The organism is Pseudomonas sp. GCEP-101 (assembly GCF_025133575.1).
GTDB lineage: Bacteria > Pseudomonadota > Gammaproteobacteria > Pseudomonadales > Pseudomonadaceae > Pseudomonas > Pseudomonas nitroreducens_B.
This window is the reverse complement of record NZ_CP104011.1, coordinates 3,671,300-3,727,434: the sequence shown is the minus strand read 5'-3', so window position 1 is coordinate 3,727,434 and position 56,135 is coordinate 3,671,300. Positions and strand designations below refer to the sequence as shown.

Genomic DNA, 56,135 nt, shown 5'->3' with positions numbered 1-56,135 from the left:
GCTCTCCGGCGGCGCGCTGCCGCTGGAGAAAGGCGTCCTGCTGGTGATGGCGCGCTTCAACAAGATTCTCGAGGTGAATCCGCAGGGGCGCTTCGCCCGCGTGCAACCGGGCGTGCGCAACCTGGCGATCTCCCAGGCCGCCGCGCCGCACGGGCTGTACTACGCGCCCGACCCGTCCTCGCAGATCGCCTGCTCGATCGGCGGCAATGTCGCCGAGAACGCCGGCGGCGTGCATTGCCTGAAATACGGCCTGACCGTGCACAACCTGCTGAAGGTGGACATCCTCACCGTCGAGGGCGAGCACCTGACGCTGGGCAGCGACGCCCTGGACTGCCCCGGCTTCGACCTGCTGGCGCTGTTCACCGGCTCCGAGGGCATGCTCGGCATCGTCACCGAGGTGACCGTCAAGCTGCTGCCGCGCCCGCAGGTGGCGCGGGTGCTGCTGGCCAGTTTCGATTCAGTGGAAAAGGCCGGCCGCGCGGTGGCCGAGATCATCGCCGCGGGCATCATCCCCGGCGGGCTGGAGATGATGGACAACCTGTCGATCCGCGCCGCCGAGGACTTCATTCACGCCGGCTACCCGGTGGACGCCGCGGCCATCCTGCTGTGCGAGCTGGACGGCGTGGAAGCCGACGTGCAGGACGACTGCGAGCGGGTCGACGGCGTACTGCGCGCCGCCGGGGCCACCGACGTGCGCCTGGCCTGCGACGAGGCCGAGCGCGTGCGCTTCTGGGCCGGGCGCAAGAATGCCTTCCCGGCGGTAGGGCGCATCTCGCCGGATTACTACTGCATGGACGGCACTATCCCGCGCCGCGAGCTGCCGCGCGTGCTGCACGGCATCGCCGAGCTGTCGCAGGAATTCGGCCTGCGCGTGGCCAACGTGTTCCATGCCGGCGACGGCAACATGCACCCGCTGATCCTCTTCGACGCCAACGTGCCCGGCGAGCTGGAGCGCGCCGAGGCCATCGGCGGCAGGATCCTCGAACTCTGCGTGGCGGTAGGCGGCAGCATCACCGGCGAACACGGCGTGGGGCGCGAGAAGATCAACCAGATGTGCGCGCAGTTCAACGCCGACGAACTGACCCTGTTCCATGCGGTGAAGGCGGCGTTCGACCCGGACCGCCTGCTCAACCCCGGCAAGAACATCCCCACCCTGCACCGCTGTGCCGAGTTCGGCGCGATGCACGTGCACCACGGGCAACTGCCCTTCCCCGACCTGGAGCGCTTCTGATGGCCGACGCCAGCGCCGACCTGCTCGATCAGGTGAACCGGGCCCTGGACACCCGCACACCGCTGCGCATTCGCGGCGGTGACAGCAAGGCCTTCCTCGGCCGCCCGGTGAACGGCGTGGAACTGGACACCCGCGCCCACAGCGGCATCGTCAGCTACGACCCGACCGAACTGGTGCTCACCGCCCGCGCCGGCACGCCGCTGGCAGAGATCGAAACGGCGCTGGAGGCCGCCGGGCAGATGCTGCCGTGCGAGCCACCCCATCACTCCGGAGCGACCTTCGGAGGCATGGTCGCCGCCGGGCTTTCCGGCCCGCGCCGGCCCTGGGCGGGCTCGGTGCGCGACTACGTGCTGGGGACGCGGCTGATCACCGGCCACGGCAAGCTGCTGCGCTTTGGCGGCGAGGTGATGAAAAACGTCGCCGGCTACGACCTGTCGCGCCTGCTGGCAGGCAGTTTCGGCTGCCTGGGAGTGATCACCGAGGTCTCGATGAAGGTGCTGCCCAAGCCGCGGATGTGCGCCAGCCTGCGCCTGGAAATGGACGTTCACCAGGCGCTGGGGGAGCTCGCCGAATGGGGCGCGCAGCCGATCCCGATCACCGCCGCCTGCCATGACGGCACGGCACTGCACCTGCGCCTGGAAGGCGGCGAAGGTTCGGTGTGCTCGGCACGTCTGCGCCTGGGCGGCGAAGAGATCGACAGCGGCTATTGGCAGGACCTGCGCGAGCAGCGCCTGGGCTTCTTCGCCGGGCCCGGCACGCTCTGGCGTCTGTCGCTGCCCAACGCAACCCCCGCGCTGGCCCTGCCCGGCGAGCAACTGATCGACTGGGGCGGCGCGCAGCGCTGGCTGAAGTCCGAGGCGGGCGCCGAACTGATCCGCCACAGCGTCGCCGAAGTCGGCGGCCACGCCCTGCGCTGCACACCGGGCGACGACGGCTTCCATCCGCTGCCTGCCGCCCTGCTGCGCTACCACCAGAGCCTCAAGCGCCAGCTCGACCCGCACGGCCTCTTCAACCCCGGCCGGATGTACAGGGAGCTCTGATGCAAACCAACCTGAGCGAACAGGCCAAGCAGCTGCCGCGCGCCGAGGAAGCCGAGCGCATCCTGCGCTCCTGCGTGCACTGTGGCTTCTGCACCGCCACCTGCCCGACTTACCAGTTGCTGGGCGACGAGCTGGACGGCCCGCGCGGGCGCATCTACCTGATCAAGCAGGTGCTCGAAGGCGCCGCGCCGAGCGCCAGCACCCGCGAGCACCTGGACCGTTGTCTGAGCTGCCGCAACTGCGAGACCACCTGCCCCTCCGGCGTGGATTACCACAACCTGCTGGACATCGGCCGCGCGGTGGTCGAGCAGCAGGTACCGCGCCCCCTCGGCGAGCGCGTGATGCACCGCGGCCTGCGCGCCGTGGTGGCCAATGCCGCGCTGTTCGGCACCCTGGCCAGGGCGGGGCGCGCGCTCTATCCACTGCTGCCGGCGGGCCTGCAGAGCAAGCTGCCGCGCCATCTGCATCCCCCCGTGGAGCGGCCGAGGCCGCGCCACACCCGGCGCATGCTGATCCTGGAAGGCTGCGTGCAACCGGCCCTGTCGCCCAACACCAATGCCGCGGCCGCACGGGTGCTGGATCGCCTCGGCATCAGCCTGATCCCGGCGGCGGACGCCGGCTGCTGCGGCGCCGTGGACTATCACCTGAATGCCCAGGGACAGGGGCTGGAGCGGGCACGCAGGAACATCGACGCCTGGTGGCCGTCGATCCAGGCCGGCGCCGAAGCCATCGTGCAGACGGCGAGCGGCTGCGGCGCCTTCGTCCGCGACTATGGCCATCTGCTGGCGCACGATGCGCAGTACGCGGCCAAGGCGCGGCGGGTCAGCGAACTGTCCCGCGACCTCGCCGAAATCCTGCGCGACGAGCCGCTGGAAACGCTGCACCTGCACGGCGACCGGCGCCTGGCCTTCCACTGCCCGTGCACGCTGCAGCATGCGCTGAAGCTCGGCGGCGCGGTGGAAGGCGTGCTCACGCGACTGGGCTTCAGCCTCACCAGCGTGCCGGACAGCCACCTGTGCTGCGGCTCCGCCGGGACCTACTCGCTGACCCAGCCGGAGCTGTCCCGGCGCCTGCGCGACAACCGCCTGAAGGCGCTGGAGAGCGGCGCCCCGGAAGTCATCGTCACGGCCAACATCGGCTGCCAGACACACCTGGCCGGCGCCGGCCGCACCCCGGTGCGGCACTGGATCGAACTGGTGGAAGAGGCGCTGGCCGATGCGCCATTGGAAACCCTTCAAGGCGAGGTGCACGCATGCTCAACAAAGCCGTTCTGACCCAGCAGGAAGTCGGCCGCATCCTCGCCGCCGCGCGCGCCGAGGCGCAGCGCAACCACTGGGCGGTGTCCATCGCGGTGGTCGACGACGGCGGCCACCCGCTGGCCCTGGAACGCCTCGACGGCTGCGCCCCGGCCAGCGCCTACATCGCCACCGAGAAGGCCCGCAGCGCGGCCCTGGGCCGGCGCGAAACCAAGGGCTACGAGGACATGGTCAACGGCGGCCGCACGGCTTTCGTCACCGCGCCGCTGCTCACTTCGCTCGAAGGCGGCGTGCCGGTCGTTCTGGACGGCCAGGTGATCGGCGCGGTGGGGGTGTCCGGCGTGAAGGCCGGCGAGGATGCACAGGTCGCCAGCGCCGGAGTGGCCGCGCTTTGAGAGCGCTCAAGCGGCCCTGGCGACAGGTGGCCAGCGGCCGGGAGGTGGTCGTCGCCGGCCTCGAGCGAGCCGGCGACGACACCCCGAACAGCTTGCCCGAACCAACCTTCAGAAGCCCCGCTACGCGCCGCGTTGCGGGGCTTTTTCAATACCTGCCGGCCCGTGCGCCGCCCCGGCATGCGCACCGTGAAAGCGTTATCCACCGCTGACGTTTTGCCTCCGACAACAACAAGGGACAATCCCCATGCAAACCTGGCTGCAGCTCTACACCCCGCTCGGCAGCCTCGGCCTCTCGGCCCTGGCTGCGCTCGTGCCGATCATCTTCTTTTTCCTCGCCCTGGCAGTGTTCCGCCTCAAGGGGCACGTCGCCGGCGCCATCACCCTGGCGCTGTCGCTGCTGATCGCCGTGACCGTCTACCACATGCCGGTGGACAAGGCGCTGGCCTCGGCGGTCTACGGCTTCTTCTACGGGCTCTGGCCGATCGCCTGGATCATCGTGGCGGCGGTGTTCCTCTACAAGCTGACGGTGAAGAGCGGGCAGTTCGAGATCATCCGCAGCTCGGTGCTGTCGATCACCGTCGACCAGCGCCTGCAGGTGGTGCTGATCGGCTTCTCCTTCGGCGCCTTTCTCGAAGGTGCGGCGGGCTTCGGCGCACCCGTGGCGATCACCGCGGCGCTGCTGGTGGGCCTGGGCTTCAACCCGCTGTACGCCGCCGGGCTGTGCCTGATCGCCAACACAGCGCCGGTGGCCTTCGGCGCGCTGGGCATCCCGATCATCGTCGCCGGGCAGGTGTCGGGGGTGGACGCCTTCAAGATCGGCGCCATGGCCGGGCGGCAGTTGCCGATCCTGTCGGTGATCGTGCCCTTCTGGCTGGTGGCGATGATGGACGGCTGGCGCGGAGTGCGCGAAACCTGGCCGGCGCTGCTGGTGGCCGGCGGTACCTTCGCCATCAGCCAGTTCCTCACCTCCAACTACATCGGCCCGGAGCTGCCGGACATCACCTCGGCGCTGCTGAGCATGGTCTGCCTGACCCTGTTCCTGCGCGTGTGGCAGCCGGCGAACGTGCGCGAGACGGAGTTCTCCAGCGTCAGCGCCGACGGCACGGCGACGCTGGGCGCGGTCGGTGGCGGCGGCGTGCAGCGGCGGGAGTCGCAGTACAGCGTCGGGCAGATCTTCAAGGCCTGGTCGCCCTTCCTGATCCTCACCGTGCTGGTGACCATCTGGACCATGAAGCCGTTCAAGGCGATGTTCCTGCCCGGCGGCGCGCTGGAGAGCTGGGTGGCGGTAATCCCGGTGCCCTACCTCGACCAGCTGGTGCTCAAGGCTGCGCCCATCGTCGCCAACGCGACGCCAATGCCGGCGATCTACAAGTTCGACCTGGTGTCGGCCAGCGGCACGGCGATCTTCCTCGCGGCGCTGATTTCCATGGCGATCCTGCGCATCGGCGTGAAGAGCGGCGCGGCGACCTTCGGCGACACCCTCAGGGAACTGAAATGGCCGGTGCTGACCATCGGCATGGTGCTGGCCTTCGCCTTCGTCACCAACTACTCGGGGATGTCCACGACGCTGGCGCTGGTGCTGGCGGGCACCGGTGCGGCCTTCCCGTTCTTCTCCCCGTTCCTCGGCTGGCTGGGGGTGTTCCTGACCGGGTCGGACACCTCGTCCAACGCGCTGTTCGGCTCCTTGCAGGCGACCACCGCGCACCAGCTCGGGGTCAGCGACACGCTGCTGGTGGCGGCCAACACCACCGGCGGGGTGACCGGCAAGATGATCTCGCCGCAGTCCATCGCCGTGGCCTGCGCCGCCACCGGGATGGTGGGGCGCGAGTCCGACCTGTTCCGCTTTACGGTCAAGCACAGCCTGATCTTCGCCGCGTTCATCGGCCTGATCACCCTGGCGCAGGCCTATGTGTTCACGGGGATGCTGGTGCACTGACTACCCGACGTCAGGATTCCCTGTAGGAGCGAGCTTGCTCGCGAACCGCTACGGCGGCCGTCCGCGAGGCAGGCATTGCTGCTCCCTGTAGGAGCGCGCCATGCGCGCGATCGCGGGCATGGCCCGCTCCTGCAAGGAGCAAGAGCCCCTCACCCTAACCCTCTCCCGCAAGCGCGAGAGGGGACTATTCGGCAGATTGGGCAGCCTTGGGAAGTCAGTGTGTAGGGAGCATAATGCGCCAGCGTTATCCGCCGTGGGGGGAGGCGGCGGATAACCTGTTCCAGGTTATCCGCCCTACAGGACTGTAGGAGCGCGCCATGCGCGCGATCGCGGGCATGGCCCGCTCCTACAAGGAGCAAGAGCCCCTCACCCTCTCCCGCAAGCGGGAGAGGGGACTGTTCGGTGCAGGATGAAACCACACTGTCAGCCGGCACGATCGGCCCCCTCTCCCTCTGGGAGAGGGCTGGGGTGAGGGAACCGACCGAGCGCCAATCTCCAGCTGAACCAACCGATCAGAAATCTACCTTCCCCCGCCCCGCCTTGATCGCCCCGCGCTTGCTCTTGCCCTCCAGCCGGCGCGTCTTCGAACCCAGCGTCGGCTTGGTCGGGCGGCGCTTCTTCTCCACCTTCGCCACGCTGCGGATCAGCTCCGCCAGGCGGTTCAGTGCGTCCTCGCGGTTTTGTTCCTGGGTGCGGTACTGCTGCGCCTTGATCACCACCACGCCCTCGCCGGTGATGCGCTGGTCGCTCAGGGCCAGCAGGCGTTCCTTGTAGAACTCCGGCAGTGAGGACGCGCGCACGTCGAAGCGCAGGTGCACGGCGCTGGACACCTTGTTGACGTTCTGCCCGCCGGCGCCCTGGGCGCGGATGGCGTTCAGCTCGATCTCGGCATCGGGAATCTGCACGGTGTTGGAAATCTGCAGCATGGGAAGGATTCAGTGCGGAAATGATGGCCAGCATACCGCGCACCGGCGCGGCTGTCCCGGCGCCATCTAGCGCGCCGCGAAGCGATCGTTCCTGACTTTCGCGTCAATTTTTGTATACGAATTTGTGTACAAGTTTTTCTTGCAATGTCATCAATTCACCATTAGAACCCAGCCTGTCACCGCCCGCCATTCCTTCGGCGGGACGCCGGCCCCGAAAGCCACGAAAACAAGAAAAATACAGAGGTGCAGCATGGTTTCATCCGCGATGACGGCCCTTGGCGCCGCCCGCTCCCAACCGCGTTCCAGCCGCCGCCTGAGCAACGGCCGCCGGTTCGCCCTCGGTACCGCGCTGGTGCTCGCCCCGCTGGGCATGGCGCAGGCTGATGAGGATCGCTTCTTCGAGTGGACCAGCAACACGCTGGGCTTCCGTTACGGCAAGGGCTTCACCAACCCGAACAACCCGCACGACATCAGCAAGCGCATCTTCAGCTTCAGCCACGCCGACGGGTATCGCTACGGCAGCAACTTCTTCCACCTCGACGTGCTGCAGTCCGACAGCGATGACCCGCGCAAGGGCACCGACCATGGCAGCAGCGAGGTCTATGGCGTGTTCCGCAGCCAACTCTATGCCTCACGGGTGTTCGACCTGCCGCAGGGCAAGGGGCTGGTGAAGGACCACGCCTTCACCTTCGGCTTCGACGCCAGCCGCAACAACAACCTCGGCTCGGCGAAGAAGCGCGCCCTGGTGTTCGGCCCCACCCTCAAGTTCAACGGCCCCGGCGTGCTGGACCTGTCGCTGCTCTACTACCGCGAGAAGAACCATTCCGGCATCCCCAACGTGAAGCACCCGGACCACACCTTCGACACCACCTACATGGTCAACCTGACCTGGCTGCGGCCGTTCCAGCTGGGCGACCACGGGGCGAAGTTCCAGGGTTTCCTCAACTACACCGGGGAGAAGGGCGAAGATTACAACGACAACGACACCGCGCCGGAGACGCTGATCCGCACCTCGCTGATGTTCGCCACCCTGCCCGGCGCCAAGCGCCAGCCCAACCTGTGGCTGGGCGTGGGCTACGAGTACTGGCACAACAAGTTCGGCGTGGACGGTGGGCGCGGCACGCGGACCTCGACGCCGACGGTGAACCTGGAGTTCACCTTCTAGCCTCGGGAGTGGCGGCGGTTCGCGAGCAAGCTCGCTCCTACGAAGAGCAAGCTTGCGCGATCGCTAACCTGTAGGAGCGAGCTTGCTCGCGAACCCGCCCGGCACCCACCTCACCGATCGAAAGCCCATGAAAAAGCCCGGCATCGGCCGGGCTTTTCGTTCACGTGGCGCAGGAACATCAGCGCTCCTTGCAGGCCACGCCATCGGCGGGTTCGCCGCCCTTCCAGTCCTTGTACAGGGTGGCGTCTTCGCCCTTGGTCCACCAGACGTACTGGCCGGCGGCGTACTTGGCGCCGGAGGCGGAGATGACGTTGGCGAAGACCAGGCTGGAGGCGTCGGTCACCGGTACCACGGCGAGGCTGTTGTCGCCCTTGTTCAGGTACTGCACGCTGATCTTGCGGCCGTCCTCGCACTTGTACGAGACGCTGCGCGAGTCCAGCTTGGCGTCGCCGGGGAGGACCAGCGCGTCCACCTGGGGCGCTTTCTTCTCTTCGCCGCCGCAGGCGACGAGGAGGACCGGCACGGCCGCCGCGAGCAGCCAAAGTGCTTTTTTCATGAGTATCCCTCTGACGAAAAATGGCCCGGTCACTCTAGGAAAGGTCGGGCCGCACGGTCAATCGCGGGCGGCCCGTCTCAAAGTCGGGCGGCTCAATCCGCCAACGCGGCCCGCACCTCGCCACGCGCCGCGCCCTGACGCTTGAGGCGATAGCAGCCGTACATCACCAGCAGCCACACCGGAATCGCATAGACCGACACCTGGATGCCCGGGGTGAGCAGCATGACGCCGAGGATGAACACCACGAAGCCCAGGCACAGCCAGTTGGCCGCGGGATACGCCACGGCACGGAAGGCGGTGCGCTTGCCGTCGGCATCCATGCGCGCGCGGAACTTCAGGTGCGCCAGGCTGATCATCGCCCAGTTGATCACCAGTGCGGCGACCACCAGGGACATCAGCAGCTCCAGCGCGCGGGCCGGCACCAGGTAGTTCACCAGCACGGCGAGGAAGGTCACCGCCGCAGAGACCATCAGCGAGCGCACCGGCACGCCACGGCTGTCCACCTTGGCCAGGGCCCGCGGCGCATCGCCCTGCTCCGCCAGGCCTACCAGCATGCGGCCGTTGCAGTAGGTGCCGCTGTTGTAGACCGAGAGCGCGGCGGTGAGCACCACGAAGTTGAGGACGTGGGCCGCGGTGCTGCTGCCGATCATCGAGAAGATCTGCACGAAGGGGCTGCCGCTGTAGGAGTCGCCGGAGGCATTGAGCGTTTGCAGCAGGCTGTCCCACGGGGTCAGCGAGAGCAGCACGGTGAGCGCGCCGATGTAGAAGATCAGGATGCGGTAGATGACCTGGTTGATCGCCTTGGGGATCACCTTTTTCGGCTGGTCTGCCTCGGCGGCGGTGAAGCCGAGCATCTCCAGCCCGCCGAAGGAGAACATGATGATCGCCATGGCCATCACCAGCCCGCCGATGCCGTTGGGGAAGAAGCCGCCGTGGGCCCACAGGTTGCTCACCGCCGCCTGCTCGCCGCCGGTGCCGCTGGCCAGCAGGTAGCAGCCCAGGGCGATCATGCCGACGATGGCGGCGACCTTGATGATGGCGAACCAGAACTCCGCCTCGCCGAAGGCCTTCACGTTGAACAGGTTGATCGCGTTGACCACCACGAAGAACAGCGCGGCGGTCGCCCAGGTCGGTACCTCCGGCCACCAGTAGTGGATGTACTTGCCCACCGCGGTGAGCTCCGACATGCCCACCAGGATGTACAGCACCCAGCAGTTCCAGCCCGAGAGGAAGCCGGCGAAGCCGCCCCAGTACTTGTGCGCGAAGTGGCTGAAGGACCCGGCGACGGGCTCCTCGACGATCATCTCGCCGAGCTGGCGCATGATCAGGAAGGCGATGAAGCCGGCGATGGCATAGCCGAGGATCATCGACGGCCCCGCGGACTTGAGCACCCCGGCCGAGCCGAGGAACAGCCCGGTACCGATGGCGCCACCGAGGGCGATCAGCTGGATATGGCGATTCTTCAGGCCGCGCTGGAGCTGGCCTGCGTGTTGAGTTTCACGCGTCATGCGTCACCTGTTGTTGTTATCTGTGACGGGAATCGGCCGCCCGGCTTGTGGCCGGACGGTGCGGGCAAGGCAAGGCTAAAGAGCGGTGGAACGGTGGGGCTTACTGGGCGTCGGGCTGCACCTCCGGGGCGGCCTGCTGGAAGACGTCGAGGGTTTCGCAGCGCGCGGCGATGGCGAGCAGGCGCGGGCAGGCGGAAAGGTCGCAATCGAAGCGGCGGGCGTTGTACAGCTGGGGAATCAGGCAGGCCTCGAAGTAGCCGGGGCGCTCGCCCAGGGACAGCGGCCCGGTCCAGTGGGCGACGCCCGCTTCCACCGCGCGCAGGCCGGTCTCGACCCAGTGGCGGATCCAGGCGTTCTTCGCCTCGTCCGCCACCTCGAGCGGGCCGCTGAGGTACTGCAGCACGCGCAGGTTGTTCAGCGGGTGGATGTCGCAGGCGATGTGCAGCGCCAGGGAGCGCACCTGCGCACGCTGCAGCGCATCGCGCGGCAGCAGGCCGGGCTGCGGGTGGGTTTCGTCGAGGTACTCGAGGATGGCCAGTGACTGGGCGATGCGCGCGTCGCCATCCACCAGCAACGGCACCAGCTCCTGCGGGTTGAGCTGTTTGTAGTCGGCGGCGTGCTGCTGGCCGCCGTCCTTCACCAGGTGCACCGGCACCTGACGGTAGGCCAGGCCCTTGAGCCCGAGGGCGATGCGCACGCGGTAGGCGGCGCTGGAGCGCCAGTAGGAATACAGGGTGAGCATGGCGATTCTCCGCCGGCGGCCGCGCTATCCGCGCGGCCACCCGGCAAGCGCGTTACTGGTCGGAGATCACGCCACGGCGAATCTGGTCTTCCTCGATGGATTCGAACAGGGCCTTGAAGTTGCCCTCGCCGAAGCCCTGGTTGCCCTTGCGCTGGATGATCTCGAAGAAGATCGGCCCGATTACCGTGTTGGTGAAGATCTGCAGCAGGATGCCATCGTCGCCCGGCGCGCCGTCGATAAGGATGTTCAGCTCGCGCAGTTGCTCCAGCGGCTCGCCGTGGCCGGCGACGCGGGTGTCGACCTTGGCGTAGTAGGTATCCGGCGTGCTCATGAAATCCACGCCATTGGCGCGCAGCTGGCGCACGGTGGCGTAGATGTCGTCGGTGGTCAGGGCGATGTGCTGGATGCCTTCGCCGTGGTATTCGCGGATGAATTCCTCGATCTGCGACTTGTCGTCCGCCGACTCGTTGATCGGGATGCGGATCTTGCCGCACGGCGCGGTCATGGCGCGGGACAGCAGGCCGGTGAGCTTGCCTTCGATGTCGAAGTAGCGGATCTCGCGGAAGTTGGCGATGCGCTCGTAGAAGCCGGACCAGACGTCCATCTGGCCGCGCTTGACGTTGTGCGTCAGGTGGTCGATGCACAGCAGGCCGACGGCGTTGTCGTTGGCGCTGCGGCCTTCGATGAACTCGAAGTCGACGTCATAGATGCTCTTGTCGCCATAACGGTCGACGAGGTACAGCAGCGAGCCGCCGATGCCTTCGACACAGGGGATGTTCAGTTCGCCGAAGTTGGCGTGGCTGCCCACCAGTTTCGCGCCCTGGGATTCGACATAGGCGGCGGCCTGGGCTGCGTTCTTCACCCGGAAGGCCATGGCGCAGGCGCTGGGGCCGTGCTTCTTGGCGAACTCGTGGACGTGGCCGGTGGGGCTGCCGTTGAGCACGATGTTGATGTCGTTCTGCTGGAACAGGAAGACTTCCTTGGAACGGTGCTTGGCGGTCTCGGTGAAGCCCATGCCGGTGAACAGCTGGCGCAGCTGCTCGATGCCCTGGGCGTCGGGGGCGGTGAATTCGACGAACTCGAAGCCGTCGGTGCCGATGGGATTGTGTTGTTCGATCTTGGTCACGGCGTTCATCCGGCCTCCTCGTTGTCGTTATCGGCTGGCTCGGCGCGGGGGCCGTCCAGGCGTCTGGAATGCCTTCATCTCAACTGTCGGCGGGCATTGGAACAAGCGGGGTGCCGGGCGATTGCCACACGCCGGGAGGCTGGGCCCGGCAAGAAATCCTTACGCGGCCAAAAGCCCCGTGCGGCATGCCGCCGCAGCGTAAACATTTCGTGACAGCCTGGTGCGCCAGGCTGCCAGTGCGGATGTCACGCACTCGTCACGGGCCCCCGCGGCGGCTACCATGCGGCTCATCGCCCCTGCCCGATTGTCCCCATGGCCCGTGCCGCTCCTCCCGATTTCGACGCCACCCCGGCTTCCCTGCGTGCCCTGGCCCGCAGCTACCCGCGCGGCCTGCACATCGAGCCGCACTCCCATGACTGGGGGCAGGTGCTCTACGCCATGTCGGGGGTGATGTGGCTGGAGACGCCCTCCGAGGCGCTGCTGGTACCGCCCAACCGCGCCGTCTGGCTGCCGCCGCAGGTGCCCCACGGCATCCGCGTGGTCAGCGAGTTGCAGATGCGCAATATCTACCTGCGGCCGGGAACGGCGGACGCCCTCGGCGAGCAGGTGCAGGCGTTCGAGGTGGGCGGATTGTTGCGCGAGCTGATCGTCAGGCTGGTAGAGCACGAGCGCGAGCCGGACACCGATTACTACCAGGCGCTGTCGCAACTGGCCGTGCTGGAGCTGCAACGCGCCCGCAGCCTGCTGTTGCGCGTGCCGCTGCCGGACGACTCCGACCGCCGCCTGCTCAACCTGTGCCTGGCGGTGATGGCCGAGCCGAGCCAGGCCATTTCCTTCGAGCAGCACGCCGCCGACGCGGGCGCCAGCGTGCGCACCCTCGCCCGCCTCTTCCAGCGCAGCCTGGGCATGGGTTTCGCCCAGTGGCGCAGGCAGGTGCAACTGGCCACGGCGGTGGCGCAGCTCAACGAAGGCATCGCGGTGAGCCAGATCGCCCATGGGCTGGGGTACCAGCCGGGGAGTTTCAGCGAGATGTTCCGGAGGGAGCTGGGCGTGGCGCCGTCGGAGTATTGCGGGCGGTAGAGCGCTCCCTGTAGGAGCGGGCCATGCCCGCGATCCGCCGGCAGGGCCGGTGGTTTCCCACCACAGCATCGCGGACAGAGTCCGCTCCTACGCAACTAACAATGCCGGCGCCGACCTGTAGGAGCGCGCCATGCGCGCGATCGCGGGCATGGCCCGCTCCTACAAGGGGCGCAACCGTTCGGCGTCCACCGGTAATCACGACTTCCGCTGCGGAGAACTTCGCGGGCATGGCCCGCTCCTACAAGAGGCGCAGCCGTTCGGCGTCCACCGGTAATCACGACTTCCGCGCGGAGAACTTCGCGGACAAGGTCCGCTCCTGCCAAAGGCCATCGCCAGCCGCTCCGGCTTTTGACGACTTCCTGAGCAATATCCGCGCACTCCGAACAGCCCCGTTCAGGAGGCCGAGTGGAAGCGGAGTTTAAGGGGTTGAGCGGCATGGATGCCGCGAAAGCGCTGTCGGGCCAGGGATGGCCCGTCAGCGCGTGCCCCTGAAACTTCGCTGGAGCGAGGGAATTTTTCGCCCAGGCGAAAAACCGGATGTTCGGGGCAAGACCTTTGCCCACTTTGGGTCGTTTGCCAAAGTGACTCGCCCGAGGGGGCGAAACACAGAGCCTGGGCGTACACCTGAGCGGCGCAGGAACCCCCAAGTCGAAGCAGCCAAACAGGATCAACATCCGAGCAAGAACAGGGCGCCGGCCCTGCCGGCGGATCGCGGGCATGGCCCGCTCCTACAAGGGGCGCAACCGTTCGGCGTCCACCGGTAATCACGACTTCCGCGCGGAGAACTTCGCGGACAAGGTCCACTCCTGCCAAAGGCCATCGCCAGCCGCTCCGGCTTTTGACGACTTCCAGAGCAATATCCGCGCACTCCGAACGGCCCCGTTCAGGAGGCCGAGTGGAAGCGGAGTTTAAGGGGTTGAGCGGCATGGATGCCGCGAGAGCCGCGATGGGCCAGGGATGGCCCGTCGCGGCGCGCCCCTGAAACTTCGCTGGAGCGAGGGAATTTTTCGCCTAGGCGAAAAACCGGATGTCCGGGGCAAGACCTTTGGTTACTTTGGGGCGATTGCCAAAGTAACTCGCCCGAGGGGGCGAAACACAGAGCCTGCGCGTACACCTGAGCGGCGCAGGAACCCCCAAGTCGAAGCAGCCAAACAGGATTAACATCCGAGCAAGAACAGGGCGCCGGCCCTGCCGGCGGATCGCGGGCATGGCCCGCTCCTACAGAGGAGCGCTGGCTGCCGGCACGCTCATCCAATACCCCGCTCAGCATCTGTCCGATATTCCGAAGCCAATGACCGGCGGCGCCCTGGCGCGGCTCCTAGACTGGCTCCATTCCCGCCGGCCGCCGGCCCCATCCGCGGAGGACAGCATGAGTTACCTGATATCCCTGGCCATCGGCATCGCCGTCGGCCTCGCCTACCACTTCCTCGACTTCCGCTCGCCGGCGCCGCCGCTGGTGGCGCTGGTCGGCCTGCTCGGCATGCAGATCGGCGAGAACGCCCTACCGCTGCTGAGCCGCTGGATTCACTGACCTATCCCTTCCGATTGCCAAGGACCCGAGCCATGAAAGCCCTGCAATTCGATCGCACCGGCGACCTCGCCGCCCTGAGCTTCACCGACATTGCCGACCCGGTGCCCGCCGCCGACGAGGTGCTGGTGGAAGTCCACGCCGCTGGCCTGAACCCCAGCGACGTGAAGAACGTTCTCGGCCGCTTCCCCTACACCACCCTGCCCCGGGTGCCCGGTCGCGACTTCGCCGGCACTGTCGTGAAAGGCCCGGCCGAGCTCCTCGGCAAGTCGGTCTGGGGCACCGGCAAGGCCCTGGGGTTCACCCGCAACGGCAGCCACGCGCAATTGTTGAGCGTGCCGGCGGGTGGCGTGGCGCTGATGCCCGAGCGCATGAGCTTCGCCCAGGCCGCCAGCTGCGGGGTGCCCTTCACCACCGCCTGGGACGCCCTGGAGCGCAGCCAGGTGGGCGCCGGCACGCGCCTGCTGGTGATCGGCTCCGGCGCCGTCGGCGCAGCGGCCATTTCCCTGGCCAAGGCACGAGGCGCGCAGGTGCTGGGGGCGGTGCGGCGCGCCGAGTCACAGGTCGAACTGCACTCCCAGGGCGTGCCGAGCATTCTGCTGGGTACGGCGGAAACCCTGGCCGCGCAGGTGGAGGAACACTTCCCCGGCGGCGCCGAGGTGATCTTCGACACCACCGGTTTCTGGCTGCCCGCGGCGGTCTCGGCACTGGCCACCTTCGGCCGCATCGCCATCATCGCCGCGCCGGTGGACGGCCACGTGCAACTGCCGGCCCTGGCGCTGTACCGGCGTGGCGGTTCGGTGGTGGGGGTGAATTCGCTGCTTTACGACACGGTCGCCTGCGCCGCGATGCTGCGCCAGTTCGGCCAGTGGTTCGACGATGGCCGACTGCCCCTGCCCACCGGCCTGCGCGAAGTGCCGCTGAGCGAGGGCGTGCTGCGTTATCACGAGATCAACGAGGGCAGCAGCGAGAAGATCATTCTCGTGCCGTGAGGGTGATTACCGGGTCCTGGGAGAGCCCTCTCACCCCAGCCCTCTGCCGAGGGAGAGGGGGCCGTCCGCGCCAGCCGGCGACGGCATCGTCATCCTGATATCACTGCACGGTGCTCCAGCGAGCGGCAGAGTCCTCACGCCGATCTGCCCCCTCTCCCTTCAGGGAGAGGGTTGGGGAGAGGGCAACGCCTCGCGCCGATGAACAGGCGATACCTCGCCCCGCCCTACCCCACCACCTGCATCGGCCCACGCCGCACGTCGCCCTGGGCCTGCTCCAGCGCCAGGCACTGGTCGAGGAACATGCGCATGTAGCCATAGCTCTTGCAGATCGCCTCGCGCAGCGCCAGGCAGCGCGGCATGGGGAGTTGCGGGCCGCAGAGGGTGCAAATGATCTCCAGGGCTTCCCAGGGGTGATCGTCGTCGTAGCGGGCGTGCATCTTCAGCCAGCGCATGGCGTCCTTGCGGGCGCCGGCCGGCAGGGTGCGTTCGTAGGTATCGGTGGAGCAGACCAGCGCCGACCAGTCGCCGGTGGCGCCTTCGATGGCGTAGTTGGTGGCCGCCATGGCCAGCGCCAGCTCTTCGGTGGCGCAGCTGTGCCAGCACCAGTGGCCGAGGGCGTGCAGTTCGGCGGGCACCAGCTGGGCCTTCAGCTCGGCGAGGGTCACGCCGTAGGCCTCGGCCCAGCGTACCCAGTAGTCGGCATGGTTGAGCTCGACGCGGATATTGCGCATCAGCCAGCGCCGCGCCATGTCTTCGCCGGGGCTGCGGCCAAAGCGCGTCTTGAGCAGGTTGTGGGACATGTACAGGGGGAACTGCTCCACCACCTGCCAACCGCCGATGAGGAAGGCGCGCAGGGTCTGGCGGCTCAGCTGGCCGTCGCGCATGCGGGCGTAGAACGGGTGCTCGACCACCGCCAGGCGGCTGGATTCGCACTCCTGCACCAGGCGCTGGGCCCAGAGCGGATAGCTGGAAAGCTCCTTGAGCGGCCCACTGCGAACAAAGGTGTCGTTCATCCAAGGCTCCGTTGCTGGTCGATCCATGCAAGCACCGGTAAATCAGGCCTCAGGTTAGTCCTCTCCGGGCGGCGCGTCACCGTCCGGAGGTTGTGTCGGATGCTACAGCTGCGACGTGCGTCTCACGCAGGAAGCTCCGATTGAAAGGTTGCGGCCTCGCCAGCCCGTACCCCTGGGCGTAGTCGATGCCGATTTCCCGCAGCACTTCGAGGATTTCCTGGGTTTCGACGAACTCCGCCACCGTGCGTTTGCCCATCACGTGGCCGATCTGGTTGATCACCTGGACCATGGCGCGGTCGATGGGGTCTTCGAGCATGTCCTTGATGAAGCTGCCGTCGATCTTCAGGTAGTCCACCGGCAGGTGCTTGAGGTAGACGAAGGAGGACATGCCGGCGCAGAAATCGTCCAGCGAGAAGCGGTAGCCCAGCGCCTTGAGCTCCTGGATGAAGCGCGTGGCGTTGACCAGGTTGGCGATGGCGCTGGTCTCGGTGATCTCGAAGCACACGCTGGCCGGCTCGATGCCATGGCGCGGCTGCACCTCGCGCAGGAAGTCGAGGAAGGTGTCGTCGCCGATGGTCGCGCCGGACAAGTTGATCGCACAGGTCTGGATCGGCTCGAAACCGCCATCGGCATTGCGCTCGGCGAGGATCCTGAAGGCGTTCTCGACCACCCAGCGGTCGATTTCCGGCATCAGGCCGTAGCGCTCGGCGGCGGGGATGAAGTTGATCGGCGCCACCAGCCGGCCGCACTCGTCGTTCAGGCGCAGCAGCAACTCGACGTGGGCCCCCTCCCTCACCCGCTCGTCCACCGGGTAGATCGGCTGAGCGAAGAGGCAGAAACGCTCCTCCTCCAGCGCCAGGCGGATGCGCTGCACCCAGGCCATCTCGCCGACCCGGTTGGACAGCTCGGTATCATCCGGGCGGAACACCTGGGCGCGGTTGCGGCCTTTTTCCTTGGCCATGTAGCAGGCCATGTCGGCGCAGCGCAGCGCCTCCTCCACCGAGACCAGCATGGTGGAGATGTGCACCACGCCGATACTCACGGTGATGTTGAAGCCGCGGCCCTCCCACATGAAGTGCAGCGCCTGCACGGTCAGGCGGACGCGCTCGGCGATCTGCACCGCCAGGTCCGCCGGGCAGTGTTCGAGGAGAATGCCGAACTCGTCGCCGCCCAGCCGCGCCAGGGTGTCGCCGTCGCGCAGGCACTGCTGCAGCACGGAGCAGACCTGGCGCAGCAGCTCGTCGCCAGCGGCGTGGCCGCAGGTGTCGTTGACCAGCTTGAACTGGTCCAGGTCCAGGTACATCAGCGAATGCTGGTCGCGGGAGTCCGCCGAACTTTCCAGCGCCTGCTTGAGGCGGAATTCGAACTCGCGGCGGTTAGTCAGGCCGGTCAGCGCGTCGTGGGTCGCCTGCCAGGACAGGCTGGCCATGTACTGCCGCTCGCGGGTCATGTCGTGCAGCACCAGCACCACGCCCACGACGCGCCCCTCGGCATGGATGGGCGTGGCGACCAGGGTGACCGCCACGCTGGTGCCGTCCAGGCGCTGGATCAGCTTGCTGGTTTCGCTGCCGCCGTCCACCTCGCCGCGCAGGATCTGCCCCACCAGCGGCAGCCCCTCGACGTGGGTACTCTCGTCGAATACCCGCAGCAGCGAGCGCAGCGGCAGGCCGACGGCCATGGAGTTGTCCCAGCCGATCAGGCGCTCCGCCGCCGGGTTGAAGTAGGCGATGCACTCGTACTCGTCGAGGGTCACCACGCCGTCGCCGATGGCCGCCAGGGTGGTCTGCGCGCGCTCCTTCTCGGTATCCAGGGCGCTTTCGAAGGCGCGCTGCTGGCGCAACAGGATGCGCGTGCGCCAGACCGCCAGGAGGATCAGCGCCAGGCCGGTGGCGCCGTTGGCCAGCAGCAGCACCCACATGATCAGCCGCGAGCCCTGCCCCAGCGCGGCGGAGAAGGCCATGGCGGCGGGGGTGACGCCATCGTTGATCGCCTGGATCCGGCTGTTCCAGTAGCTCAGGTCACCGGGCCGCACATCGTTGGCGCGGATCTTGGCGCTCATCTCGTCGGACAGTTGCTCTAGCTGGTCGAGGTAGGCGTCGCCGATGATCCACATCTTCACGGCCTGGTCGAAGTAACTGAATTCGTGGAAGTAACGGTACAGCCAGATCAGCACGTCGACGTCATCGGGATGGATGCCGCCCTGCAGCGCGCCGGCGCGGGCCAGCTCCACGTCGGGTCGGCTGAGATCGAGGGCGGCACGGAAGGTGCGGTCGCCCTGGGGAATGGCGATGGCGGTGCGGTAACGCTCGTAATCCGCCGGGTCATGGCTCTGGCCGTAGAGCTGCAGGTAATGGATGGCGTCCTTCTGCCCCTTGGACCAGAGGCTCTCGCCGCCGACATAGGCACGCACGCCCGACAGAATGAGGAAACTGCCGCTGCCGATAAGCGTCTGCAGCAGGACCACGACCATGAATGGCCAGACCAGCTTGAGCAGACGCGTCGTCCGCCGGGTCGGCAAGAGCCCCATTGCATCCATCACCCGATTCGGTTTCCTTCTTTGAAAGTCTGGCAGGCCATGGGGTGCGGTGAAGGCTCACCTTGGGACTTTTCTGTCAGGCCGCCCCTTCTTTAACTTCTAGCCGATCGCGGGAAATCCTCCAACCTCCGCGTAGGGCCCTGGCCCCCGGGGAAGACGCCGTCTGGCGGAAAAATGCTTTTTGGCTGCGGGAAATGCCTTTCATCGCCCCAGCCCAGGTCGTTCGGACGCGGCCGATTAGTGGCCTTGCGACAGCGGAGGCCATGTGCCATACCTCAGACGATCGTGCAATCTGCACAGTGCAGCGGCACGTTTGCGAGTGACCGACAAGGCTGCACGACCGGCGGCGGCACCGCTGTTGAACGAATCACCGGCCAGGACCGGTGGCGCCTTCTTCTAACCCAGCGGATATCCCAGGCGGACGGCAATGGACGATCGCAATCAGCATCCGGGGTCACTCTCCGAGGCCATCGAGCAGCTGGAACAGCAGTTGCGTCATCTCAAGGATGAAGAAAGCAACCTGCTCTCGCTCGCCACGGGCGGCACGCCGCCAACGGAAGTCCCCCGCGTATTGCCCTTCCCCCGGCGTCGCGAACGGCCGATGGGGGAAGGCGCCGGCAACGCCGTGCTGATGGACTACCTCTACGGCATCGACAGCACCTTGCGCTCGTTGCTGCCCGACGGCCCCACGGAAGAGCTGTTCCGCTATGCCAGCTCCGCTCCCGCCTCCCGCGCGCTGCGCTCGCGCCGCCAGTTGCTGGCGCGGGAGATCGACCGCTGCTGCGACCAGCTCAACGGCCAGGCGCGCATTCTCTGCGTGGGCTGCGGGCACCTGCGCGAGGTCGAGCTGGCGCGCTCGCTGCGCCATGGCCAGTTCCGCCAGTTCACCGCGCTGGACGCGCAGGCGCTGTGCCTGCAGACCGTCGAGGCCAGCTATGCCGCCCTCGGTGTCCAGACCCAGCAATGCACGCTCGACGAGCTGTTCTACGGCCGCCAGGACCTGCGCCATTTCGACCTGATCTATTCACCGGGGCTGTACGAGGTGCTGGACGACCACGACGCCCGCGACCTGACCCGCAACCTGTTCGCCCGCCTGTTGCCCGGCGGTCGCCTGCTGATGGGCAACTTCCTCCCCGACGTGCCGGACATCGGCTACCTCGAAGGCCTGCTGGACTGGCGCCCGCATTACCGCAGCGACGCCGGCCTGCTCGACCTGCTGCTGGGCATCCCCTACAACGACATCGGCAGCGCGCGGGTCTTCCACGACCAGGGCCATTGCGTGGCCTTCCTCGAAGTGACCCGCTACGGCTGATCAGCCCTGCTGGAGATGGCCATACAGGCGCGCATAGAGCCCGCCTTCGGCGATCAGTTGCTGGTGGTCGCCGTCTTCGGCGATGCGCCCGCCATCGAACACCAGCACGCGGTCGGCCTGTTTCACCGCAGACAGGCGGTGGGCGATGATCAGCGTGGTGCGGCCCTCGAGGAAGCGCTCCAGCGCCTGGTGCAGGGCGTACTCGGTGGCGGCGTCGAGGGCGGAGGTGGCCTCGTCGAGGATCACCACCTTCGGCTCGGCCAGCACCATGCGAGCAATCGCCAGACGCTGCCGCTGGCCGCCGGACAGGCGCACGCCGGAACGCCCCACCACACTGTCCAGCCCTTGCGGCAGGGCGCGGATGGTGTCGGCCAGTTGCGCCACTTCCAGCGCGCGCCAGCAGGCGTCGTCGCCGCGCTCGCGGCCCATGGTCAGGTTGGCGCGCACCGTGTCGTTGAACAGCGCCGGATGCTGCAGCACGACCGCCACATGCTCGCGCACGCAGTCCAGGCCGATCTCCTCCAGCGCCGCGCCACCATAGCGGATGCTGCCCGATTGCGGCTGGTAGAGGCCCAGCAGCAACTGCACCAGGGTGCTCTTGCCGCCGCCGCTGGCGCCGACGATGGCGACCTTCTCGCCCGGAGCGATATCCAGGTCCAGCCCATCGAGCACCCGCTCGTCGCGGTAGGCGAAGCTCAGATCGCGCACCTGGATGCCGACGCTGGTGTGCCCGGCGAAGGGGTCGCGGCGGTGCTCGTAATGCGGCTCGTCGGCGCGCGCCAGCAGCTCGTTGATACGGGCCAGCGCGCCGCCGGCGGCGTAGAAGGCGTATTGCAGGCTGAGCAGTTGCTCCACCGGGCCGATCATGAACCAGAGGTAACTGAACACCGCGAGCATCTGGCCGATGGACAGGTCGGAGAACAGCACGGTGAGCATGGCCGCGGCGCGGAACAGGTCGATGCCGAACTAGAACAGCAGCCCACTGGCGCGACCGGCGGCGTCGCTCTTCCACTGCGAGGCGACGGCGTAGTCGCGCACTTCACGGGCGCGCACGCCGAGGCGGCCGAGGAAGAACCCCTGGCGATTGCCGGCGCGCACTTCCTGGATGGCTTCGAGGGTTTCGGTCAGCGCCTGGGTGAAGCGCGAGGTGCTGTCGTTCTCCAGCTTCTTCAGGTGCTTCACGCGCTTGCCCAGCTGCACCGTGGCGAAGATCACCAGCGGGTTGAACAGCAGGATCAGCAGCGCCAGCTTCCAGTGCATCCAGATCAGGATGCCGGCGGTGCCGCAGAGCGTCAGCAGCGCCACCAGGAAGCGGCTCAGGGTGTCGCCGACGAACTTGTCGAGGGTGTCGAGATCGGTCACCAGGTGCGCGCTGACGGAACCGCCACCGAGGGTTTCGTACTCGCCCAGGGCGATGCGTTTCAGGCGCTCGATCAGGCGCAGGCGGATGCGGTACACCACGTCCTTGGACAGCCGCGCGAAGAGCTTGGCCTGCAGCACGTTGAACACCAGCGCGCAGCTGCGCAGCGCCAGGGTCACCAGCAGCATCAGGCCGATGTACCCCGCGGGCTTGTGCCAGCCATCGGGCAGCCAGTGGTTCATCACCTGCAGGGCGGCGTCGCCCTTGCCCAGCAGCACTTCGTCCACCAGCAGCGGCAGCAGCAGCGGGATCGGCACGCTGCAGGCGGTGGCCAGCACGGCAACCAGGTTGGCCAGCAGCAGGGCCTTGCGGTGACGGAAAGCGAGCCGGCGAATTTCCGCCCAGCTCAGGCGGTCAGCCGACAGCTCAGGCATGCCGCCCGCGCTCCAGCCAGCGATCCAGCAAGGGCGCAAGCTCGCTCAACGGCTGGTAGCCATTGGTCAGCAGCGCCAGTTGGCCGTCGCGCTCGGCCAGCAGCGTGGGGAAGCCGGCGATGCCCAGATCGCGGGCCCAGGAGAAATCGGCCAGGGTCGCCAGGTGGTTGTCCTGGCTGTCGAAGGCTTCGGCGAACTCGATGCGCGGCAGGCCGACGCTGTCGGCCAGTTCGGCGAGCACGCTGGCCTGGGTCACGTCGCGACCCTCCACGTAGAAGGCCCGCTGGATCTCCCCCACCAGCGCCCAGGCGCAGTCCTCGTCGAGGCGGCGCGCCGTGACTACCGCGCGGCAGGCCGGCTCGGTGTCGTAGACGAAGCCGTCGGGCAAGGCGCCGTCGAAGCGGAACGGCTGGCCGGTGGCGTCATGCACCGCGTGCCAGTGTTCGAGGATGTAGCGCTTGGTGGTCGGCTCCAGCGCGGCGCCCTGCCCCGTGCGCAGGCCGCCCATCACCAGCGCCAGCGGCACACCCGCGGCGCGCGCCTGCTCCACCAGCTTCCCGGCCACCGGGGCGAAACCCCAGCACCAGGAGCACATCGGGTCCATTACGTAGAGCAGGCGGCTGGTCATGGATCAGTTCTCCGCGCGGGGATCACGGCCAATGGGATGCGGCTGGTTGCGCTGGCGCGCCAGTTCGATCTGCTTCTGTCGCTCGCGGGCACTGGCGCGGGTCTTCTCCGACAGCGTGTCCCAGCAGTGCGGGCAACTGATGCCCGGCGCGTAGTGCGCCGAGGCGCGGTCGAAGGCCGAGATCGGGTTGCGGCAGGCATGGCACTGATCGTAGTCGCCTTCGGACAGGTCATGGCGCACGGTCACGCGGTTGTCGAACACGAAGCAGTCGCCGCGCCAGAGCGTCTCGGCCTCGGGCACTTCCTCCAGGTACTTGAGGATGCCGCCCTTGAGGTGGAAGACCTCCTCGAAGCCTTCGCTGAGCATGTAGCTCGACGCCTTCTCGCAGCGGATGCCGCCGGTGCAGAACATGGCGACCTTCTTGTGCTTCGCCGGGTCGTAGTGCTGGCGGATGTACTCGGGGAACTCGCGGAACGACTTGGTCTTCGGGTCGATGGCGCCCTCGAAGGTGCCGATGGCCACTTCGTAGTCGTTGCGGGTGTCGATCAGCAGGACTTCAGGGTCCGAAATCAGCGCGTTCCAGTCCTTGGGCTCGACATAGGTGCCCACCTGCGCGTTCGGGTCCACCCCCGGCACGCCGAGGGTGACGATTTCCTTCTTCAGCTTGACCTTGGTGCGGTAGAAGGGCTGTTCGTCGCAGTACGACTCCTTGTGGTCCACATCGGCCAGGCGCGGGTCGTTGCGCAGCCAGGCCAGCAGACCGTCGATGCCGGCGCGGGTGCCGGAGACGGTGCCGTTGATGCCTTCCTCGGCAAGCAGCAGGGTGCCCTTCACGCCGTTGTCCAGCAGGGTTTGCAGCAGGGGTTCGCGCAGGGCGACGTAGTCGGGCAGGGAGACGAACTTGTACAACGCCGCGACGACGATTCTTTCGGTGGTCATGCATCACTCCAGTGGTCGCCCGCGTAAAGGGCGGACCGGCTTCTTGGGAGAAGAAAGTTCGAAAACGACAGCTGATCGGAATCTGAAAATGACAGCGCCGGCAGAAGCCGGCGCTGGGTGTCGCATTCTACCGGAGCGGGACAAAGCCCGCACCCTGCCGCCGATCAGTGCGGCATGCGGTCAATGCAGGTCGTGCTTGCTGCCGCCGCGGCAGGTCGGCGACTCCGGTGCCGCGCCCTGCTGCGCCCACTCCTCGGGGGTGTAGGTATGCAGGGCCAGGGCGTGGATCTGGCCCATCAGCTCGCCGAGCGTGGCGTAGACCTTCTGGTGGCGCTTCACCGCGTTCAGCCCGGCAAAGACCGGGCTGACGATCACTGCCTTGTAGTGCGTTTCCTGCCCGCGGCTGTGCATATGGCTCTCGTCGAGCACCTCGAGGTGTTGCGGTTCGAGGGCGCCCAGGGCGGTGTGGAGGCGGTCACGCATGCTCATGTCGGGTCTCGCTGGCAATCAGGCAGTCAGGTCGGTGCAAAACGAAGATCAGGGCTTCTTGGCCGGAGCGGCCGGGGCTTTCACGCCCAGCTCCTTGTCCATGTCGGCCATCAGCTTGTTCACCGGGTCCACCGCGGTTTGCAGTTTCGCCTGGGTCAGCTGGGCGGATTCGGCGGTCAGGCGCGGCATCTTCTCCAGCACCTTGCGGCCCAGGGGCGAGGCGTAGAAATCGTTCAGCTGCTTGAGCTCGGACTCGCTGAAGTTGCTGGTGTAGAGCTTGACCAGCTCAGGCTTGAGCTTGTCCCAACCCACCGCGCGGTCCAGTTCGGCATTGGCCTTGGCCTGGTAGCGGTCGAGCACGGCCTTCTTGCTGTCCGGCGCCTTGGCCTGGGCGAAGCGCTGGGCGAGCATCTGCTGGACTTGCGCGTAGACCGGCACGGTCAGCTTGTCGGCATGCACCTGCTTGAGGAATTTCTCCGCCTCGGCGTTGGCGTCGGCCAGAGCCACGGAGCTGAAGCCGACCAGAAGAGCGGCAGTGCAGAGGGAACGAAGAACGGTCATGGGGCAGTCCTGTGAGTCTGAAGGGTGTCCGGGTGGGACCCGCCATTCTGCGCCTAAGTTCGGAATCGGCTCAAGAGACGGGGAAATCCCCTGGAAGTGACCGGCTTCTCTTGTAGGACAGTTCATGAAACGGCATGCTGCGGCGCGTTGCCACAGGGATGTGACCGATGAACACCTTCACCCACCCACCGACGCCGCCTGCCGCGCCGCCCCTGTGCGATGCGCGCGGCCGCCTGAACGGCGCGGCCGTGGGCTGGTCGTCGCGGCCGCAGACGCTCTGCCGGCTGACCGGCAACCTCGGCCGGCGCAAACGCTGGAACCACTGGTGCATCAACGCGCCGGGCTGGATGCTCTCGATCACCATCGCCGACCTCGACTACCTGGGCTACGGCGCCGTGTACTTCCTCGACCTGGAGACCGGGCGCTCGGTGCACCGCACCCAGTTCAGCCCGTTCGGCCTGGGCTGCCACCTGCCGGACATGCCGAACCAGAGCCATCGCTTCGAGCACGGCCAGCTCAGCCTGGGTTTCGACGAGCAGCCCGGCCAGCTGCGCATCACCGCCTGCGCGCCGAACCTGGGCGGACAGCCGCTCAACCTCGCGTTGGAAGTGCAGCGCCCGGCGCACCTGGAATCGGTCAACCTGGTGGTGCCGATGACCGGCAACTGCTTCCACGCCTGCAGCCGGCAGATGGGCCTGCCGATCCGCGGCAGCCTCACCCTCGGCCACAAGACCTATCGCTGCAGCGAGGGCCAGAGCTTCGCCGCGCTGGATTTCGGTCGCGGCGTCTGGCCCCTCCACACACACTGGACGCGCGCCGCGTTCGCCGCGCCCGGCGGCATCGCCGGCAACTTCGGCAGCGGCTGGACGGAACGCAGCCACCTGAGCGAGAACGCCCTGTGGTTCGGCGGCGAACTGCAAGCGCTGGATGGCCCCGTGGATATCCGCCAGGCGCCGCACGACCCGCTCTCCCCCTGGCAATTGCGCGACGCCGACGAGCGCGTCGAGCTCACCTTCACCCCGCGCAAGCTGCACCGCGCCTGCCCGCGCCTGGGCCCACTGTTCGCCGAGACCAGCCAGTGGTTCGGCCGCTTCGACGGCGCCCTGCGCAGCGCCGACGGCGAACAGGTGCCGGTGAACGGCGCCCTCGGCTGGGTCGGCGCCACGCACGCGCGCTGGTGATCGGCCACCGCTGGCCGGACGCCGGAAAGCGCTCTATCACGGCCATTGAGGCATTGTGGAACCCGCCAGCGCCATAGCGGCCTAAACTGGCCGAGACCCCATTTCCGGAGATGCACCATGAGCCGCACCGAAACCGACAGCCTCGGCCCCATCGAAGTCCCCGACGACGCCTACTGGGGCGCCCAGACCCAGCGCTCGCTGGAGAACTTCGCCATCGGCGGCCAGCGCATGCCACTGGCCGTCGTGCATGCCCTGGCGCTGATCAAGAAGGCCGCCGCGCGGGTCAACGCGCAACTGGGCGAACTGCCGGAGAACATCACCAGCCTCATCGAGGAAGCCGCCGACGAAGTGCTGGCGGGCGAACATGACGACCAGTTCCCCCTCGTCGTCTGGCAGACCGGCAGCGGCACGCAGAGCAACATGAACGTCAACGAGGTCATCGCCGGGCGCGCCAACGAGATCGCCGGCAACGGCCGCGGCGGCAAGAAACCGGTGCACCCCAACGACCACGTGAACCGCGCCCAGAGCTCCAACGACAGCTTCCCCACCGCCATGCACATCGCCGCCGCCCAGGCGGTGCACCACGACCTGCTGCCGGCCATCGCCGAGCTCAGCGGTGGCCTTGCGCAGCAGGCCGCGCGCCACGCCCACCTGGTGAAGACCGGGCGTACCCACCTGATGGACGCCACCCCCGTCACCTTCGGCCAGGAGCTGTCCGCCTTCGTCGCCCAGCTGGACTACGCCGAGCGCGCCATCCGCGCGGCGCTGCCGGCGGTCTATGAACTGGCCCAGGGCGGCACCGCCGTGGGCACCGGGCTGAACGCGCCGAAGGAATTCGCCGAGGCCATCGCCGCCGAGCTGGCCGATCTGTCCGGGTTGCCTTTCGTCTCCGCGCCGAACAAGTTCGCCGCCCTCGCCGGCCACGAACCGCTGGTGACCTTGGCCGGGGCCATGAAGACCCTCGCCGTGGCGCTGATGAAGATCGCCAACGACCTGCGCCTGCTCGGCTCCGGCCCGCGCGCGGGCTTTGCCGAGGTGAAGCTGCCGGCCAACGAGCCGGGCTCCTCGATCATGCCCGGCAAGGTCAATCCGACCCAGTGCGAAGCGCTGTCGATGCTCGCCTGCCAGGTCTTCGGCAACGACGCGGCGATCACCTTCGCCGCCAGCCAGGGCCACCTGCAGCTCAACGTGTACAAGCCGGTGATCATCCACAACCTGCTGGAGTCCGCGCGCCTGCTGGCCGACGGCTGCCGCAACTTCAACACGCATTGCGTCGCCGGCATGGAGCCCGACGCGGCGAAGATGCGCGAGCACCTGGACCGCGGCCTGATGCTGGTGACCGCGCTGAACCCGCACATCGGCTACGACAAGGCCGCCGAGATCGCCAAGAAGGCCTACGCCGAGGGCAAGACTCTGCGCGAAGCCGCCCTGGAGCTGGGCTACCTGAGCGACGCCGAATTCGACCAGTGGGTGCGCCCGGAAACCATGCTGGAGGCCGGGCAGAATGGTTGAACCGACCCGCACCGGCGCCACCCCGCTGGAGGGCGACGGCAAGCGCGTGCTGCTGGTGCTGGGCTCGCCCAAGCCCGGCGGCTTCTGCCACGCGCTGGCCGACGCCTACGCCCACGGCGCTCGCGCCAAGGGCCACGTGGTGCACCTGCTCAAGCTCGGCGAACTGAACTTCGACCCGGTATTGCGCGGCGGCTACGAACAGAGCCAGACCCTGGAGCCGGACGTGCTCGAAGCTCAGCGGCAGATCCACTGGGCGCAGCACATCGCCTTCGTCTACCCGGTCTGGTGGGGCGGGCTGCCGGCGCTGCTGCAGGGCTTCTTCGACCGCGTGCTGCAACCGGGCTTCGCCTTCCGCTATCGCTCGGCCGAGTCCCGCGAGTTCGAACCCCTGCTGGGCGGGCGCAGCGCCGACCTGCTGGTCAGCCACGACCAGACCCACTGGCACTATCGCCTGCGCCAGGGCGCCCCGGCGCACCGGCAGATGACCCGTTGCATCCTCGCGGCCTGCGGCATCGCCCTGCGCCATCTGGAGGAGTTCAGCCCGGTGCGCGGTTCCGGCGAGGAACAGCGGCAGACCTGGCTGCGGCGGGCGGAGCAGCTGGGCACGCAGGTCTGAGCGGACGGCGGACGATGCCCAAGGCCTTGTCCGCCGAGCTTTTCATAGCCATGGCCTGCGCCTTCAGAAGGGTTTCCCGGCACCTTGGGAAAACACCTACAACCGGCCCCAATGCGACTTCCCTAGCATGCCCTCGCCCCAATCCGGGGTTCGTCTTGCCTTGGAGGCAGCATGCTTCGCAAACTTTCCGCCGAAATGATCGGCACGTTCTGGCTGGTGTTCGGTGGTTGCGGCAGCGCCATCTTCGCGGCCCAGGGAATCGGTACGCTGGGTGTGTCCCTGGCGTTCGGCCTGACCGTCGTGACCATGGCCTACGCCATCGGCCCGATCTCCGGTTGCCACCTCAACCCCGCCGTCAGCCTCGGCCTGTGGGCCGGTGGCCGCTTCAACGGTCGTGACCTGCTCCCCTACATCCTCGCCCAGGTGATCGGCGGCATCCTCGCCGGCGCAGCCCTGTTCTGCATCGCCAGCGGCAAGCCGGGCTTCGACGCCCTCGCCGGCTTTGCCGCCAACGGCTTCGGCGAAGGCTCGCCGGGCGGCTATTCGATGCAGGCCGCACTGGCCACCGAAATGCTGCTGACCGCGTTCTTCCTGTTCGTGATCATGGGCGCCACCGACAGCAAGCTGGCCCCGGCCGGTTTCGCGCCGATCGCCATCGGCCTGGCCCTGACGCTGATCCACCTGATCAGCATCCCGATCGACAACACCTCGGTGAACCCGGCGCGCAGCCTGGGCGTGGCGATCTTCGCCGACCCGCTGTTCATGAAGCAGGTCTGGCTGTTCTGGGTCGGCCCGCTGCTGGGCGGCGTGATCGGCGCGCTGGCCTACCGCGCGGTGCGTCCGGCCCAGGCCTGATCCACGGCTCGCTTTGCCAGCTGAAACGGGCGCCTTCGGGCGCCCGTTTTCGTGGGTGGTGAGCCTGCCAGGGCAGCCTGTAGGAGCGAGCTTGCTCGCGAACAGGTTTTCCGGCCGGCACCGCTGCCGCGCGGGTTCGCGAGCAAGCTCGCTCCTACGGCCAATGACCTGCTTCCCCTGGCAGGGGATTCAGACGTTGGCGATGCGTGCCCGGCGCGCCCGGTAGCTGCGCAGCAGCGATGGCGCCAGGGCGGTGAGCGCCGAGCCGACGACCACCAGCAGCGCGCCGACATAGGCCAGGCCGTTGAGGTCTTCCGGGCGCACGAAGTCGGGCCACAGCGAGGCGGCCAGCGCCACCGAGGCGAAGGTCACCAGCGGCGTGATCGCCAGGGTCGCGCTGACCCGCGAGGCTTCCCAGTGCGCCAGCGCCTCGGCGAAGGCGCCATAGGCCACCAGGGTGTTCAGGCAGCAGGCCAGCAACAGCCAGCCTTGCAACGGCGACAGGTCCAGCGCCTCCAGCGGATGCGCCCAGGGCGTGAGCAGCGCGCCGCAGCCCAGGTAGATCACCATCATCACCTGCCCGGACGTCCACTGCGTCAGCAATTGCTTCTGCGCCAGGCCGTAGAAGGTCCAGATGAAGGCGGCGAAGACCACGATCAGCACGCCGGTGGTGTATTCGCCGAGGGAGCCGAACAGCTCGGCCAGGCGCTGGTTGAAGAACAGCCCGAAGCCGGCGATCAGCACCGCGAGCCCAAGGGCCTGGCCGACGCTGAAGCTCTCCTTGAAGACGAACAGGCTGCCCAGCAGCAGGAGGATCGGCGCGATCTGGATGACCAGCTGCGTGGTGCCCGGCGTGAGCATGCGCAGGCCGATCAGGTAGCACACATAGTTGCCGGTCAGGCCGAGGATGGCCGCCAGCACCAGGCCCATGCCGCGTGAGCCCAGTGGCGCGAAGCGCGGCAGCTGGCGGGTGAAGGCCAGGTAGATCAGCAGCAGGCCACCGGACACCACCAGGCGAAACCAGGTGACGGTGATCGGGTCCATGACCTTCAGGACCTCCTTGAGCTTGATCGGCAGGATGCCCCAGAGGACGGCGGTGACCAGTGCCAGGAACAGGCCGAACTGCCAGCGGCCGGATGAAACGTGCATGAGAGCCTCGACGCGTGTGCGGTCCGCCATGCTAAGTCATGGCGGTATCGCCCCATAGGAACAGTTGCGCGGCGCAACTGTTCCGGTCGTTCGCCCAGCTGCACGCGTCGCGGCGGATCACACCAGGGTGGACAGGCGCAGCAGCCACCAGATCAGGATGATCAGCTGGACGAAGAAGGCCGCGAAACGCACCCAGACCGCCAGCGCCGAGGTGCTGAGCAGATGCACCAGCGACTGGACGATGCGCGCCACCAGCAGGGTCGGCGCCAGCGGGTCGGTGATCAGCGTCTGCTGGGTGACCATGGCGTAGAGCAGCACGGCGCAGAACAGCGGCACGTTCTCCACGCAGTTGGCGTGGGCGCGCACCACGCGCTGGCCGAAGGCGCCCGGCGTGGTGCTGCCGTCGGCGGCGAAGGCATTCACCTTCATGCGCCCGGACATCACCAGGAGGCCGCGCTGGTTGACCACTAGCAGGACCAGCAGCACGGTCCAGGCGACCAGGCCGAGCAACGCGAAGGCAGAGGGACTCAGGGACATGGGGACTCCGTTCTCTTGTTGGTTTGAGCGGAGTCTAGGGGAGGTAGAGCAATTGCTCTATATAGTGCCGCCGCACGGGATGGGATCTTGCAGGAGCAAGGGCATTTCGCCGGGAAAACCGTGCAGGTGCATTCCCCTCACCCCAGCCCTCTCCCAGAGGGAGAGGGAGCAGATCGTGCCGGCTGACGCTGTCGCTTCATCCTGCACCGTACGGTCCCCTCTCCCTTCGGAGCGGGGCGCGTAGCCAGGGTTAGGGTGAGGGCAAGCCCACGCACAGGATTTCATGTGGGAGCGCCTCCCCTGTAGGAGCGAGCTTGCTCGCGAACGTGACTGACGCCGGGGCTCGGGCGGTTCGCGAGCAAGCTCGCTCCTACAAGGGCCAGCCCGACGCCATATCCGCAAAAGAAAACGGGCAGCCCGTCGCCGGACTGCCCGCCTCGTCCAGCGCCGTATTCACAGCTTGGCGATGGAAACCTCGGTGGATTTCACGAAGGCGATCACTTCGCTGCCGATGGTCAGCTCCAGTTCCTTCACGGAACGGGTGGTGATGACCGAGGTGACGATACCGGCCGCGGTCTGCACGTCGATTTCCGACAGCACATCGCCTTCGACGATTTCCTTGATGGTGCCTTTGAACTGGTTGCGGACGTTGATGGCTTTGATGGTCATGGCGTAGCTCCTTGGGAGAATCGGGGGTTCACTGTGGGGTCAGAGCGCCCAGCGCAGTTGCGTGGGCAGTGGGGAAACAGGTTCCGGCTCCGGCGGTTGGGCCGGCAGCGACAACACGCGTTCGAGCACTTCGGCTTCCAGCGCGGCCAGGCGGGCCGAGCCACGGGCGCGCGGCCGGTGCAGTTCGACGTTGAGGTCCAGGCCGATCTCGCCGTCCTCGATGAGGATCACCCGGTCGGCGATGGCCACGGCCTCGCTGACGTCGTGGGTGACCAGCAGCACGGTGAAACCATGCTGCCGCCAGAGGTTCTCGATCAGTTGCTGCATCTCGATGCGGGTCAGGGCATCCAGCGCGCCCAGCGGCTCGTCGAGCAGCAGCAGGCGCGGCTGGTGGATCAGCGCACGGGCCAGGGCCACGCGCTGCTTCTGGCCACCGGACAAGCCCGCCGGCCATTCGTTGGCACGGTCGGAGAGGCCCACCGCCGCCAAAGCGTCCAGCGCCTTGGGGCGCCAATCGCCCTTCAGGCCCAGGCCGACGTTGTCGATCACCCGCTTCCAGGGCAGCAGACGCGAGTCCTGGAACATCAGGCGAGTCTCTTCACGGGCGCTGTCCAGCGGCGCGGAGCCAGCCAGCAGTTGGCCTTCGCTGGCTTCATCCAGGCCGGCCAGCAGGCGCAGCAGCGTGCTCTTGCCGCAGCCGCTGCGACCGACGATGGCGACGAACTGGCCGGCGGGAATCCGCAGTTCGATGCCCTTGAGCACCTCGCGTTCGCCGAAGCGCTTGCGCACGTTTTCCAGTGCCAGCGGGATGCCTTTCTTGAGTTGCTGGGGCAGGTTGTTCACCGCGTTCATGCCGCACCTCCCTTGACCTGATAGGCGGGGTGCCAGCGCAGCCAGATGCGTTCCAGGCCGCGGGCGGCGAGGTCGGCCAGTTTGCCGAGCACGGCGTAGAGCAGGATCGCCAGCACCACCACGTCGGTCTGCAGGAACTCGCGGGCGTTCATCGCCAGGTAACCGATGCCGGAGTTGGCGGAGATGGTCTCGGCGACGATCAGGGTCAGCCACATGAAGCCCAGGGCGAAGCGCACGCCCACCAGGATCGAGGGCAGCGCACCGGGCAGGATCACCTGGCGGAACAGGGCGAAGCCGGACAGCCCGTAGCTGCGCGACATTTCCAGCAGGCCCGGATCGATGTTGCGGATGCCGTGGTAGGTGTTGAGGTAGATCGGGAACAGCGTGCCGAGAGCGACCAGGAAGATCTTCGCCGACTCGTCGATGCCGAACCACAGGATCACCAGCGGGATCAGCGCCAGGTGCGGCACGTTGCGGATCATCTGCACCGAGCTGTCGAGGAAACGCTCGCCCCACGTCGACAGGCCGGTGATCAGGCCCAGGGCCAGGCCGATGCTGCCGCCGATGAGGAAGCCGACGGCGGCGCGCCAGGTGCTGATCGCCAGGTGCTGCCAGAGCTCGCCGCTGACCACCAGGTGGTAGCCGGCCTCGGCCACGGCGCTGGGCGCGGGCAGGATGCGGCTGGACAGCCAGCCGAATTCCACCGCGAGCTGCCAGATGACCACCAGGCCCACCGGCAGGGCCCAGGGCGCGAGGCGCTGGGCAAGGTTGTTGGTAACGCTCATCTCAATTCTCCGGATTCTTCGTCGCTACGTCGGGCGCATCACGCGCCAGCGTTATCCGCCCCAGGGTTTCAGCTCGCCGAAGCGGCCTTGGGCAGGATGTCGTTGGCGACCATCTCGCCGAACGGGCTGACGTAGCCGCGCGCCTGCGGTTGCTGCGCCTGGGCCAGGTCCAGGTGCGGGAACAGCAGTTCGGCGACCCGGTAGGACTCTTCCAGGTGCGGGTAGCCGGAGAAGATGAAGGTGTCGATCCCCAGGTCCGCGTACTCCTTCACGCGGGCCGCCACGGTCGGGCCATCGCCCACCAGCGCGGTGCCGGCGCCGCCCCGCACCAGGCCGACACCGGCCCAGAGGTTGGGGCTGACTTCCAGGTTGTCCTTGTTGCCACCGTGCAGGGCGGCCATGCGTTGCTGGCCGACGGAATCGAAGCGCGCCAGCGAGGCCTGGGCGCGGGCGATGGTGTCGTCGTCCAGGTGGGAGATCAGGCGGTCGGCGGCTTGCCAGGCTTCCTCGTTGGTCTCGCGGACGATCACGTGCAGGCGGATGCCGAAGCGCACCGTGCGGCCCTGCTTGGCAGCCTTCTCGCGCACCTGGGCGATCTTCTCGGCGACGGCGGCCGGCGGCTCGCCCCAGGTCAGGTACAGCTCGACCTGCTCGGCCGCCAGGTCCTGGGCGGCATCGGAGGAGCCACCGAAATACAGCGGCGGGCGCGGTTGCTGGATCGGCGGGTAGAGCAGCTTGGCGCCCTTCACCTGCAGGTGCTTGCCGTCGTAGTCGACGGTCTCGCCTTCCAGTACGCGGCGCCAGATACGGGTGAATTCGACCGAGGCTTCGTAGCGCTCGGCGTGGCTCAGGTGCAGGCCGTCGCCGGCCAGCTCGTCCGGGTCACCGCCGGTCACCAGGTTGAACAGCGCGCGCCCACCGGAGAGCCGGTCGAGGGTTGCGGCCTGGCGGGCAGCCACGGTCGGGGAAATGATGCCCGGGCGCAGCGCGACCAGGAATTTCAGACGCTGGGTCACCGGGATCAGCGAGGCGGCAACCAGCCAGGAATCCTCGCAGGAGCGGCCGGTGGGGATCAGCACACCACCGAAACCGAGGCGGTCGGCGGCCTGGGCGACCTGTTGCAGATAACCGTGGTCCACGGCGCGGGCGCCTTCGGCGGTGCCCAGGTAATGGCCGTCGCCGTGGGTCGGCAGGAACCAGAAGATGTTGAGACTCATCGCAGTAACTCCAGATAAGCGCGCCGGCGTGGCGTAGCCGCGCGATGATGGGATTCGGGTGTTTCTAAGCGCTTTTTTGTAGGAGCGAGCTTGCTCGCGAACGGATTTCCCGGCAGCGCTGGAGCTGGGCGGGTTCGCGAGCAAGCTCGCTCCTACAGGTGTGTCACTGGGCGGCGGCCACCTTGGCCGGGGCCGTCCAGACCACGTCCTTGATGCTCAGCTTCTTGGGAATCAGCTTCAGGTCGGTGAAGGTGTCGGCGATCTTCTGCTGCGCGGCGGTCACTTCCGGGGTGATCGGCTGGGCGCCGTAGCCCTGGCGTTTCACCGCGGTGAAGGTGATGTCCGCCGGCAGGCCGAGCAGCGGCGCGACCTGGTCGGTGACCTGCTGCGGGTTCTGCTGCGACCACTGGCCCACCGAACGCACTTCGTCGATCAAGGTGGTGATCACCTGCGGGTGGTTGTTCGCGTAGGGACGGGTCGCCAGATAGAACTGGTGGTTATCCACAAGGCCGGTGCCATCCACCAGGGTGCGGGCGGAGAGCTGCTTCTCGGCGGCGGCCTGGTACGGGTCCCAGATGACCCAGGCATCCACGCTGCCGCGCTCGAAGGCGGCGCGGGCGTCGGCCGGCGGCAGGTACACGGGCTGGATGTCGGTGTACTTCAGGCCGGCCTTTTCCAGGGCGCGCACCAGCAGGTAGTGCACGTTGGAGCCCTTGTTCAGGGCAACCTTCTTGCCCTTGAGCTCGGCCACGGATTTGATCGGCGAATCCTTGGGCAGCAGGATCGCTTCGCTGGTGGGCGCCGGCGGTTCGTGGGCGACGTAGACCAGATCGGCGCCAGCGGCCTGGGCGAAGACCGGCGGGGTTTCGCCAGTGACGCCGAAGTCGATGCTGCCGACGTTCAGGCCTTCCAGCAGCTGCGGGCCGCCGGGGAATTCGGTCCATTGCACCTTGACGCCCTGCTCGGCCAGGCGCTTTTCCAGCGTGCCGCGGGCCTTGAGCAGCACCAGGGTGCCGTACTTCTGGTAGCCGATACGCAGGGTACCGGGTTGTTCATCTGCCTGGGCGTTGTAGGACAGGGCCGCGATCAGCAGGGCCGCCAGTCCACTGCGCAAAGTGAGGGTCCGCATGGGAGTGCTCCTTTATCGAGTGTGCTTGCCGGACCTGCGGTCCCGTTGGCGGGACGGTGAGGGCCTGTTCGTGTTTGACGCAGCGGGCGCCTGCCGGGTTGGGGCTTGGCGTTCGCGGCGTTGGTTGGTCGGTCAGATGCTCCAGCGGGCGTTGAGCAGCCGCTCGTTGAGCAGGTTCGGGTCGATGGGTTTCGGTCGTCGCGCCAGGGCGCTGTGGAACTGCTCCAGGGAGTCCAGCAGGCGGTGTTCGAGGGTCGATTCCAGGCGCGCCGGGGTTGTGCCCTCGGGGTAGTGCACCTGGCTCTCCTCGGCGAACACGCCGTGCAGGGTTTCCTGGGCCTTCAACGCGGCGAGGACGGGCTTGAGCGCGTAGTCCACCGCCAGCATGTGGGCGTTGCTGCCGCCGGTGGCCAGGGGCAGCACCACCTTGTGTGCCAGCGCGCGCTCCGGCAGCAGGTCGAGAATCACCTTCAGCGCACCGGCGATGGACGCCTTGTACACCGGAGTGGAAATCACCACGCCGTCGGCGCGCAGCACCTGCTCGATCAGCTCGACCACGCGCGGGCTGTCGAAGCGCGCATGCAGCAGGTCCTCGGCGGGGAAGTCGCGCACGCTGTACGAGCGCACCTCGGCGCCGCGGGCGTGCAGCCAGTTCCGCGCGATGTCCAGGAGGACACCGGAACGGGAACGCTGGCTCGGGCTGCCGGCAAGGGTGACTACATACATCTGCACGCTTCCTTATAACGATCAGAGCGGTACAAATGCCGCGCTGCTAACCAATGTGCATAGACCTTAACAGCCCTTCGCATATTCCAATAAATGGTATTTATTCATTTAGTTATGCGATTTTGTTTTTAACGTAGGAGCGAGCTTGCTCGCGAACCGCTTCACGGCGGGTTACCGAAGAGCGTTCGCGAGCAAGCTCGCTCCTACAGGGAGGTGAAGGTCAGATGACGTGGGACTGGTGCAGCTCGGTCAGTGCTTCGCCGCGCAGGAAGGCCAGCTCCACGGCGCGGCGGTCGCGCGGACGCGGCAGCGGCACGGGGAACTCGCGGCGCAGGCGGCTGGGGGTGCCGCCCAGCAGCAGGACGCGATCGCTGAGGTAGAAGGCTTCGTCGAGGTCATGGGTGACCAGCAAAATGCTGATGTCGTAGTCCAGCGCCAATTGCTGGATCAGGTCCTGCAGGCGGATGCGGGTGAAGGCGTCCACCGCGCTGAAGGGTTCGTCCAGCAGCAGGACCTGCGGCCGGCCGTAGAGGCCGCGGGCGATGGCCGCGCGCTGGGCCATGCCGCCGGAGAGCTGCTTGGGCAGCAGGCCGCCCTTGCCTTCCAGCCCCACGTCGCGCAGCAGGTGTTCGATGCGGTGGTCGTCGGCCAGCCAGCCGTCGGCGAAGCCGATGTTCTGCGCCACGGTCAGCCAGGGCAGCAGGCGCGGTTCCTGGAACACCACGCCGATGCCGCCACCGCCGCGGCCGGTGTCGCCGTCCGGGCCGAAGCCCAGCAGCGGGTTGCGTTCCAGGGAGCCGGCGAACTCGTCGTCCAGCCCGGCGGCGATGCGCAGCAGGGTGCTTTTTCCACAGCCACTGGGGCCGAGCAGGCTGACCACTTCGCCCGGCGCCAGGCTCAGGCTGACGTCATCCAGCACACGCACGCCGGAGAAACTCTTGCGGATATCCCGCAGCTCCAACAGGGCGCTCATCGGCTCTCTCCGTTGCCGGCAAAGGTGTCGCGCCAGGCCAGCGTACGCTGTTCCAGCGCCTTGAGCAGGCTGTCGCTGAGCTTGCCCAGCACCGCCAGCACCAGGATGGCGGCGATGACGATGTCCGGCCGCGAGGTTTCCCGGCCATCGCTGAGCAGGTAGCCCAGGCCGCGGGTAGCGGCGATCAGTTCGGCGGCGACGAGGAACATCCAGCTCAGGCTCAGCGCGCCGCGCAGGCCGGTGAACAGGCTCGGCAGCGCTGCCGGCAGGAGGATGCGCCGCACCAGGGCGAAAGGCGACAGGTGATACAGCCGGCCCAGTTCCACCCACTTGCGGTCGACGTTGCGCACGCCGGCCACCAGCGACAGGTAGACGGGGAAGAAGGCGCCCAGGGCGATCAGCACGATCTTCGGGGTTTCGTCGATGCCCAGCCAGAGCAGCAGCAGGGGCACCCAGGCCAGGCTGGGGATGGCCCGCAGCGCCTGGAAGGTAGGTTCAAGATAGGCCTCGGCGCGCTGGCTCAGGCCCACCCAGGTGCCGATCAGCACGGCGGCCGCCGCGCCGATGAAGAAGCCGGCCGCCACCCGCGCCAGGCTGGCGGCGACGTGTTTCCACAGCTCACCCTGGGCCAGTTGCCACAGCGTCAGCGCGACGCTGCTGGGCGCCGGCATCTGGTGCTCGGCGAGCCAGCCGACGCGCACGGAGAATTCCAGTGCCGCGCAGAGGATCAACGGCACCAGCCAGGCGCGCCAGCCCAGCCGCGGCCAGCGCAGTGGCAATGCACGACGCTGGCGGGCCAGGCGCAGGCTCTGGGAGGGCATGGATTATTGCCCCGCCTTGGCGACGGCGGGTTTGCCGATCACTTCGCCGGCCAGTTGCGGGGCGATCAACTGATCGACCACGGCGGTGACGTCGGTGCCCGGACGCACCAGTTGTTCGTCCAGCAGGATCGGTGCGGCGGCCTTGAGCGCGGCGACCTGCTCCGCCCCCGGCAGCGGCTTGCTGAAGTCGGTGCGCGAGAGTTGCAGCTTGGCCACTTCCAGCGGCAGCTTGGCTTCCTCGGCCAGCAGCTTGGCGGTCTCCTCCGGGTGGGCCACGGCCCACTGGCGCGCCTCTTCATAGGCGGCGATGACCTGTTTGATCAGGGCCGGCTGCTCCTGCTCGAATTTCTCGGTGACGCTGAGCACGCCGTAACTGTTGAAGTCGACGTTGCGGTACAGCAGGCGCGAACCGGCCTGCAGCTCGCTGGCGGCCATGTGCGGATCGAGGCCGGCCCAGGCGTCCACCCTGCCCTGCTCCAGCGCGGCGCGGCCGTCCGGGTGCTGCAGGTGGACGATCTCCACGTCGTTCTTGTCCAGCCCTGCCTGCTGCAGGCTGCGCAGCAGGAACAGGTAGGGGTCGGTGCCCTTGGTGGCGGCGATCTTCTTGCCTTTCAGATCGGCGACGGACTTGAGCGGGGAATCCTTGGGCACCACCAGCGCCGTCCATTCCGGGCGGCTGGCGATGTACACGGTCTTCAGCGGGCTGCCATTGGCGCGGCTGAGCACGGCGGCCAGGCCCGCGGTGGAGGCGAAGTCGGTGCTGCCGGCGTTGAGGTATTCCAGCGAACGGTTGCTGCCCTGGCTGAACACCCAGCGCACTTCGGTGCCCTGCGGCTTGAGAGCTTTTTCTAGATAGCCGAAGTGCTTGAGCACCAGGCTGGTGGGGGCGTAGTAGGCGTAGTCCAGCCGCACTTCCTTGGGCGCGTCGGCGGCGTTGGCGGGGCTGTTGTAGGCGCCGATCGGCAGGCTCGCGAGAAGAGCGACGGCCAGGCTGCGGCGCCAGGTGGAATGACCCATGGTCTTCTCCTTGGCGGGGCTTGCGTCTTCTTCCCGTTTGGCGGGCAAGTCAGATCTTGAATAAAAAAGCGCGGCGTGGTCCGCGCATGAAGGATAAAAAATGGGCCGGCGGACCGGCCCGATTTCCGCTCGAGGTTTGCTCGTACGGTGACTCCCCGGATGGGGAGCGGAGAGTCACTTGTTCGGTTGCGGCGTCAGGCGCAGGTAGGGCTTGATCGCACGATAGCCTTTGGGGAAGCGCTGCTTGATCTCTTCCTCGTCCTTGAGCGAGGGCACGATCACCACGTCGTCGCCGTCCTGCCAGTTGCCGGGCGTTGCGACCTTGTGGTTGTCGGTGAGCTGCAGCGAGTCGATGACGCGCAGGATCTCGTTGAAGTTGCGCCCGGTGCTCGCCGGGTAGGTGATGGTCAGGCGCACCTTCTTGTTCGGGTCGATGACGAACAGCGAACGCACCGTCAGGGTGTCGTTGGCGTTCGGGTGGATCAGGTCGTACAGCTCGGACACCTTGCGGTCGGCGTCGGCGATGATCGGAAAATTGACCACGGTGTTCTGGGTCTCGTTGATGTCGTCGATCCACTTCAGGTGGGAGTCCACCGGGTCGACGGACAGAGCGATGACCTTGACGCCCTTGGCGGCGAACTGGTCCTTGAGCTTGGCGGTCAGGCCCAGCTCGGTGGTGCACACCGGGGTGAAGTCGGCCGGGTGGGAGAACAGGACGCCCCAGCTGTTGCCCAGCCATTCATGGAAACGGATGCGGCCTTCGCTGGATTCCTGTTCGAAGTCGGGGGCGATGTCGCCAAGTCGCAAGCTCATGGGTCTCTCCTTGTTCGTGTTGGTAGCCACTATGCACAAGGTCTTTCCGCAATAAAAAGAATATATTTTGATTTTCTTATAACCAAAACACCATTCTCGCCAGGACCCTGTTTGGCGGCGACCGCCGCCGGGACACTGAGCATAGCCAAGACGCCGCCCGAGCCGGCCGGCAGGTGTTGCACGCCTGAAACGACGGCTTGCCGTTCGTCGCCATTCCTCTCCAGCCCCGGCGCGGCGGGGCTTTGCGGCATACACTCGATTTAATTGAGCCTTTTGATGAGGGAGGGCAGCGTATGTTGGGACAACGGGCCGGCGACGATCAGGCAGGCACTCATTACCGCAGCGACCGCATCAGCGCGGTCAACGGCCAGTACTTCTTTTCCACCCGCGAGGGGACGCTGGAAGGCCCCTACTTCACCCGCTTCGATGCCGAGCGCGAGGTGGCGCAGTACATCAACCGCATGCGACAGGCGGCGGGGCTGATGGCGCGCGCGCAGTAGCCTGCGGGCTGGCAGAAGGTGAAAAACCAAACCCCGGCCTGGTGCCGGGGTTTTGTTCGTCTGTTTCCTGAGATCGGTTCGCGAGCAAGCTCGCTCCTACGAAGAGCTCGCCGCCCGTCCTGTAGGAGCGGACCTCGTCCGCGAAATCCTTCGCGACGAAATGCATAGCCACCCGAGACACCGACAGCCACCGCCCGCTCCACCGCTCGCGCCCTTGTAGGAACGAGCTTGCTCGCGAACCCGCAGGACGCGTCGGCCTTGCCGACGGATCGCGGGCGTGGCCCGCTCCTACAGTATGACGCCACCGCTCTCGCTCCTGTAGGAGCGGACCTTGTCCGCGAATTCCTTCGCGACGGAATGCACAGCCACCCGAGACACCGACAGCCACCGCCCGCTCCACCGCTCCCGCCCTTGTAGGAGCGAGCTTGCTCGCGAACCCTCAGATGCATCGGCGACGAGTCGCGGGCATCAGGGCTCTTCGCTCTGCCCTACTCCGTGCATCCGCAGTTTGTTGGCAATCGTGGTGTGCGAGACGCCCAGTCGCTTGCCCAGTTGCCGGCTGCTCGGGTGCTCGCGGTACAGGCGTTCCAGCACGGCTTTCTCGAAGCGGCCGACGATGGCGTCCAGCCCGCCTTCCAGGGAGAAATCCCCCAGCGGATGCGGCGCCCCATAGTCCGGCAGGCGGATGTGCTCGGGGCGGATGGTGCCGCCCTCGCACAGGGACACCGCCTGGAACAGCGCGTTCTCCAGCTGCCGCACGTTGCCCGGCCAGTGGTAGCGGCCGAGGCGGTCCAGCGCCTGCGGCGAGAGCTTGGGCAGCGCACAGCCGATCTGCCGGCTGGCCTGGTCGAGGAAGTGCTCCACCAGCGGCTCCAGGCCGTCCAGGCATTCGCGCAGCGGCGGAATGTGCAGCGACAGTACGTTGAGGCGGTGGTAGAGGTCCTGGCGGAATTCGCCCTTGGTGCACAGCTCGGAAAGGTCCACCTGGGTCGCGCAGATCACCCGCACATCGAGGTACACCTCCTCGTCGCTGCCCACGCGGCGGAAGCAACCGTCCTGCAGGAAGCGCAACAGCTTGGCCTGCAGGCGCGGGCTCATCTCGCCGACGCCATCGAGGAACAACGTGCCGCCGGCGGTCAGCTCCAGCAGGCCGAGCTTGCCTTCCGGGCGCGCGCCTTCGAAGGCGCCGGGGCCGTAGCCGAACAGCTCGGTCTCGGCCATGGATTCAGGCAGGCCGGCGCAGTTCAGCGCCATGAACGGCGACTGCCCGCGCGGGCTGGCAAGGTGGCAGGCGCGGGCCAGCAGTTCCTTGCCGGTGCCGGTCTCGCCCTCGATCAACAGCGGCGCATCCAGCGGCGCCATGCGCCGCGCCTCGCGCACCACCGCGGCCATCACCCGCGAGCTCTGGAAGATGCTGTCGAAGCCGCGCAGCTCCAGGCGGCGCACGTTGTAGATGCGCTCGCCGACCCGGTCGGCGCGGTGCAGTGTGAGCACGGCGCCGGCCAGCGCTTCGCTTTCGTCATGTTCGGATTGCAGCGGCGCGATGTCGGCGAGGAACACATCACCCTTGACCTTCACCCGCAGGCCATTGATGCGCGCCTTGTTGGCCCGCACCAGCTCCGGCAGGTCGAGGTCCTCGGCGTAGCGCGACAGCGGAATGCCCGGCACTTCGTCGACGCGCACGCCCAGCAGCTGCGCGGCCGCACGGTTGCCCGCGACGATCTGCCCAGCCATGTCGATCGACAGCACGGGGAACTCCAGCGCCGCCAGCAGCGCGTTCAGCTCCAGATGGCGCCGCTCGCTGGGCATCAGGCCGACGCGCTTGACGCCGAACACGCCGGGCACCGCTTCGAGCTTGGGCTTGAGCGACTGGAACTGCAGGTTGATGAGGTTCGGGCAGAGCAGGTAGATGGCGTTGCCCTGCTCGCCACCGACTTCGCCGCGGTTGACGTTGATGCCGTAGTCGACCAGCAGGTTGAGGATGTCGCGCAGGATGCCGACGCGGTTCTGGCAGTGCACTTTGATGCGCATGGCGGGCCCGTGGTTGTCGTTGTGGTGGGCGTTCCGGCAGGTTTTTTCGCAAGACGGCCGGAAATTTCCGTCAAGAATATGTGACACATCACCGCACCTTCAAGCCACAACCGCATGACGGCGCCGCCAGTCGTCAGCATTTCTTTACGGATCGACCGCTTCCGCCGCTGTCGGCGCAGCTCCCGGGGGGCTGCTCGGCGGCACGCGTCGCGCTATTGCTTGAGTCATCACAAGAACAGGCAGCTCGACGCCGGAGGATCCATGAAGACAACGCAATACGTGGCCCGCCAACCTGACGAAGACGGTTTCATCCACTACCCGGAAACCGAGCACCAGGTCTGGAACACCCTGATCACCCGTCAGCTGAAGGTGATCGAGGGCCGCGCGTGTCAGGAGTACCTGGACGGCATCGAACAGCTCGGCCTGCCCCACGAGCGCATCCCGCAACTGGGCGAAGTCAACCGGGTGCTGCAGGCCACCACCGGCTGGCGCGTGGCGCGGGTACCGGCGCTGATTCCATTCCAGACGTTCTTCGAGCTGCTGGCGAGCCAGCAATTCCCCGTCGCGACCTTCATCCGCACCCCCGAGGAGCTGGACTACCTGCAGGAGCCGGACATCTTCCACGAGATCTTCGGCCACTGCCCGCTGCTGACCAACCCCTGGTTCGCCGAGTTCACCCACACCTACGGCAAGCTGGGCCTGGCGGCGAGCAAGGAAGAGCGCGTGTTCCTCGCCCGCCTCTACTGGATGACCATCGAGTTCGGCCTGCTGGACACGTCCCAGGGCCTGCGCATCTATGGCGGCGGCATCCTCTCCTCGCCCAAGGAGACCGTCTACAGCCTCTCCGGCGAGCCCGAGCACCAGGCCTTCGACCCGCTGGAATGCATGCGCACGCCGTACCGCATCGACATCCTGCAGCCCCTGTATTTCGTGCTCCCCGAACTCAAGCGCCTGTTCGAACTGGCCCATGAGGACATCATGGCGCTAGTGCGCGAAGCCATGCGCCTGGGTCTGCACGCGCCGAAATTCCCGCCGAAACAGGCCGCCTGATCCGCTGCAATCGAGCCCATCTGTGCCTAGGATGAGACGTGCTCGCGCGCCTAAGATGGTTCGCGAGCGCACTCCTATGCCACCCCACGACAAGGAGAACCTTCATGACCGCACTCACCCAAGCCCATTGCGAAGCCTGCCGCGCCGACGCCCCGAAGGTGTCCGACGAAGAACTGGCGGTGCTGATCAAGCAGATCCCGGACTGGAACATCGAGGTCCGTGACGATCACATGGAACTGGAGCGGGTATTCCTGTTCAAGAACTTCAGGCACGCCCTGGCCTTCACCAACGCGGTAGGCGCCATCGCCGAGGAAGAAGGCCACCACCCCGACCTGCTGACCCAGTGGGGCAAGGTCACCGTCACCTGGTGGAGCCACGAACTTCGCGGCCTGCACCGCAACGACTTCATCATGGCCGCGCGCACCGACGAGCTGGCCGCGACAGCAGAGGGACGCAAATGAGCCATTTCGCCAAGGTCACCCGCGTACCGGGCGACCCGATCCTGGGCCTGCTCGAAGCCTATCGGGCGGACCCCAACCCCGCGCGGCTCGACCTTGGCGTGGGCGTCTACAAGGACGCCCAGGGCCTCACGCCGATCCCTCGCGCGGTGAAGCTCGCCGAACAGCGCCTGGTCGATACCGAGACCACCAAGAGCTATGTCGGCAGCCACGGTGACGCGCTGTTCGCCGCGCGCCTGTGCGAGCTGGTGCTGGGCGTCACCTCGCCGCTGCTGGCCGGGGCCCGCGCCGACGCCACCCAGACGCCGGGCGGCACCGGCGCCCTGCGCCTGGCGGCGGAGTTCATCGCCCACTGCCTGCCGGGCAAGCACATCTGGCTGAGCGACCCGACCTGGCCGATCCACGAGACCCTGTTCGCCGCTGCCGGCGTGCCGATCAAGCACTACCCCTACGTTGGCGCGGACAACCGCCTCGACGCGGACGCCATGTTCGCCATGCTGGAGAAGATCCCTCAGGGCGACGTGGTGCTGCTGCACGCCTGCTGCCACAACCCCACCGGCTTCGACCTGGACCACCAGCAGTGGCAACGCGTGCTGGAGATCGTCCGCCGCCGCGAGCTGCTGCCGCTGCTGGACTTCGCCTACCAGGGCCTGGGCGACGGCCTGGAAGAGGACGCCTACTCGGTGCGCCTGCTGGCGCAGAACCTGCCGGAAGTGCTGGTCACCAGCTCCTGCTCGAAGAACTTCGGCCTCTACCGCGACCGCGTCGGCGCGCTGATCGTCTGTGCCGAGAGCGCCGACAAGCTCACCGACATCCGCAGCCAGCTGGCGCTGTTCGCCCGCAACCTGTGGTCCACCCCGCCGGCCCACGGCGCGGAAGTGGTCGCCACCATCCTGGGCGACCCGGAGCTGAAGAACCTCTGGCTGGACGAGCTGGACGGCATGCGCGGGCGCATCGCCGACCTGCGCGTCGGTCTGGTAGAAGCCCTGCGCCCCCACGGGCTGGCGGAGCGCTTCGCGCACATCGCCCTCCAGCGCGGCATGTTCTCCTACACCGGCCTGCAGGCCGAGCAGGTGCGCATCCTGCGCGAGGAGCACAGCATCTACCTGGTGAGCAGCGGCCGCGCCAATATCGCCGGACTCGACGGCGAGCGCCTGGATCATCTGGCAGCGGCCATCGCCCGCGTCTGCCGCTGACGACGCTTTCTTCCCCCTCGACCGGCCACTGGGCCGGTCTTTTTTTGCCCGGTCTCGGGGGCAGCCCGAGCGTAGGAGCGGACTTCGTCCGCGATGTGCCACCGGCCAGCGCGGAGCAGCCGGGAATCGATCGCGGACAGAGTCCGCTCCTACACAGGCTGGTTGCGCCGGGTAAACCTGTAGGAGCGGACTTCGTCCGCGATGTGCAACCGGCCAGCGCGGAGCTGCCGGGAATCGTTCGCGGATAGAGTCCGCTCCTACCTGAATAATCGCGCCGGGGCATGCCCTCTCCCCCGCCCTGGCTGCGCGCCCCGCTCCGAAGGAAGAGGGAGCCGCCCGTGCCGGCTGACCCCGCAGTTTCAGCCGGCGCTGATCCAGTCCCCTCTCCCTTCAGGGAGAGGGTTAGGGAGAGGGAAACACAGGCACGGACTTTCAGAGAGCGATAATTGCTCCTACGCAACCAGCTTGCGCCGGCGCAAACCTGTAGGAGCGAGCTTGCTCGCGAACACCCCCAGCACCGAGCTGCCGGTTAATCCCGTTCGCGAGCAAGCTCGCTCCTATCAAGGGGCCGCATGCCGATGTCGGTCAGTAATCATCGCGCTTGCGAAACGCCCAGCGCCCGGCCAGGCCGGTAAAGCTGGCCACCAGCACCACCAGGATCCAGAAGCCTTCCGGGTCGTTGGCGAAGGGGATGCCGCCGACGTTCATGCCGAAGAAACCGGCGATGATGTTGATCGGCAGCGCCAGCACCGTGACTACGGTGAGGGTGAACAGCGTGCGGTTGCTCTGTTCGTTGATCTTCGCGGCGATCTCTTCCTGCAGCAGCTTGATGCGCTCGCCCAGCGCGGTGAGGTCGTTGATCACCAGGGAGAATTCCTCGGTGGCTTCGCGCAGCACGCGCACGTCGTCCTCCGTCAGCCACACCGGCGGGCGGTTGAGCAGGCGCATCAGCGAGCCCGGCTCCAGCGCCAGCAGGCGTTGCAGGCGCACCAGTACGCGGCGCATGGCGCCCAGGTCGGCGCGACTGGTGGCGAGGCGCGAGGACAGCAACTGGTCCTCGATGCGGTCCACGCTCAGGCTGGTCTCGCGGACGATGCGGGTGAGGATATCGCCCTGGTCGCGCAGCAGGTGCACCAGCAGCTCCAGCGGCGAATTGAAACACTCGCCGCGCTTCACCGACGAGCGCAGCGTATCCACCGAGCGCAGCGGCTGCGCGCGGGCGGTGACCAGCAGGCGGCCGCGGGCGCACACCCAGAGGGTGGCGACGTCCGAGGACATGCGGCTGCCGAAGTCGAAGACCACGTCGTTGACCACCGCCAGCAGCGCGTCGTCCACATGCTCGATGCGCGTGGAGCGCGAACCTTCGCGCAGGGTTTCGAAGAAGTAGTCGGGCAGTTCCAGGTGCGACTTCATCCAGCGCTCGCACGCCGCGTGCGCCAGGTTCAGGTGCAGCCAGAGGAACTCGTCCGCCGCGCGCGGCTGCCGCAGGCGCTGCAGGGCGGTGGGCGAATCGATCTCCAGACCGGGCTGGTCCGGACGAAAGCTGAAGCCGTAGAGCAGGCCGAACAGGTCGGAGTCCTGGTGGCTCTGGACGATGCTGTGGTTCATGGTTTTCTGCGCACGCAAGTGGGGCGCGCCTGTAGGGGTGAGCTTGCTCGCGAACCCGCACGGCACGGACTGTTCGCGAGCAAGCTCGCTCCTACGAAGAGCAGGTCAGGCCCGCCCTCCGGTGTTATCAGAAGCCCATGACCTTCCCATGACAGCCAGGTGTCAGCCGAACAGCGCGGCGACCGTGCGCTCTCCCAGCGCCGGGCCGATGCTCATGCCAACGCCGGTGTGCATCAGCACGGCGGTGACGCCGTCGGCGGCCTGCAGCACCGAGAACGGCCCCGGCCCGCGCGCGCCATAGACGCCCTGCCAGCGCTCGACCACCTCCACGCGCATGCCCAGCGTGTCCTCGGCCAGTTCCAGCATCAGCCGGTCGACGAATTCGGCGTTGAACGGCGCGGCGTCGCTGCCGTAGTGGTGGGAGTCACCGATGATCAGCTCGCCATGGGGCGTGGGGCTGACCAGCAGGTGGATGCCCTGCGCCTCCAGCTCCGGCGTCTCGCGGCGGATCTGCTCGCGCACCGCCTCGGCCTCGGGCAGGTCGGAGAAGGCGCCGTAGTGCACACAGCTCAGGCCGGTGAGAATCGAATGGGCAAGGCCGACATCGACCTGCGGACGGGCGCGCAGCATCTGCAGGCGACACACCTGCGGCTCCAGCGGCGCGATGACCTCGGCCAGCAACGTCTGGTAGTCGTGGCCAGAGCAGACGATCACCTGCCCGGCGGTGAAGGTCCCCGCGGTGGTGCGCAGCACGCCGATGTCGACATCGCGCACCAAGGTGGAGAAATGGAACGCCACGCCGTGCTCGCGGCGCAGGTGGTCGATCAGGCTCGGCAGCGCCTCGCGGGAATACAGCTGCTGGTCGTCGAAGCCCACCAGCGCGGCGCGGTGGTGGCGGAACTGCCCCTGGTAGAGGTCGTTCAGTTCGCTGCCGCGCAGCAGGCCTACGCGGTAATCCAGCGCTTTGGCACGGCCGGCGCAGAAGGCTTCGAGCAGGCGCTCCTCGGCTTCGCTGCGGGCGAACAGCAGCGAGCCGTTGCGCCGCAGGGAGAACCCGGCGCCCTGCGCCCAGTGCGCCCAGATCGGCCGGCTGGCACGGGCCAGGTCCGACATCACGCCCGGCGGCTGGCCGGTGACCAGCGCCTGGCCGAAGTTGCGCACCGAGGCGCCCAGGGGCGTGGCGGTGCGCTCGAAGACGCGCACGGAGAGGCCGCGGCGGGCGGCGGCGTAGGCGTGGGAGAGGCCGAGGATGCCGGCGCCGACGATGGCGACGTCGCAGTGGGTGTGGGTCATGGTGGATGTCCTGCGTGGTGAAGAGCCCCTCTCCCCAACCCTCTCCCTGAAGGGAGAGGGGGCCCTCCTCTGCCGAGAAGAATTCCGGGTTCATCCCGCGACGTCGGGGCATTCAGGCAACTGCCTTCAGCAACCCGCTGCCTGGGTCAGCAAGCAAATGACACGTCGGTCGCGCCGCCCTGTCACGCTTCGCTGGCCAACAGGACTTCACCCACCTCGAACCAACACGCCGAGCAGCCCCCTCTCCCTTCAGGGAGAGGGTTGGGGAGAGGGGGCCGCCAGCGCCGAACCACAGACGAACTTCAGCCGAGCCTTACTTCTGCGCGACCTTCTCCGACTTGCCGTCATAGCGCTTGCGCCATTCGGCGAGGATCTCGTCGCGGTTCTTCGAGGCCCAGGCGAAGTCGTTCTTGATCAGGCGCTGCTCGTAGTCGGCCGGCAGTTCGGTCTGCGGCTTGGCGATGCCCGGCTGCGCCAGCACGGCGAAGTTTTCCTTGTACAGCTCCATGGCCTTGGGGCTGGCGGAGAAGTCGGCGAGTTTCTTCGCCGCGGCTTCGTGCTGGGTGCCCTTGACGATGCCGGTGGCCTCGATTTCCCAGCCCAGGCCTTCCTTGGGCAGGACGATGTCCAGCGGTGCGCCCTGGCGCTTGAGCTGCACGGCCGGGTACTCGAAGGAGATGCCGATCGGGAATTCGCCGGCGGCGGCCAGCTTGCACGGCTTGGAGCCGGAGTGGACGTACTGGCCGATGTTCTCGTGCAGCGCGTCCATGTAGGCCCAGCCCTGCTTCTCGCCGAAGGTTTGCAGCCAGGCGGAGACGTCGAGGAAGCCGGTGCCGGAGGACGCCGGGTTGGGCATGACGATCTTGCCCTTGTACTCGGGCTTGGTCAGGTCCTGCCAGCTCACCGGCTTCTCCAGGCCCAGCTTCTGCGCCTCGACGGTGTTGAAGCAGATGGTCGCGGCCCAGACGTCCATGCCGACCCAGGCCGGCGGGTTGGCCGGATCGCGGTAGTTCTTGCCGATGGCGTCCAGGTGCTTGGGCGCGTACTTCTCCAGCATGCCCTGCTGATCGAGGATGGCCAGGCTGGAAGCGGCCAGGCCCCAGACGGCGTCGGCCTGCGGGCGATCCTTCTCGGCCAGCAGCTTGGCGGTGACGATGCCGGTGGAGTCGCGCACCCACTTGATCGTGATATCCGGGTTCTCGGCTTCGAAGGCCTGCTTGTAGGCGGTCAGCTGTTCCGGTTCCAGGGCGGTGTAGACGGTCAGCTCGGTGTCGGCGGCGTGGACCTGTGCGACGAAACCGGCAACCACGGCGGCGGCGAGGGCAAGACGTTTGAACATGTGGAGCTCCTTGGCAGTGTGGGTCTCCCGCGCGGGGCGGGGTTGTCAGGGGTTGAGCCCGGCACGCAAGCACCGGGCGACAGCGTCCAGCGGTGTTACGGGTTCGCGCCCCTCCTCCAGGCCTGGGAGCGGCGCAGCAGGCCGCGGGAGGCGCCGGCCAGCAGCAGCGACACCGCGGCGGAGGTGAGCAGGATCAGGGTGGACATGGCGGCCGCGCCGCCGACGTTGCCGGAGTCGTCCATGTTCAACACGGCGACGGCGGCCAGGAGGGTGTCCGGGGTGTAGAGGAAGATCGCCGCGGACACCGTGGTCATCGCCGAGACGAACAGGTAGCGGGTGATGTCCAGCAGCGCCGGCAGGCAGATGGGCACGGTGACGCGCAGGTAGTGGCGCCACAGCGGCATCTTCAGCGACAGCGCGGCCGCCTCGAACTCGCCGTCGAGCTGGCGCAGCGCGGCGGTGGCGGTCATCTGCGCGGTGGTCAGGTAATGGGCGATGGTGCACACCACCAGCAGCGCCATGCTGCCGTAGAACACGTGCAGCGGGTTGCCCGGCAGGTTGAAGAAGAACACGTAGCCCAGGCCGAGCACGAGGCCCGGCACGGCCATCGGCACGAAGCACAGCATGCGCAGCAGTTGGCTCAGCCAGCGCTGCTCGCGGGTTTTCTCGATCAGGTAGGCGCCGGTGAAGATCAGCGCGCTGCCGATGAGCGCGGTGCACGCGGCCAGGGTGAGGCTGTTGCGGTAGGCCAGCCAGCCGCCGCCGGCGGTGGTGTCGAAATCGTAGTGGTGCAGCGACAGCGAGAGGTTGTACGGCCAGAACTTCACCAGCGAGGAGTACACGGCCATCCCCAGCACGCCCAGCAGTACCGCGCTGATCAGCACGACGATGGCAAGGAAGGCGCCGTCGCGGCGACGCGACGGTTTGGGGTGATAGACCTGCGCACGACCGCTCATGGCGTCGCCCTGGCGGCGACGCAGCCAGGTGTCGACGGCGAAGCTGAGCAGCGCCGGCAGCAGGAGGATCATGCCGATCTGCGCGCCCCGGCCGAACTGCTGCTGGCCGACCACCGCCTTGTAGGCTTCCAGCGCCAGCACCTGGTAATCGCCGCCCACCACCACCGGCACGCCGAAGTCGGTGATGGTCAGGGTAAACACCAGGCAGAACGCGGCGAACACCCCCTGCCGCGAGGCCGGCCAGGTGATGCTGCGAAAGGCCTTCCACGGGCCGGCGCCCATGCTGGAGGCGGCGTCGAACAGGCGCGCATCGGCCAGCGACAGCGCCGACAGCAGGATCATCAGTGCATGGGGGAAGGTGTAGATGGCCTCGCCCAGGACGATGCCCCAGAAACCGTAGATGTTGTCGGGCAGCCAGTGGCGCAGCAGGCCCTGGTTGCCGAACAGGTAGATCAGCGCAATCCCCGGCAGCATCGACGGCGCCAGCAGCGGCAGCAGGGAAATCCCGCGCCACAGGCCCTTGGCCGGGATCAGCGTGCGTTGCAGCGCGTAGGCGAACAGGTAGGCCGCCGGCACGACGATGCACGCCACGCTGAGCGAGACCTTCAGGCTGTTGCCCAGCAGCCAGTGGAAGTTGTCGCTGCGCAGCAGCTCGCCCATGGCCGCCAGGCCGCCGCCCTGCCCCGCTTCGCCGCTGAAGCCGCGCCAGAAGATGGCCAGCAGCGGCATCAGCACCGCGAGGGTGAGCAGGACCAGCAGCAGGTATTTGCCGCCGCGGACGAACAGGCGATCACCCAGATCGCCGCGAATCTTGCCGGCCGAGAGCGCCGGGCTGTGTTTCACCACGGCATCCATCTCAGGCGAACACCTGCAGGCTGCGCGGCGGCAGCGACACCCAGATGTCCGGGGTACCCAGGCGCGGCATGTCCTCGGGCGCCAGCTCGGCGAGCAGCGCGTGGCCCGGCAACTGTTCCAGCTCAAAGCTCATGCGGCAGCGATTGCCGAGGAAGGTGATCTCGCGGACCTGGGCGCGGAACAGGTTTTCCTGGTGCACGGCGGGGTTCACGCTGATCGCTTCCGGGCGGCAGAACAGCCGGCCGGAGGCGTTCGGCGCCTGGCTATGCAGGCGCAGGTTGAGGCCGCCGACACGGGCATGGCCATCGCTGCCGCGCTCGAACGGCAGCCAGTTGCCCTGGCCGACGAACTCGGCGACGAAGGGCGTACCCGGCGCGCTGTAGATCTCCTGGGCGGTGCCGTACTGCTCGATGCGCCCGTGGTTCATCACCGCGATGCGATCGGCCATCAGCATGGCCTCGTCCTGGTTGTGGGTGACCATCACGGTGGTGATGCCCAGGCGTTTCTGCAGCTGGCGCAGCTCGCCGCACAGGTGCTCGCGGACACGGGCGTCCAGCGCCGACATGGGTTCGTCGAGCAGCAGCAGCGACGGGCTGGGCGCCAGCGCACGGGCCATGGCGACGCGCTGCTGCTGGCCGCCGGAGAGCTGGCCGGGGTACTTCTTCTCGCTGCCGGAGAGGCCAACCAGTTCGAGCATCTCGGCGACGCGGCGGCGGGCTTCGTCCTTGCTCGACGAGGTCAGGCCGTAGGCGATGTTCTGCTCCACGGTGAGGTTGGGGAACAGCGCGTAGGACTGGAACAGGATGCCGTAGTCCCGCGCCTGCGGCGGCAGGTTCGACACGTCGCGCAGGCCCAGGTGGAGGCTGCCTTCGTCCTGTTGTTCGAGGCCGGCAATGCAGCGCAGCAGGGTGGTCTTGCCGCAACCGGAGGGGCCGAGCAGGCACACCAGTTCACCGGCCTTGACCTCCAGCGACACGCCGTCGAGGGCGACGAACTGGCCGAAGCGCTTGCGAAGATGGCGCACGCTCAGCGGCGTGCCGGCGAGGATGGGATGCATGGCGGTACCTCGTGTGCGTGGGGCCCACGCCGCGTGAGCCGGGGCGTGAAGGAACGAGGTCCATGCTAGGGAGCGATTGCGACGGCACTATTGCTAAAGGGCCAAGTGCACCGATAGATCCATAGGCAGATTTGGGTATGGGGGCGAAAAAATTTGCGAAGTGACCTGTAGGAGCGGACCTTGTCCGCGAAATCCCGCGCGGCGGGATGGGACTTCACCGGCAAACACCAACAGGTAGCGCCTATTCGCAGGAGCGCCCTGCGGGCGCTGTCGCGGGCATGGCCCGCTCCTACAGGGCTGCTCCGTCGATTCCGTGGGAGCGGACCTTGTCCGCGAAATCCTGCGCGGCGGGATTGATCTTCACCGGTAGACGCGGACGGGTAGCGCCTATTCGCAGGGGCGCCCTGCGGGCGCTGTCGCGGGCATGGCCCGCTCCTACACGGCTGCTCCGTCGATTCCGTAGGAGCGGACCTTGTCCGCGAAATCCTGCGCGGCGGGATGGGACTTCACCGGCAAACGCCGACGGGTAGCGCCCATTCGCAGGAGCGCCTGCCGGCGCTGTCGCGGGCATGGCCCGCTCCTACAGGGCTGCTCCGTCGATTCCGTAGGAGCGGACCTTGTCCGCGAAATGCTGCGCGGCGGGATTGATCTTCACCGGCAGGCGCTGCTGGGTAGCGCCCACATGAAAAACCCCCGGCGTCACCGCCGGGGGTTCTCATCGGTACCGGGCCGCTTGCGTGGAGCGGTCGGTGCCATCCGGGCCAGGGCCTGCGCCCTCGCCCGCCGTGCTCAGCGAACGGCTTCGAACAGGCCGGTGGCGCCCATGCCGCCGCCCACGCACATGGTGACGATGCCGTAGCGCAGGTTGCGGCGCTGCAGTTCGCGCACCAGGTGGCCGACCTGGCGCGAGCCGGTCATGCCGAAGGGGTGGCCGATGGAGATGGAGCCGCCGTTGACGTTGTACTTCTCGTTGTCGATACCCAGGCGGTCGCGGGCGTACAGGCACTGCGAGGCGAAGGCTTCGTTGAGCTCCCAGAGGTCGATGTCGGCCACCTGCAGGCCCTTGGCCTTGAGCAGCTTGGGCACCGAGAACACCGGGCCGATGCCCATCTCGTCGGGCTCGCAGCCGGCCACGGTGAAGCCGCGGAAGAACGCCTTGGGCTTGAGGCCCAGCTCCAGCGCCTTGTCCAGGCTCATGACCAGGGTCATCGAGGCGCCGTCGGAAAGCTGCGAGGCGTTGCCGGCAGTGACCGAGCCGTCCTCGGCGAACACCGGCTTGAGGGAGTTCAGGCCTTCGAGGGTGGTGTCCGGGCGGTTGCAGTCGTCGCGGTCGACCACGCCGTCGAGCACTTTCTTCTCGCCGGTGGCCTTGTCTTCAACCTGGTACTTCACGCTCATCGGCACGATTTCATCGTTGAACAGGCCGTCGGCCTGGGCGCGGGCAGTGCGCTGCTGGCTCTGCAGGGCGTACAGGTCCTGCTGCTCGCGGGTGACGTTGTAGCGGCGGGCGACGATCTCGGCGGTCTGGCCCATGGGGTAGTAGATGCCGGGGAACTCGTCCTTCAGGCGCGGGTTCACGAAGTTGTCGAGGTTCTGCTTGCCCATGGTCAGGGTGATGGACTCGACGCCGCCGGCCACCAGGATGTCGCTGCAGCCGGAGGCCACCTGGTTGGCGGCGATGGCAATGGCCTGCAGGCCCGAGGAGCAGTAGCGGTTCAGGGTCATGCCGGCGACGTGGATGCCCAGGCGCGACAGCACGGCGGCGTTGCGGCCGATGTTGTGGCCCTGGGCGCCTTCGTTGGAGCCGGCGCCGACCACGCAGTCGTCCACCAGCAGCGGGTCGAGGTCGTTGCGCGCCAGCAGCGCGTCGATGCAATGGGCGACCATGTCGTCCGGACGGGTCATGTTGAATTTGCCACGGAAGGACTTGGCCAGGCCGGTGCGGACGCTGTCGACGATCACCACTTCGCGCATGGGAAACCTCGTTGATTGTTGTTCGTTGGGAGGATGGGGTGGCCCCGAGCATAGGCGCCAGTGAGGACGCAGGGCGACGATCATTCACCAGCCGTATAGCCGTGCCCCCTCCCTCGTTGGGCGGGCACCAACGAAACCGCCGCCCGGAGGCGGCGGTTTCAGCGGGTTTCACCGCGCGTCAGACGGTGTCGGTCTTGATCGCGTGGTCGCCCAGCAGGCCGTTGAGCACGGTCTGGGTATCCCCCGCCGAGAGCACGCCGCTGCCGGCATGGCCCGCGTACTTGGCGGAGAGGTCGACGTTGGCCAGGTCGACGGTCTGGGTGACGGCGCCACCGCTGGTGGGGCTGACGCCGATGCTGGTGGTGCCGGCGTTGACCGAGAAGGTCAGGTAGTGCGCAAGCGACGAGGCCGTGGCGGTTTCCCCTTGCAGCAGGTCGGCGAAGTTCAGCACGTCGTGCTCGGCGATGCTGAAGTCCTTGATCACGTCGTGGCCGGTGTCGCCGGACTTCCAGATGAACTCATCCGCGCCGGTGCCGCCGTACAGGATGTCGTCGCCCGGCCCGCCGATCAGCTTGTCGTTGCCGCCCTGGCCGAACATCAGGTCATTGCCGGCGCCGCCCTCGAGGATGTCGTCGCCACCGCGGGTATCGCCGACGACGTTGAGCTCCTGGGCATGGGCGGCGATGTAGTCGAGCAACTGCCCGGACGTGGGGGCCGTCCCGCCGTTGGTCGCGGTCAGGTAGTCCACCAGTCCCTGGAAGCCCTGGCCGTTGTGCGTGCCAGCGGCATGCCCGGCCCAGGACAGGCTGTCGGTGTTGATGACATCGCCGAAGATGATGTCATTGCCCGAACCGCCCACCAGGTGGTCGTTGCCCACCGGCGCCGGCGAGACGTTGCTCACGCCCTCCTGCAGCGCCGTCGTCAGCTCGCTGCCGGTGTGGATGATCTGCGGCTGGCCGACATTGCCGACCACGTCGTTCTTGCCGTAGTCGATGGTCCCGGTGCCCACGGTGTTGGTGTTGTCGAAGAAGCGCAGGATGTTGGTGTTGACGCCGTCGTCGATGCCGATGGCGTTCACCGAGACATGGTCGGCGCCGGCGAACACGCCGGTGCCATTGAGCATGTCGGCGCCAGCGGTCAGGGCTTTCTGCACGTCGTTGTACTCGGTGCTGTTGCCGGAGTTGGTCGAGTCGCCATTGAAGGTGGTCGGGTTGCCGTCGGTGAGGAAGAACGCCAGGTTGACGTAGTTGTGCGCCGCATCCGCGCCGCCTCCCACCTGCCCGGCGAACCAGGCGCTGGCGGACTTCATCGCGGCCTCGTAGTTGGTGTTGCCGTCGGCGGTGAGGGCGTTGATCTTGTCGATCATGCCCTGCACGTTGCTGCTGTTGAGCCCGGCCAGGGTGGCGATGGTCGAGGAGGTGGCGAAGGAGACCAGCGCCACGTTGATCACCCCGTCATGCCCCTTGACCTGGTTGAGCAGGTTGATCAGGGCGTTCTTCGCCAGGCTCAGCCGGTCGGGCCCGCCCGGCTCGTTCATGCTGCCGGAGCGGTCGAGCACCAGGGCGATGTTGTAGTTCTTGCCCGGGGTGGTGGACACCGAGACGCCACCCTTGTCGCCCACCAGCACGTCGTTGCCGTTGCCGCCGACGATGTCACCGCTCTTGTCGGCGTCGCTGGGGTTGGGAATGGTGTGCTGGGTAGTGGACGAGCCGCTGTCATGGTCATTGCTGCCGACCACCAGCAGCGGGTTGGGCGTGCTCAGGTCCAGGCACAGGTTGAGGCTGGTGGAGTCGCCGTCGCCGTCGGTGATGCCCAGGTGGAAGTTGAGGTCCAGGTCCTGGGGCAGCACGGACTGTTTCACCTCGATGCTGGCAACCCGGTAATCACCGCCGGAGCTGCTCAGCACGACGCTGGTGAAGCCGGTCTGCGACAACTGGTAGGCCGAGCCCGAGGTGAAGTGGCCATCGGTGAGCAGGTTCCAGTGGGTGGCATCGCCCTCCCCGGTTCCGGCCGGCGGCGAGTAGGTGCCCTGGGCCAGCAAGGTGCCGCCCTCGCCGTAGACGCTCCAGGTCAGCACATCGCTGGTGGAGAGCTTCTGCACGTCGAAGCTGGCGTCATAGACCTTTTCGTTGAACGCGACGTTGAGCTTCTCGCCGGTGTCGATCAGGTTGTTGCCGCCTACGCCCATGCCGTTGTTGGACGGGTTCACCACA

The 56,135-nt window shown here is 67.4% G+C and carries 48 protein-coding genes and 2 pseudogenes (2 of these 50 running past the window's edge); 18 read left to right on the top strand and 32 right to left on the bottom strand.

Annotated features, from left to right (window positions below):
* From glcD to N0B71_RS17100, 5 genes are all read left to right on the top strand, one after another.
* A protein-coding gene (glcD, locus tag N0B71_RS17120; RefSeq protein ID WP_259753843.1) for a glycolate oxidase subunit GlcD crosses the window boundary here: on the top strand, window positions 1-1,231 show its 3' portion. The gene continues 269 nt to the left of window position 1, outside the view; 1,231 of the gene's 1,500 nt are visible here — the last part of the coding sequence; its start codon lies beyond the left edge, outside the window; the stop codon is at window positions 1,229-1,231.
* Window positions 1,231-2,271 carry a glycolate oxidase subunit GlcE gene (glcE, locus tag N0B71_RS17115; RefSeq protein ID WP_259753842.1) on the top strand — a complete coding sequence of 347 codons (1,041 nt, stop codon included), beginning with the start codon at window positions 1,231-1,233 and terminating at the stop codon, window positions 2,269-2,271. Before glcD ends, glcE begins: the two co-directional genes overlap by 1 nt.
* The gene (gene glcF, locus N0B71_RS17110; RefSeq protein ID WP_259753841.1) at window positions 2,271-3,545 is read left to right on the top strand and encodes a glycolate oxidase subunit GlcF; all 1,275 of its coding nucleotides are present in this window, start codon (window positions 2,271-2,273) and stop codon (window positions 3,543-3,545) included. The genes glcE and glcF overlap by 1 nt, the downstream gene beginning before the upstream one ends.
* Window positions 3,524-3,922 carry a heme-binding protein gene (locus N0B71_RS17105; protein WP_259753840.1) on the top strand — a complete coding sequence of 133 codons (399 nt, stop codon included), beginning with the start codon at window positions 3,524-3,526 and terminating at the stop codon, window positions 3,920-3,922. The genes glcF and N0B71_RS17105 overlap by 22 nt, the downstream gene beginning before the upstream one ends.
* 244 nt (window positions 3,923-4,166) lie before the next feature.
* Window positions 4,167-5,858, top strand: coding sequence for a lactate permease LctP family transporter (locus tag N0B71_RS17100; RefSeq protein ID WP_259753838.1), 1,692 nt, complete (start codon window positions 4,167-4,169; stop codon window positions 5,856-5,858).
* A gap of 512 nt (window positions 5,859-6,370) precedes the next feature.
* Here the strand turns inward: N0B71_RS17100 and arfB are convergent.
* Complete coding sequence (gene arfB / locus N0B71_RS17095) at window positions 6,371-6,784, bottom strand: alternative ribosome rescue aminoacyl-tRNA hydrolase ArfB (RefSeq protein ID WP_259753837.1); 414 nt, start codon at window positions 6,782-6,784, stop codon at window positions 6,371-6,373.
* Between the two features lie 370 nt (window positions 6,785-7,154).
* Between arfB and N0B71_RS17090 the strand changes: the two genes are divergently transcribed.
* Window positions 7,155-7,949, top strand: coding sequence for a nucleoside-binding protein (locus N0B71_RS17090; RefSeq protein WP_259759597.1), 795 nt, complete (start codon window positions 7,155-7,157; stop codon window positions 7,947-7,949).
* Window positions 7,950-8,127: 178 nt separating this feature from the next.
* Here N0B71_RS17090 and N0B71_RS17085 read toward each other — a convergent pair whose 3' ends face one another.
* From N0B71_RS17085 to hppD, 4 genes are all read right to left on the bottom strand, one after another.
* Window positions 8,128-8,505, bottom strand: a complete 378-nt coding sequence (locus tag N0B71_RS17085) for an MliC family protein (RefSeq protein ID WP_017517672.1) — start codon at window positions 8,503-8,505, stop codon at window positions 8,128-8,130.
* A 92-nt stretch (window positions 8,506-8,597) separates the two neighbouring features.
* The gene (locus N0B71_RS17080) at window positions 8,598-10,013 is read right to left on the bottom strand and encodes an amino acid permease (protein ID WP_259753836.1); all 1,416 of its coding nucleotides are present in this window, start codon (window positions 10,011-10,013) and stop codon (window positions 8,598-8,600) included.
* A gap of 100 nt (window positions 10,014-10,113) precedes the next feature.
* A complete protein-coding gene (gene maiA / locus N0B71_RS17075; protein WP_259753835.1) occupies window positions 10,114-10,755 on the bottom strand; it encodes a maleylacetoacetate isomerase in 642 nt (213 codons plus the stop codon).
* A 52-nt stretch (window positions 10,756-10,807) separates the two neighbouring features.
* Window positions 10,808-11,890 (bottom strand): 4-hydroxyphenylpyruvate dioxygenase, encoded by a 1,083-nt coding sequence (gene hppD, locus N0B71_RS17070; protein WP_017517669.1) that lies wholly within the window; start codon window positions 11,888-11,890, stop codon window positions 10,808-10,810.
* A 303-nt stretch (window positions 11,891-12,193) separates the two neighbouring features.
* Here hppD and N0B71_RS17065 point away from each other — a divergent pair, with 303 nt between their 5' ends.
* The 3 genes from N0B71_RS17065 (at window position 12,194) to N0B71_RS17055 (ending at window position 15,481) form a co-directional block, all read left to right on the top strand.
* On the top strand, window positions 12,194-12,961 hold the full coding sequence (locus N0B71_RS17065) for an AraC family transcriptional regulator (RefSeq protein WP_259753834.1): 768 nt from the start codon (window positions 12,194-12,196) through the stop codon (window positions 12,959-12,961).
* 1,369 nt (window positions 12,962-14,330) lie between these two features.
* The gene (locus N0B71_RS17060; protein ID WP_259753833.1) at window positions 14,331-14,492 is read left to right on the top strand and encodes a XapX domain-containing protein; all 162 of its coding nucleotides are present in this window, start codon (window positions 14,331-14,333) and stop codon (window positions 14,490-14,492) included.
* 32 nt (window positions 14,493-14,524) lie between these two features.
* Window positions 14,525-15,481: a quinone oxidoreductase family protein gene (locus N0B71_RS17055; RefSeq protein WP_259753831.1), complete on the top strand. Its 957-nt coding sequence runs from the start codon at window positions 14,525-14,527 to the stop codon at window positions 15,479-15,481.
* Between the two features lie 224 nt (window positions 15,482-15,705).
* Here the strand turns inward: N0B71_RS17055 and N0B71_RS17050 are convergent, their stop codons facing one another.
* Together N0B71_RS17050 and N0B71_RS17045 are read right to left on the bottom strand one after the other, a co-directional pair.
* Window positions 15,706-16,494 carry a TenA family transcriptional regulator gene (locus N0B71_RS17050; RefSeq protein ID WP_259753830.1) on the bottom strand — a complete coding sequence of 263 codons (789 nt, stop codon included), beginning with the start codon at window positions 16,492-16,494 and terminating at the stop codon, window positions 15,706-15,708.
* A gap of 76 nt (window positions 16,495-16,570) precedes the next feature.
* Entirely contained in the window at window positions 16,571-19,021 is a 2,451-nt protein-coding gene (locus tag N0B71_RS17045) for an EAL domain-containing protein (RefSeq protein WP_259753828.1), read from the bottom strand.
* 436 nt (window positions 19,022-19,457) lie between these two features.
* On the opposite strand from N0B71_RS17045, the gene N0B71_RS17040 reads away from it, so the two are divergent.
* Entirely contained in the window at window positions 19,458-20,342 is an 885-nt protein-coding gene (locus N0B71_RS17040) for a class I SAM-dependent methyltransferase (RefSeq protein WP_259753827.1), read from the top strand.
* Here N0B71_RS17040 and N0B71_RS17035 read toward each other — a convergent pair.
* The 5 genes and pseudogenes from N0B71_RS17035 to N0B71_RS17015 all read right to left on the bottom strand — a co-directional run bounded on the left by N0B71_RS17035 (window position 20,343) and on the right by N0B71_RS17015 (window position 24,799).
* Window positions 20,343-22,136, bottom strand: a pseudogene (locus N0B71_RS17035) (ABC transporter ATP-binding protein).
* Window positions 22,129-22,764 (bottom strand): DsbA family protein, encoded by a 636-nt coding sequence (locus tag N0B71_RS17030; RefSeq protein ID WP_259753826.1) that lies wholly within the window; start codon window positions 22,762-22,764, stop codon window positions 22,129-22,131. The pseudogene N0B71_RS17035 and the gene N0B71_RS17030 overlap by 8 nt, the downstream one beginning before the upstream one ends.
* Window positions 22,765-22,767: 3 nt before the next feature.
* Entirely contained in the window at window positions 22,768-23,703 is a 936-nt protein-coding gene (trhO, locus tag N0B71_RS17025) for an oxygen-dependent tRNA uridine(34) hydroxylase TrhO (protein ID WP_259753824.1), read from the bottom strand.
* Window positions 23,704-23,883: 180 nt separating this feature from the next.
* Window positions 23,884-24,192 carry a BolA family protein gene (locus N0B71_RS17020; RefSeq protein ID WP_259753822.1) on the bottom strand — a complete coding sequence of 103 codons (309 nt, stop codon included), beginning with the start codon at window positions 24,190-24,192 and terminating at the stop codon, window positions 23,884-23,886.
* Between the two features lie 48 nt (window positions 24,193-24,240).
* Window positions 24,241-24,799 (bottom strand): annotated as a pseudogene (locus N0B71_RS17015) (DUF2059 domain-containing protein).
* A gap of 121 nt (window positions 24,800-24,920) precedes the next feature.
* Between N0B71_RS17015 and N0B71_RS17010 the strand changes: the two are divergent.
* The 4 genes from N0B71_RS17010 (at window position 24,921) to aqpZ (ending at window position 28,917) form a co-directional block, all read left to right on the top strand.
* The gene (locus tag N0B71_RS17010; protein ID WP_259753820.1) at window positions 24,921-25,934 is read left to right on the top strand and encodes a DUF2804 domain-containing protein; all 1,014 of its coding nucleotides are present in this window, start codon (window positions 24,921-24,923) and stop codon (window positions 25,932-25,934) included.
* Window positions 25,935-26,051: 117 nt separating this feature from the next.
* On the top strand, window positions 26,052-27,446 hold the full coding sequence (locus tag N0B71_RS17005) for a class II fumarate hydratase (RefSeq protein ID WP_259753819.1): 1,395 nt from the start codon (window positions 26,052-26,054) through the stop codon (window positions 27,444-27,446).
* Window positions 27,439-28,062 (top strand): NAD(P)H-dependent oxidoreductase, encoded by a 624-nt coding sequence (locus N0B71_RS17000; RefSeq protein WP_259753818.1) that lies wholly within the window; start codon window positions 27,439-27,441, stop codon window positions 28,060-28,062. The genes N0B71_RS17005 and N0B71_RS17000 overlap by 8 nt, the downstream gene beginning before the upstream one ends.
* 171 nt (window positions 28,063-28,233) lie before the next feature.
* A complete protein-coding gene (aqpZ, locus tag N0B71_RS16995; RefSeq protein ID WP_259753817.1) occupies window positions 28,234-28,917 on the top strand; it encodes an aquaporin Z in 684 nt (227 codons plus the stop codon).
* Window positions 28,918-29,106: 189 nt separating this feature from the next.
* Here aqpZ and N0B71_RS16990 read toward each other — a convergent pair whose 3' ends face one another.
* From N0B71_RS16990 to N0B71_RS16935, 12 genes are all read right to left on the bottom strand, one after another.
* Window positions 29,107-30,066, bottom strand: a complete 960-nt coding sequence (locus tag N0B71_RS16990) for a DMT family transporter (RefSeq protein ID WP_259753816.1) — start codon at window positions 30,064-30,066, stop codon at window positions 29,107-29,109.
* Between the two features lie 117 nt (window positions 30,067-30,183).
* Window positions 30,184-30,603, bottom strand: coding sequence for an MAPEG family protein (locus N0B71_RS16985; protein WP_259753815.1), 420 nt, complete (start codon window positions 30,601-30,603; stop codon window positions 30,184-30,186).
* Window positions 30,604-31,056: 453 nt separating this feature from the next.
* On the bottom strand, window positions 31,057-31,272 hold the full coding sequence (locus N0B71_RS16980; RefSeq protein WP_259753814.1) for a TOBE domain-containing protein: 216 nt from the start codon (window positions 31,270-31,272) through the stop codon (window positions 31,057-31,059).
* A gap of 39 nt (window positions 31,273-31,311) precedes the next feature.
* A complete protein-coding gene (ssuB, locus tag N0B71_RS16975) occupies window positions 31,312-32,124 on the bottom strand; it encodes an aliphatic sulfonates ABC transporter ATP-binding protein (RefSeq protein ID WP_259753812.1) in 813 nt (270 codons plus the stop codon).
* Window positions 32,121-32,909, bottom strand: coding sequence for an aliphatic sulfonate ABC transporter permease SsuC (ssuC, locus tag N0B71_RS16970; RefSeq protein WP_259753811.1), 789 nt, complete (start codon window positions 32,907-32,909; stop codon window positions 32,121-32,123). The genes ssuB and ssuC overlap by 4 nt, the downstream gene beginning before the upstream one ends.
* Before the next feature lie 68 nt (window positions 32,910-32,977).
* Complete coding sequence (ssuD, locus tag N0B71_RS16965; RefSeq protein WP_259753810.1) at window positions 32,978-34,126, bottom strand: FMNH2-dependent alkanesulfonate monooxygenase; 1,149 nt, start codon at window positions 34,124-34,126, stop codon at window positions 32,978-32,980.
* Window positions 34,127-34,289: 163 nt separating this feature from the next.
* The gene (locus N0B71_RS16960; protein WP_259753809.1) at window positions 34,290-35,255 is read right to left on the bottom strand and encodes a sulfonate ABC transporter substrate-binding protein; all 966 of its coding nucleotides are present in this window, start codon (window positions 35,253-35,255) and stop codon (window positions 34,290-34,292) included.
* A gap of 132 nt (window positions 35,256-35,387) precedes the next feature.
* Window positions 35,388-35,981, bottom strand: coding sequence for an NADPH-dependent FMN reductase (gene ssuE, locus N0B71_RS16955; RefSeq protein WP_259753807.1), 594 nt, complete (start codon window positions 35,979-35,981; stop codon window positions 35,388-35,390).
* Window positions 35,982-36,201: 220 nt separating this feature from the next.
* The gene (locus tag N0B71_RS16950) at window positions 36,202-36,954 is read right to left on the bottom strand and encodes an ABC transporter ATP-binding protein (protein ID WP_259753806.1); all 753 of its coding nucleotides are present in this window, start codon (window positions 36,952-36,954) and stop codon (window positions 36,202-36,204) included.
* Window positions 36,951-37,775, bottom strand: a complete 825-nt coding sequence (locus N0B71_RS16945) for an ABC transporter permease (RefSeq protein ID WP_259753805.1) — start codon at window positions 37,773-37,775, stop codon at window positions 36,951-36,953. Before N0B71_RS16945 ends, N0B71_RS16950 begins: the two co-directional genes overlap by 4 nt.
* Before the next feature lie 3 nt (window positions 37,776-37,778).
* A complete protein-coding gene (locus tag N0B71_RS16940; protein ID WP_259753804.1) occupies window positions 37,779-38,792 on the bottom strand; it encodes an aliphatic sulfonate ABC transporter substrate-binding protein in 1,014 nt (337 codons plus the stop codon).
* A gap of 174 nt (window positions 38,793-38,966) precedes the next feature.
* Window positions 38,967-39,605 carry a peroxiredoxin gene (locus tag N0B71_RS16935; protein ID WP_017517643.1) on the bottom strand — a complete coding sequence of 213 codons (639 nt, stop codon included), beginning with the start codon at window positions 39,603-39,605 and terminating at the stop codon, window positions 38,967-38,969.
* A 293-nt stretch (window positions 39,606-39,898) separates the two neighbouring features.
* On the opposite strand from N0B71_RS16935, the gene N0B71_RS16930 reads away from it, so the two are divergent.
* A complete protein-coding gene (locus N0B71_RS16930) occupies window positions 39,899-40,105 on the top strand; it encodes a DUF6316 family protein (RefSeq protein WP_259753802.1) in 207 nt (68 codons plus the stop codon).
* Window positions 40,106-40,573: 468 nt separating this feature from the next.
* Here N0B71_RS16930 and N0B71_RS16925 read toward each other — a convergent pair whose 3' ends face one another.
* The gene (locus N0B71_RS16925; protein ID WP_259753800.1) at window positions 40,574-42,136 is read right to left on the bottom strand and encodes a sigma-54-dependent transcriptional regulator; all 1,563 of its coding nucleotides are present in this window, start codon (window positions 42,134-42,136) and stop codon (window positions 40,574-40,576) included.
* A gap of 261 nt (window positions 42,137-42,397) precedes the next feature.
* Between N0B71_RS16925 and phhA the strand changes: the two genes are divergently transcribed.
* The 3 genes from phhA (at window position 42,398) to N0B71_RS16910 (ending at window position 44,840) form a co-directional block, all read left to right on the top strand.
* The gene (phhA, locus tag N0B71_RS16920; RefSeq protein ID WP_259753799.1) at window positions 42,398-43,186 is read left to right on the top strand and encodes a phenylalanine 4-monooxygenase; all 789 of its coding nucleotides are present in this window, start codon (window positions 42,398-42,400) and stop codon (window positions 43,184-43,186) included.
* Between the two features lie 104 nt (window positions 43,187-43,290).
* Window positions 43,291-43,647 (top strand): 4a-hydroxytetrahydrobiopterin dehydratase, encoded by a 357-nt coding sequence (locus tag N0B71_RS16915; RefSeq protein ID WP_259753798.1) that lies wholly within the window; start codon window positions 43,291-43,293, stop codon window positions 43,645-43,647.
* A complete protein-coding gene (locus N0B71_RS16910; RefSeq protein WP_259753797.1) occupies window positions 43,644-44,840 on the top strand; it encodes an amino acid aminotransferase in 1,197 nt (398 codons plus the stop codon). Before N0B71_RS16915 ends, N0B71_RS16910 begins: the two co-directional genes overlap by 4 nt.
* Window positions 44,841-45,425: 585 nt before the next feature.
* On the opposite strand, the gene N0B71_RS16905 is transcribed toward N0B71_RS16910, so the two are convergent.
* The 7 genes from N0B71_RS16905 to N0B71_RS16875 all read right to left on the bottom strand — a co-directional run.
* Window positions 45,426-46,448: a transporter gene (locus N0B71_RS16905; protein WP_259753795.1), complete on the bottom strand. Its 1,023-nt coding sequence runs from the start codon at window positions 46,446-46,448 to the stop codon at window positions 45,426-45,428.
* 162 nt (window positions 46,449-46,610) lie between these two features.
* Window positions 46,611-47,741: a TIGR03364 family FAD-dependent oxidoreductase gene (locus N0B71_RS16900; RefSeq protein ID WP_259753794.1), complete on the bottom strand. Its 1,131-nt coding sequence runs from the start codon at window positions 47,739-47,741 to the stop codon at window positions 46,611-46,613.
* Window positions 47,742-48,054: 313 nt separating this feature from the next.
* Complete coding sequence (locus N0B71_RS16895) at window positions 48,055-49,080, bottom strand: putative 2-aminoethylphosphonate ABC transporter substrate-binding protein (RefSeq protein ID WP_259753793.1); 1,026 nt, start codon at window positions 49,078-49,080, stop codon at window positions 48,055-48,057.
* Window positions 49,081-49,175: 95 nt separating this feature from the next.
* On the bottom strand, window positions 49,176-50,891 hold the full coding sequence (locus N0B71_RS16890) for a putative 2-aminoethylphosphonate ABC transporter permease subunit (protein ID WP_259753792.1): 1,716 nt from the start codon (window positions 50,889-50,891) through the stop codon (window positions 49,176-49,178).
* 1 nt (window position 50,892) lies between these two features.
* Window positions 50,893-51,948, bottom strand: coding sequence for a putative 2-aminoethylphosphonate ABC transporter ATP-binding protein (locus N0B71_RS16885; RefSeq protein ID WP_259753791.1), 1,056 nt, complete (start codon window positions 51,946-51,948; stop codon window positions 50,893-50,895).
* Between the two features lie 789 nt (window positions 51,949-52,737).
* Window positions 52,738-53,922, bottom strand: a complete 1,185-nt coding sequence (locus tag N0B71_RS16880; RefSeq protein WP_259753790.1) for a thiolase family protein — start codon at window positions 53,920-53,922, stop codon at window positions 52,738-52,740.
* Between the two features lie 178 nt (window positions 53,923-54,100).
* Window positions 54,101-56,135 carry the final stretch of a retention module-containing protein gene (locus tag N0B71_RS16875; protein WP_259759596.1) on the bottom strand. The gene runs 7,064 nt beyond the window's last position, so 2,035 of the gene's 9,099 nt are visible here — the last part of the coding sequence; the start codon falls outside the window, past its right edge — the gene reads right to left on this strand; the stop codon is at window positions 54,101-54,103.

Bases quoted from the DNA above. Each gene is read 5' to 3' on its own strand.
- ssuC (WP_259753811.1), bottom strand. From the start codon at position 32,909: ATGAGCGTTACCAACAACCTTGCCCAGCGCCTCGCGCCCTGGGCCCTG.
- glcE (WP_259753842.1), top strand. From the start codon at position 1,231: ATGGCCGACGCCAGCGCCGACCTGCTCGATCAGGTGAACCGGGCCCTG.
- N0B71_RS16935 (WP_017517643.1), bottom strand. From the start codon at position 39,605: ATGAGCTTGCGACTTGGCGACATCGCCCCCGACTTCGAACAGGAATCC.
- N0B71_RS16905 (WP_259753795.1), bottom strand. From the start codon at position 46,448: ATGAACCACAGCATCGTCCAGAGCCACCAGGACTCCGACCTGTTCGGC.
- N0B71_RS16980 (WP_259753814.1), bottom strand. From the start codon at position 31,272: ATGACCATCAAAGCCATCAACGTCCGCAACCAGTTCAAAGGCACCATC.
- N0B71_RS17055 (WP_259753831.1), top strand. From the start codon at position 14,525: ATGAAAGCCCTGCAATTCGATCGCACCGGCGACCTCGCCGCCCTGAGC.
- N0B71_RS16910 (WP_259753797.1), top strand. From the start codon at position 43,644: ATGAGCCATTTCGCCAAGGTCACCCGCGTACCGGGCGACCCGATCCTG.
- N0B71_RS16930 (WP_259753802.1), top strand. From the start codon at position 39,899: ATGTTGGGACAACGGGCCGGCGACGATCAGGCAGGCACTCATTACCGC.
- N0B71_RS17080 (WP_259753836.1), bottom strand. From the start codon at position 10,013: ATGACGCGTGAAACTCAACACGCAGGCCAGCTCCAGCGCGGCCTGAAG.
- N0B71_RS17010 (WP_259753820.1), top strand. From the start codon at position 24,921: ATGAACACCTTCACCCACCCACCGACGCCGCCTGCCGCGCCGCCCCTG.
- N0B71_RS16945 (WP_259753805.1), bottom strand. From the start codon at position 37,775: ATGCCCTCCCAGAGCCTGCGCCTGGCCCGCCAGCGTCGTGCATTGCCA.
- N0B71_RS16925 (WP_259753800.1), bottom strand. From the start codon at position 42,136: ATGCGCATCAAAGTGCACTGCCAGAACCGCGTCGGCATCCTGCGCGAC.
- N0B71_RS17030 (WP_259753826.1), bottom strand. From the start codon at position 22,764: ATGACCAGCCGCCTGCTCTACGTAATGGACCCGATGTGCTCCTGGTGC.
- ssuE (WP_259753807.1), bottom strand. From the start codon at position 35,981: ATGTATGTAGTCACCCTTGCCGGCAGCCCGAGCCAGCGTTCCCGTTCC.
- N0B71_RS17000 (WP_259753818.1), top strand. From the start codon at position 27,439: ATGGTTGAACCGACCCGCACCGGCGCCACCCCGCTGGAGGGCGACGGC.
- glcF (WP_259753841.1), top strand. From the start codon at position 2,271: ATGCAAACCAACCTGAGCGAACAGGCCAAGCAGCTGCCGCGCGCCGAG.
- N0B71_RS16895 (WP_259753793.1), bottom strand. From the start codon at position 49,080: ATGTTCAAACGTCTTGCCCTCGCCGCCGCCGTGGTTGCCGGTTTCGTC.
- hppD (WP_017517669.1), bottom strand. From the start codon at position 11,890: ATGAACGCCGTGACCAAGATCGAACAACACAATCCCATCGGCACCGAC.
- N0B71_RS17085 (WP_017517672.1), bottom strand. From the start codon at position 8,505: ATGAAAAAAGCACTTTGGCTGCTCGCGGCGGCCGTGCCGGTCCTCCTC.
- N0B71_RS17005 (WP_259753819.1), top strand. From the start codon at position 26,052: ATGAGCCGCACCGAAACCGACAGCCTCGGCCCCATCGAAGTCCCCGAC.
- ssuD (WP_259753810.1), bottom strand. From the start codon at position 34,126: ATGAGTCTCAACATCTTCTGGTTCCTGCCGACCCACGGCGACGGCCAT.
- N0B71_RS16940 (WP_259753804.1), bottom strand. From the start codon at position 38,792: ATGGGTCATTCCACCTGGCGCCGCAGCCTGGCCGTCGCTCTTCTCGCG.
- N0B71_RS16950 (WP_259753806.1), bottom strand. From the start codon at position 36,954: ATGAGCGCCCTGTTGGAGCTGCGGGATATCCGCAAGAGTTTCTCCGGC.
- arfB (WP_259753837.1), bottom strand. From the start codon at position 6,784: ATGCTGCAGATTTCCAACACCGTGCAGATTCCCGATGCCGAGATCGAG.
- N0B71_RS16985 (WP_259753815.1), bottom strand. From the start codon at position 30,603: ATGTCCCTGAGTCCCTCTGCCTTCGCGTTGCTCGGCCTGGTCGCCTGG.
- N0B71_RS17050 (WP_259753830.1), bottom strand. From the start codon at position 16,494: ATGAACGACACCTTTGTTCGCAGTGGGCCGCTCAAGGAGCTTTCCAGC.
- N0B71_RS17045 (WP_259753828.1), bottom strand. From the start codon at position 19,021: ATGGGGCTCTTGCCGACCCGGCGGACGACGCGTCTGCTCAAGCTGGTC.
- N0B71_RS16890 (WP_259753792.1), bottom strand. From the start codon at position 50,891: ATGGATGCCGTGGTGAAACACAGCCCGGCGCTCTCGGCCGGCAAGATT.
- N0B71_RS17090 (WP_259759597.1), top strand. From the start codon at position 7,155: ATGGCGCAGGCTGATGAGGATCGCTTCTTCGAGTGGACCAGCAACACG.
- N0B71_RS17040 (WP_259753827.1), top strand. From the start codon at position 19,458: ATGGACGATCGCAATCAGCATCCGGGGTCACTCTCCGAGGCCATCGAG.
- N0B71_RS16900 (WP_259753794.1), bottom strand. From the start codon at position 47,741: ATGACCCACACCCACTGCGACGTCGCCATCGTCGGCGCCGGCATCCTC.
- N0B71_RS16960 (WP_259753809.1), bottom strand. From the start codon at position 35,255: ATGCGGACCCTCACTTTGCGCAGTGGACTGGCGGCCCTGCTGATCGCG.
- trhO (WP_259753824.1), bottom strand. From the start codon at position 23,703: ATGACCACCGAAAGAATCGTCGTCGCGGCGTTGTACAAGTTCGTCTCC.
- N0B71_RS17105 (WP_259753840.1), top strand. From the start codon at position 3,524: ATGCTCAACAAAGCCGTTCTGACCCAGCAGGAAGTCGGCCGCATCCTC.
- N0B71_RS16915 (WP_259753798.1), top strand. From the start codon at position 43,291: ATGACCGCACTCACCCAAGCCCATTGCGAAGCCTGCCGCGCCGACGCC.
- N0B71_RS17060 (WP_259753833.1), top strand. From the start codon at position 14,331: ATGAGTTACCTGATATCCCTGGCCATCGGCATCGCCGTCGGCCTCGCC.
- N0B71_RS16990 (WP_259753816.1), bottom strand. From the start codon at position 30,066: ATGCACGTTTCATCCGGCCGCTGGCAGTTCGGCCTGTTCCTGGCACTG.
- aqpZ (WP_259753817.1), top strand. From the start codon at position 28,234: ATGCTTCGCAAACTTTCCGCCGAAATGATCGGCACGTTCTGGCTGGTG.
- N0B71_RS16885 (WP_259753791.1), bottom strand. From the start codon at position 51,948: ATGCATCCCATCCTCGCCGGCACGCCGCTGAGCGTGCGCCATCTTCGC.
- phhA (WP_259753799.1), top strand. From the start codon at position 42,398: ATGAAGACAACGCAATACGTGGCCCGCCAACCTGACGAAGACGGTTTC.
- maiA (WP_259753835.1), bottom strand. From the start codon at position 10,755: ATGCTCACCCTGTATTCCTACTGGCGCTCCAGCGCCGCCTACCGCGTG.
- N0B71_RS17100 (WP_259753838.1), top strand. From the start codon at position 4,167: ATGCAAACCTGGCTGCAGCTCTACACCCCGCTCGGCAGCCTCGGCCTC.
- ssuB (WP_259753812.1), bottom strand. From the start codon at position 32,124: ATGAACGCGGTGAACAACCTGCCCCAGCAACTCAAGAAAGGCATCCCG.
- N0B71_RS17020 (WP_259753822.1), bottom strand. From the start codon at position 24,192: ATGAGCATGCGTGACCGCCTCCACACCGCCCTGGGCGCCCTCGAACCG.
- N0B71_RS17065 (WP_259753834.1), top strand. From the start codon at position 12,194: ATGGCCCGTGCCGCTCCTCCCGATTTCGACGCCACCCCGGCTTCCCTG.
- N0B71_RS16880 (WP_259753790.1), bottom strand. From the start codon at position 53,922: ATGCGCGAAGTGGTGATCGTCGACAGCGTCCGCACCGGCCTGGCCAAG.